The following is a 55,891-nucleotide window of genomic DNA, read 5'->3' on the forward strand; positions in this document are numbered from 1 at the left end:
CGCCCCGGCTCCGGCCCAGCCCGCGGCTCCGGCCGCTCCGGCGCCCGCCCCGGCTCCGGCTCCGGTCGCCCCGACCACCGCGCCGACCTCCCCGACCGCCACCCAGGCGACCGACGAGGGCGCGTACGTCACCCCGCTGGTGCGCAAGCTCGCCGCCGAGAACGGCGTCGACCTGGCCACCGTCAAGGGCACCGGCGTCGGCGGCCGTATCCGCAAGCAGGACGTCATCGCCGCCGCCGAGGCCGCGAAGGCCGCCGCTGCTCCGGCTCCGGCCGCTGCCGCGCCGGCCGCCGCGAAGAAGGCCCCGGCCCTCGAGGTCTCCCCCCTGCGCGGCCAGACCGTCAAGATGCCCCGCATCCGCAAGGTCATCGGCGACAACATGGTCAAGGCGCTGCACGAGCAGGCGCAGCTGTCGTCGGTCGTCGAGGTCGACGTCACCCGCCTGATGCGGCTGCGCGGCCAGGCCAAGGACTCCTTCGCCGCGCGCGAGGGCGTCAAGCTCTCCCCGATGCCGTTCTTCGTGAAGGCGGCGGCCCAGGCGCTGAAGGCCCACCCGGTCATCAACGCCAAGATCAACGAGGCCGAGGGCACGATCACCTACTTCGACTCCGAGAACATCGGGATCGCGGTGGACTCCGAGAAGGGCCTGATGACCCCGGTCATCAAGCACGCCGGCGACCTCAACATCGCGGGCATCGCCAAGGCCACGGCGGAGCTGGCCGGCAAGGTCCGCGCCAACAAGATCACCCCGGACGAGCTGTCCGGCGCGACCTTCACCATCTCCAACACCGGTTCGCGCGGCGCGCTCTTCGACACGATCATCGTGCCGCCGGGCCAGGTCGCGATCCTCGGCATCGGTGCCACGGTCAAGCGTCCGGCCGTCATCGAGACCGAGGAGGGCACGGTCATCGGCGTCCGCGACATGACCTACCTGACCCTCTCCTACGACCACCGCCTGGTCGACGGCGCCGACGCGGCCCGTTACCTGACGGCGGTCAAGGCGATCCTGGAGGCGGGCGAGTTCGAGGTCGAGCTCGGTCTCTGACGGGGTTGAGGATCTCAACGAAGTAGAGCTGGGCCTGTGGTCCCCGGGTCCTGTGCCTGTACGACGCCCCGTCCGGAGCTTCTCCGGACGGGGCGTTTCGTGTTTGCCGGCACACGGTGCGTGTAAGGCTCGTCTCACCTGCGCGAAAGCGGCCCCACCCCTCCTACCCGCGGAGCGAACGCGCCGTATTGTCTAAACGTCAGCCCTCCCTAAGGAGCCCTCATGACCGCGCCCGTCGTCCACTCGCTGCGCGAGCAGATCCGCGAGCACATCGTGGAAGGGATCGTCAGCGGGCGCTGGCAGCCGGGTGAGCGCATCGTGGAGCGCCGGATCGCCACCGAGCTGGAGGTCAGCCAGACCCCGGTGCGCGAGGCCCTGCGCGAGCTGGAGTCGCTCCGCCTGATCGAGTCGGCCCCCAACAAGGGCGTACGCGTCCGCAACCTGACCGCGGCGGACCTGGAGGAGAGCTACCCGGTCCGGGCCGGCCTGGAAGCCATCGCGGCGGAACTCGCGGCAGAACGCCTCGCGCAGGACTGCTCGGCCCTGGAGCCGCATGTGGCGGCGCTCTACGACGCCGACCGCAACGCCGACGGCACGGCCCAGGTCCGCCACACCGTCGGCTTCCACCGGGAACTGGTCCGCGCCGCGGACAACTCGGTGCTGCTGCACACCTGGGAAGGCCTCGGTATCGAGGTGTTCACGGCCCTGTCCATCCGCTGGCTGGGCACGGTCCAGCAGTCGTACGCGGAGGAGCACGAGGAGCTGGTGCAAGCGTTCAAGCGCCGGGATCCGCGGATCGCGGAGCTGGTGAAGGCGCACGTCCTGGGCTGCGCCCCGCGCCCTTGATTCAGTCGAGCATCCCCGCGCTCACCTGCGAAAACAAGGCGAACGCGCGTCACCCGGTGCCATCACCGAAGGCACCGCGTGCCGACTTTCTCGCAATCAAGACTTTTTCGCCCTCAACCCTTTGATCGATCATCGATCAGGGAGTTACAGTCGCCGACGGACTTCCACCGAAGTCCAGCCCTGTCCTGCCAAAGACCAAGGGCACCCCCAGACCCTTACCGATGAGGGAACCCCCTTCGACTGAGGAAGGCGGCGACATGACCGACCCCCACGCCATCCAGCCGAGCGCGCTCGACCAGCTCCCCGACCGCGACCCGGAGGAGACCGCCGAATGGCAGGCCTCCCTCGACGCCGTCGCCCGGGAGGCCGGGCCGCACCGCGCCGCGTACCTGATGCGGCGCACGCTGGAGCGCGCCGAGGCGGGCGGCATCGCGCTGCCGAAGCTCCTCGAGACGGACTACGTCAACACCATCCCCACCTCCGCCGAGCCGGGCCTGCCCGGTGACCCGGAGATGGAGGCCCGGATCACCGCCTGGAACCGCTGGAACGCGGCGGCGATGGTGACCCGCGGCGCAAAGCACGGCGTCGGCGGCCACATCGCCACCTTCGCCTCGGCGGCCTGGCTGTACGAGACCGGCTTCAACCACTTCTTCAAGGGCAAGGAATCCCAGGAGGCCGCCGGCTCCGGCGACCAGCTGTACATCCAGGGCCACGCCTCCCCCGGCATCTACGCCCGCGCCTTCCTCGACGGCCGGCTCAACGAGCACCACCTGGACAACTTCCGCCAGGAGGCCGGCGGCAACGGCCTGCCGTCGTACCCGCACCCGCGCCGTCTGCCCTGGCTGTGGGAGTTCCCGACGGTGTCGATGGGCCTCGGCCCGCTGTCGGCGATCTACCAGGCGCGCTTCAACCGCTACCTCACCAACCGCGGCATCAAGGACGTCTCCGCGTCCCACGTCTGGGCCTTCCTGGGCGACGGCGAGATGGACGAGCCGGAGTCGACGGCGGCCCTCGCGCTCGCCGCCCGTGAGGAGCTGGACAACCTCACCTTCGTCATCAACTGCAACCTGCAGCGCCTCGACGGCCCGGTCCGCGCCAACTTCAAGATCGTGCAGGAGCTGGAGGCCCAGTTCCGCGGCGCCGGCTGGAACGTCGTCAAGACGCTGTGGGGTTCCGCGTGGGACGAGCTGTTCGCGCTCGACACCACCGGCGCGCTCGTACGCCGTCTGCGCCAGGTACCGGACGCGCAGATCCAGACGTACCAGACCCGTGACGCCGCCTACATCCGCCAGGACTTCTTCGCCGCCGACCCGGCGCTCGCCGAGATGGCGAAGCTGCTGAGCGACGACAAGATCCTGGAGTGCTTCCACCTCTCCCGTGGTGGTCACGAGGCCCGCAAGGTCTACGCCGCGTACAAGGCCGCCGTCGAGCACAAGGGCGCGCCGACCGTGATCCTGGCCCAGACGGTCAAGGGCCACACCCTGGGCGAGGGCTTCGCGTCGAAGAACGCCAACCACCAGATGAAGAAGCTGTCGGTGGACGAGTTCAAGGCGATGCGCGACCTGCTCGGCCTGCCGATCAAGGACAGCGACTTCACCGACGGCGTGGTCCCCTACGGCCACCCGGGCGCCGACTCCCCGGAGGTCCGCTACCTCCAGGAGCGCCGCGCGGCCCTCGGCGGCCCCGCCCCGGCCCGCCGCACGCACGCGCTGGCCCCGCTGCCCGCCCCCGCGGAGAAGGCGTTCGCCTCCTTCGACAAGGGCTCCGGCGCACAGAACGTGGCCACCACGATGGCGTTCGTCCGCCTGGTCAAGGACCTGGTCCGCGACAAGGAGACGGGCAAGCGCTGGGTGCCGATCGTCCCCGACGAGGCGCGCACCTTCGGTATGGAGTCGCTGTTCCCGTCGCTCGGGATCTACTCCCCCAAGGGCCAGACGTACGAGCCGGTCGACCGCGACCAGCTGATGTACTACAAGGAGGCCAAGAACGGCCAGATCCTCAACGAGGGGATCACCGAGGCCGGTTCGATGGCCGACTTCATCGCCGCGTCCACCGCGTACGCGACGCACGGCGAGGCGATGATCCCGTTCTACATCTTCTACTCGATGTTCGGCTGGCAGCGCACCGCCGACCAGATGTGGCAGCTCGGCGACCAGCTCGGCCGCGGCTTCCTCGTCGGTGCGACGGCCGGCCGTACGACCCTGACGGGCGAGGGCCTGCAGCACGCCGACGGCCACTCCCCGGTCATCGCGGCCACCAACCCGGCCGCCCTCACCTACGACCCCGCGTTCGCCTACGAGGTCGCGGTGATCGTCCGTGAGGGTCTGCGCCGGATGTACGGCGAGGCCAAGCCGGGCGAGGACCAGAACGTCTTCTACTACCTGACGGTCTACAACGAGCCGCTGCCGCAGCCCGCGAAGCCGCAGGGGCTCGGCATCGACGAGGGCATCGTCAAGGGCCTGTACCGCTTCAACACGGCGGAGTCCGCGGGCGTGACCGCCCCGGCCAACGCCCCGCGCCTCCAGCTGCTGGGCTCCGGTACGGCCATCCACTGGGCCCTCGAAGCGCAGAAGCTGCTCGCCGAGGAGTGGGGTGTCGCGGCCGACGTCTGGTCGGCGACCTCCTGGTCGGAGCTGCGCCGGGACGCCATGGAGGCCGACGCGGCCCTGCTGCGCGGCGAGGAGCGCGTGCCGTACGTCCGCCAGGCGTTGCAGGGCGCCGAGGGCCCGGTGCTGGCCGTCACCGACTACATGCGCCAGGTCCCGGACCAGATCGCGCAGTGGGTCGAGCAGGACTACTCCTCGCTGGGCGCCGACGGCTTCGGTCTGTCGGACACCCGTGAGGCCGCCCGCCGCCACTTCGGCGTCGACGCCCAGTCGATCGTCGTCGCGGCCCTGGCCCAGCTCGCCAAGCGCGGCGAGGTGAAGGCCACGGCGGTCAAGGAGGCCCGGGAGAAGTACGGGCTGTAAGCACCGAGGGCCGGTGAACGAGGTCCTGGGAAGGGGTACGGCGCCTTGCCGTACCCCTTCTGTTGTCGGTGGTCCTTGGCATCATGAAGGGCATGCGTGCCGCCCGGCTCATCAAGATGGTGCTCCTGCTGCAGTCCCGGCCGTCCATGACCGCCGCCGAACTCGCACGCGAGCTGGAGGTGTCGGAGCGGACGGTCACGCGGGACGCACAGGCGCTGTCGGAGGCGGGGGTGCCCGTGTACGCGGACCGTGGGCGGGCCGGAGGGTACCGGCTGGTCGGCGGGTACCGGACGCGGCTGACGGGGCTGGCAAGGAGCGAGGCGGAGGCGTTGTTCCTGAGCGGGGTACCGGGGGCGCTGCGCGAGATGGGCCTGGAGGATGCCCACTCCGCCGCCCGGCTGAAGGTGTCCGCCGCGCTGTTGCCGTCCCTGCGCGACGCCCCGGACAGCGCCGCCCAGCGGTTCCATCTGGACGCGCCGGCCTGGTTCCGGGAGCCGGAGACGCCCGCGCTGCTGCCGGTGGTGGCGGAGGCGGTGTGGGACGACCGCCGCGTCACCGCCCGGTACCGGCGGGGCGAGGAGGAGGTGGAACGGCTGCTGGAACCGTACGGGCTGGTGCTGAAGGCGGGCGTCTGGTACCTGTGCGCGCGGGTGGCCGGCGGTGGCTCCTTCCGGACGTACCGGATCGACCGGTTCAGCGCGGTGGAGCCGTTGGAGGAACGCTTCGCCCGTGATCCGGACTTCGATCTGCCCGGCCACTGGGCCGAGCAGGCCGAGCGGTTCGCGCGCTCGCTGCTGCGCGCGGAGGTGGTCGTGCGGCTGTCCCCCGAGGGTGTGCGCGGGCTGCGGTACGCCGTCGACCCGGTGTCGGCGCGGGAGGCGCTGCGCGAGATGGGCGAGCCGGACGGGGAAGGCCGGGTGACGGTGACGCTGCCGGTGGAGTCCGAGGAGGTCGCCCACACCCAGCTGACGGCGCTCGGCGCGGACGTCGAGGTGCTGGCCCCCGAGAGCCTGCGGGCGCGGTTCGCGGGGACCGCGGCCCGGCTGGCCGCGCTGTACGGCGGCGCGGGCGCCGGTGCGGGCGCCGGTGCGGGCGCCGGTGCTGGTTCCGGGTAACGATCCGCCGCACTCCGGCGCACTCCGCGTGCGTCCCTCCGGTGGAGGCCCGATGCTGGTGGCGTGATGGACGAGACGGAGTTCTGGGAGCTGATCGACGCCGCCCGCGAGACCGCCGAGGGTGATCCCGAGGAACAGGCCGACGTGCTCGTGGACCGGCTGCTCCAGCTGGACCCCGACCTGGTCCTGGACTTCGCCCGTCACTTCGAGGCCCGGTACAACCGCGCCTACCGCTGGGACCTGTGGGGCGCCGCCTGGGTGCTGCTGGACGGGGCCAGCGACGACGCGTTCGACTTCTTCCGGTGCTGGCTGATCGGCCAGGGCCGCGAGGTCTACGAGGGCGCCCTGCACGATCCGGACTCGCTGGCGGAGTCGCTGGGCGAGTTCGACGAGGAGATCGACGGCGACGGCGAGGAGCTGGGCTACGCGGCGGACGAGGCGTACGAGCAGCTGACCGGCACCGTCGCGCCGGATCTGGGTATCGCCCCGGCGCCCGCCGAGCCGGAGGGCACACCGGTGGACTTCGAGAACGAGCGGGCGCTCGCCGAACGGTTCCCCCGGCTGTGGGACCGCTTCCGGGAGTGACCGGCCGCGGCTCAGCCGGCCGGGCGCCGTCGGCCGGCAGACGGGCTGCGTGGCGGCTGTGGCGTTCCTGTGGACGGCGGAGCCGGGGCGGTGCGGTGATGGAGTGCGGCGGTGCGGCCCTGGAGGCGGGCGGCCTTCTCCCTGATCTCGGGGAGGCGGGCGGCGAGGGCGGCGCCGGGGCAGCTGGTCATGAACCCGGCGTCGTGGCCGGCGAGGGCGGGCAGGGTGACGGTGGTGCCGGCGTGGTAGCGGCTGTGGCTGCTGCTGGAGACCAGGCGGACGGTCGTGCGCGGGTCGACGTCAGCGAGGCCGAGTTTCCAGGCGGCCAGGGCGGCGATCGCGTCGGTCATGGCCCGGGGCACGGGGGCGCCGGCGGTGAAGGTGCCGAGGGCGGCGATGCCGGCGGTGCGGTGGTTGAAGCCCAGGGTGTGGGCGCCGGTGACGGGCCGGTCGACGCCTCCGCCGCGGCCTTCGTAGATGGTGCCGCAGCGGTCGACGAGGAAGTTGTAACCGATGTCGTCCCAGCGGCGGTCGCCGGTCTGCCCGGCGTACAGGTGCTGGATGATGCGCGGCGCGTCGGCGCAGTCGTACGCGCTCGGCGAGTCGGTGTGGTGGACGAAGACGGCGACCACCTTGTCGTCGTAGCGCGGGGGCGGCTGCGTGCGCCGGGCGGTGCCCAGCCAGACCGACCGGGGCACGATGGGCGGCCGGGCGGTGCGGTGGGCCGGGGCCCGGGGCGGGCCGGGCCGGTCGAGACGGACCGCCTCGGGGCGCCCGGCATCACGGGCGCACAGCACGAGCGCGAGGACGGCCACCAGCCCGGGCAGACAGCCGACCAGCACCAGCAGGACCCCGGTCACCCGCCGACGGACCCGGCTCCACACGCCCGAGCGCTCCGGCGGCTCCGGCGGCTCCGGCGTCCCCGCTGCTTCGGAGGGCCCAGGTCCGTGCGGCGTCCCGAGCGTTCCGGCGTCTGCAGGTGGCCCCGGCGTCCCGGAGTCCGAGGACCCGGATGCCTGCATGGTCCCGAGCGTCTCGGCGGTTGCCGGCGGCCTCGACGTCCCCGGCATCCCGGACGGCTCTCCGGTCCCGGGCCGGTGCGGTGTTCTTCGGGCGGCGCGCATGGTCCCACTCTCGGGGTGGCGGGGCGTGGCCGCGATGTGCGCTGTGCCACCCGGCGGAACCATCGTCCTGGTCCGGGACGTTTCTGGGGGTACACACATACGTGGCCGGTTCGCCGCCCGGTGGCCGTGCCCGTGTGGGTGACTGATCACCGGGCCCGTCCCGTCCGTACTGAGGGGTCCGAGAGAAAGGCGGCTCCGTGGACCTGCTCGACCTGGTGCTTGTGCTGGTCATCCTCGTCTACGCGGCATCCGGATACCGGCGCGGGCTGGTGGCCGGCTGTGTCTCGCTGGCCGGGTTCGTCGGTGGCGCCGTCGTCGGCGTATGGGTGCTGCCCTGGGTGACCGGCCTGGTGGAGCGGGGTACGGCGCAGGCGACGGTGCTCGCGGTGGTGACGGTGCTGGTGCCGGCGATGTTGGGGCACGAGCTGGCGGGCCGGCTGGCCCTGCGGCTGCGCGGGGAGCTGGACCGGGGTCCGCTGCGGGTGGCGGACGGGCTAGGGGGCGCTGCGGCGAACTCGGTCGCGGTGCTGATCGTGGCCTGGGTGGCGGCGAGCGTGCTGGCCGCGGCCCCCTCACAGACCCTGACCACGGCGATACGGAACTCGGCGCTGCTGGGCGCGGTGCAGCAGACGATGCCGGACACGACGCCCGCATGGTTCTCGCGGGCCACGTCGGCGCTGACGGAGGCGGGTTTCCCGCAGGTCTTCAACCCGTTCGAGAACGAGTCGACGGCCCGGGTGGCCCGGCCCTCGGGGGACAGCGTCACCCCGGCCGCGACGCGCGCCGCGAAGCTGAGCACGGTGAAGATCGAGGGCGTCTCGGGCAGCGAGGGCCGGGAGGGCAGCGGGTTCGTCTACTCCGCGCGGCATGTGATGACCAACGCGCACGTGGTGGCGGGCATCGACCACCCGACCGTACGGGTGGGCGGCGTCGGGCAGTCGTACGAGGCCCGGGTGGTGCTCTTCGACCCCGGCCGGGACGTGGCGGTGCTGTATGTGCCGGATCTGCGTGCCCCGGTGCTGCGCTTCGACCTGAGCGCGGCGCGCGGCGAGCCGGCGGTGGTGGCGGGCTATCCGCAGGACGGCGGCCTGAACCTGCAGGCGGCGACGGTGGCGAGCCGGGTGCGGGCGACCGGGCAGAACATCTACAACGACGGCGCGGCCACCCGGGACATCTACTCCATCCGGTCCACGGTCCGGCCGGGCAACTCCGGCGGCCCGCTGCTGACCACGGACGGCAGGGTGTTCGGTGTGGTCTTCGCCCGCTCCACCTCGGACGCCGAGACGGGGTACGCCCTGACGGCGGACGAGGTGGCGGGCGACGCCCGGCGCGCGGCCAGAGCGACGGTACCGGTGGACACGGGGCAGCTGGTCAGCTCGTAGGCCCTGTCACAGGCGCCGGCCCATGAGCACGTCGTCGACGTAGGTGCCGTCGAGGAGGAACTCCTCCGGCTGCACTCCCTCGACGGCGAACCCCTCGGACTCGTACAGCGCGCGGGCCGGGGCGTTGTGCGCGAGCACCCGCAGGCTCAGCCGCCGTGCCCCGCGTCCGCGCGCCTCCTCGACGGCGGCCCGGATCAGCGCGCGCCCGACCCCCCGCCCACGCACCTCCTCGGCGACCGCTAGGCCCTGGATCTGCAGGACGTGCGCGTTGGAGGCGAGCGGGGTCGGGCGGGCGATGCGGACATAGCCGACGAGCCGCCCCTCGGCTTGGGCGACCAGGTAGTCCTGCGGGAGATGCCGCTCGTCGAAGAACGGCTGGTACGGCGGCTGCGGTCGCGGCGCCACGGCGTGCAGGGTGGACCAGGCGGCACGGTCGAGGACGGCCAGTTCCTCTTCGTCGTCGGCCACGGCGATGCGTATGTACGGCTCCGGCATGACGATCACCCTACGGCGGGCGGTCGCAGCACCTCACGGGGTTTTCGCACGGGCATGCTGGGGCCATGGAACGTATGCGAATCGCCGTGGCCGGCGCGTCCGGGCTCATCGGCAGCGCCCTGGTGCGGTCCCTGACCGCCGACGGACACGAAGTGGTACGGCTGGTGCGCCGGGCGGCCACGGGCCCGCGGGAGGTGTGCTGGGACCCGGAGGGGCGGTCCGTCGAAGCGACCGCGGCCGGGCTGACCGGCTGTGCCGCGGTGGTGAATCTGGCCGGGGCCGGGATCGGCGACCGGCGCTGGACACCGTCGTACAAGCGGCTGCTGCGGGACAGCCGGGTACTGGGCACGGCCACGCTGGCGGAGGCGGTGGCCGCGCTGCCCGAGCCGCCGCGGGTGTTCGTCAGCGGCAGCGCGATCGGCATCTACGGCGACACCGGCGACCGGGTGGTGGACGAGGACGCGCCGCCGGGCGACGGTTTTCTGCCGTCACTGTGCGTGGAGTGGGAGGAGGCGGCGGCGCCCGCGCAGGAGGCGGGCGTGCGGACGGTGTTCGCGCGTACGGGGCTGGTGGTGGCGCGGGGCGGCGGTGCGTGGGGGCGGTTGTTCCCGCTGTTCCGGGCGGGGCTCGGGGGGCGGCTGGGTGACGGGCGGCAGTACTGGTCGTACATCGCGCTGCACGACGAAGTCGCCGCGCTCCGGTATCTCATCGACCACGGCACGCTGTCCGGGCCGTTCAACCTGACGGCGCCCGAGCCGCTGACGAACCGTGAGATCACGGCGGCGATGGCGCGCGTGCTGCGCCGCCCGGCGCCGTTCGCGGTACCGGCGCCGGTGCTGCGGGCGGTGCTGGGCGAGCTGGCCGGGGATGTGCTGGGCAGCCAACGTGTGGTGCCCCGGCGGCTGTTGGGGGCGGGGTTCCGTTTTGCGTTCCCGGGCATCGATGAGGCCATCCGGGCGGCGTGACATACCAGGACTTCTCATGCGACTCCCTGGGATCTCCTGCGACTCGCTCGGATCTGCTGCGACTCCCTCAGATCTCCTGTGACTCCCTGAGATCTCTTGTGACCATATGCGACCTCTATGCGACCGTGCCCTGTTAATGCGCGACTGTTTGCGACCGATCGCGGCCCTAACCTCGACCCGAACTCGGGTATCCCTGGAGCCAGTTGGGGGCATGACGTCTCCACCGGCCACGCAACCGCAGGAGGGGCCTCGTGCTTGAGCCCGCGTACCAGGTGGACGTCGTCATCGTGGGAGCCGGAATCGCCGGCCTCTCGGCGGCCCATCGGCTGACCAGCGCAGGAATCTCAACCGCAGTCCTTGGGGCCGCCCCCTATGTGGGCGGCCGTATGTCGACGGAGAAGGTCGACGGCTTCCGGCTCGACCGCATCGGACAGCTGCTGTCCACGTCCTACCCCGAACTCCGTACCACCCCGGGCCTGGACTCCCTGGTCCTGCGCACCTTCGCGCCCGGCGTGCTGCTGCACCGCGACGGACGCGCGCAGCGCGCCGGCGCGCCGGCGGCCGGAGGGAGCGCAAGGGGCGCACTCGATGTGGTGCGCGCCCTCGCAAGCGCCCCCAGGGGGCCGGCGACCACCCCCGGCCGGGTCGGCGCTCCGGTGGGCGGCGCGGTCGACCAGGCCCGGCTCGGCACCGCCCTGGGCCGGATCGCCACCACCCCGGTCGAACGCATCCTGGCCCGCCCCGAGATGCCCGCCGGACAGGCCCTCGCCCAGCGCGGGATGCCGGGGCGCACGATCGACGGCTTCCTGCGCCCGCTGCTCGCCACGCTGCTGTGCGACCCGGAGCTGAACACCTCCAGCCGGTGCGCCGACCTCGCGCTGCGCACCTTCGCAGGCGGCCGGCTGTGTGTGCCGGAGGGCGGCGCGGAGATGCTGCCGGTGCTGCTGGCGCGGGCGCTGCCACCCGGCACCGTGCACACCGGGGTGCGGGTCACCTCGGTCTCCACGACCGCGGTGACGACCGCCGAGCACGGCGAGATCCGCTGCCGGGCGGTGCTGGTGGCGACGGACGCGCGGGCCGCGGCGGAGCTGCTGCCGGGCCTGAGGATGCCGGACTTCCACCCGGTGACCATGGTCCACCACACCACCGACGATCCGGCGCCGGCGTTCTCGGCGGGTACCTCGCTGCTGCTGGACGCCGACCGCGGCGGGCCGGTGGCGCACACGGCGGTGCTCAGCAACGTGGACCCGAGCCGGGCGCCGGTCGGCCGGGTGCTGATCTCCTCCACGGTGCTGGGCACCCCGCCCGAGGGCATCGACACCGCGGTCCGCATCCACCTCGCCCGGCTCTACGGCACCTCGACGCGCCGCTGGGAGACACTGGCGGTCCACCACACCCCGGAGGCCGTCCCGGCCATGCGCCCCCCACACGACCTGCGCCGCCCCGTACGCATCCTGGCCGGCCTGTACGTCTGCGGAGACCACCGCGACACCAGCACGGTCCAGGGCGCGCTGCATTCGGCCCACAGGGCGGCGGCTGCCGTCCTGGCGGACCTGGGTGCGGCGGGGTCGATGCACAGCGCGGATCCGGCTCCCACTCTGCCCCGGGCGGCGTAGGCGCCCCGAAAGGGGCGCGGGGCGGTCTCGATATGCGGCTCCGCCGCGTGGGCGCGACCGGCCACGACGGCGCGTGACCGAACGAACGACCGCAACCCGCAACGGCGAGCTAGCCCAACGCCGCCACCTTCTCCCGATACCCCCGCACCGGTGCCGCGTCCCGATACGGCTCCAGCCGACGCTCGAAGTCCCGCACGTACTCCACAGCGCGAGCGCTCCGCATCTCCGCGGCCTGGCCGGCGGCCTCCGCCGCAAGAGCGCACGCCTGGTCGAGTTCGCCGAGGCCGAGGCGGGCCGTGGCGAGGACGACCCGGCAGAAGAGGCGACTGCGGGCGTAGGAGGGGGCGCGGAGCTGCAGCGAGCGTTCGGCGTGCTGGGCAGCCGCCCTGAACTGCTGCAGATCCCGGTGGCAGTGCCCGAACTCGTCGGCGAGCTGCGCCTCGTCGAAGAACCTGGCCCAGTACGGCGCGTCGTCCCCGGGCCGGGCCGCCTCCAGGGCGCGCTCGGCCCGCACGAGCGCCGCCGTGCACGCCCGCACCTCGCCGAGCACGCCGTGCGCCCTCGCTTCGGAGGCGTGCAGCAGCGCCTGCACGACCGGCGGCCCACCGGTTCCCGCACCCTGCTGGGCGACCCGGGCCAGCTGCACGGCCTCCCTGCCGTGGCCGAGATAGACGGCCTGGCGGCTCATGGTGACCAGGACGTACGAGCCGTACGCACGGTCGCCGGCCGCCTGGGCGAGCCGCAGGGCCTGCACGAAGTAGCGCTGGGCGAGTCCGTGCGCGGCGATGTCGTACGAGGTCCAGCCGGCGAGCCGGGTGAGGTCGGCGGCAGCGGCGAACAGGCGGCGGCCGGTCTGCTCGTCGTAGGTGCCGCGGAGCATCGGCTCGCACTCGTGCTCCAGGTAGCGGACCAGGGCCTGGCGGGCGTGGCCGCCGCCGAACCGGTCGTCGAGGGTGCGGAACAGCTCGCCGACCGAGCGCAGGGCGTTGATGTCGCCGCCCGTGACCTTGTGGCCGGGGGCGCGGTCGGCCTGCCCGCGTGTCCGGGGCGGAACCGGAAGCGCCGGCCGGACCTGGGGTCTGGCCGGGGCCGGGCGGCCCTGCGCGGGCACCCGGGGTGTCTGCTCGCGGGCCACCTTGTCGTCCGGCTTGCCGATCAGCCAGTCCCGGCTGGGCACCACGAGGCCCGCCGGGGTGAAGGCGATCTTGCGCAGCTCGGCGTGGCTGCCGGAGTCCTTGCGCCACAGCCCGCTGACGATGTCGACGGCCTCCTCCGGGCCGGCCGCGAACTCCAGCCCGGCGTACACCGGCGCGCAGGCGTCCAGGCCGAGGTCCTGGGCCGTGAGCCGGCGGCCGAGCCGGCGTGTGAACACCTCGGCGATGAGGGCGGGGGTCGTACCGCGCGGCTGCTGTCCGCGCAGCCAGCGGGTGACCGAGGTCTTGTCGTATCTGAGGTCCAGCCCGTGCTCCAGGCCGAGCTGGTCGACGCGACGAGCCAGACCCGCGTTGGAGAACCCCGCCTCTGCGATGAGCGCGGCGAGCTGGCGGTTGGGGGTGCGCTGCGCGGGTCGGTCCGTCATCTGCGGTGCGGTCTCCTGCCTTCCGTGCTTCTGAAGTGCCCGGATTGCCTTTGAGCAGCCCTTATGGCCGCACGAACGGCGTGAATGTAGCGGAGAGTGAACAGCCCATCACAGCCTTCCCACCGCATTCATCCGATCGTGTGAGGAACGCCCGCAGGGCTGACGTACGCCGGTCGGTCGTACAGTGGCGTGGGCGCGTTATGTGCCTGACACACCGGTCGCTGAGGGAGGCGCTTGCCGTGAGTGAGTTGCGGTTCGTCCGCATGGGGTTCGGTGCGGATGCCGTCGATTACCAGGAGGCGTGGGACGAACAGCGGCGGGTGCACGCGGCCCGGTTCGCCGACGAGGCCCCGGACACCGTGATCCTCCTGGAGCACCCCCCGGTCTACACCGCCGGCCGGCGCACCGAGGACAGCGAGCGCCCACTGGACGGCACCCCGGTGATCGACGTGGACCGCGGCGGCAAGATCACCTGGCACGGCCCGGGCCAGCTGGTGGGCTACCCGATCCAGAAGCTCCCGCGCCCGGTGGACGTGGTCGCGCACGTACGGCGCCTGGAGGAGGCGCTCATCCGCACCTGCGCCGAGTTCGGCCTGGAGACCACCCGGGTGGAGGGCCGCAGCGGCGTATGGGTGCTCGGCGACCCCGTCGAACAGCGGCCCGCACAATATGGAGGAGCAGCGCGCAGCGCTTCGGCTGAGGGTGGTGGCGGGCGACGGGCGGGACTGTCCCTGGACTTCGACCCGCGTCTCACCGACGAGGAGTTCGACCCCCGCCTCAACGGCCCCGAGTACGCCCCCTCCAACGCGGGCCAGCGGCGTGAGGACCGCAAGATCGCCGCGATCGGCATCCGGGTCGCCAAGGGCGTCACGATGCACGGCTTCGCCCTGAACGTGAACCCGGACAACAAGTGGTTCGACCGGATCATCCCGTGCGGGATCCGCGACGCGGGGGTGGCCTCCCTCGCGGGCGAGCTGGGCCGGGACGTCACGATCGAAGAGGTCCTGCCGGTGATCGAGAAGCACCTGAGGGACGTCCTGGAGCACGCGGAACTGAAGCCACGGCTGATCGAGAAGACACCGGCGGCGTAGAACAACCGCCTCCGGACCACCAAAACAACGGGCGTACCCTGGGGAACGCCGAAGAATCAATCGCTAGGGAGCCGGTCGTGTCCGCAGTCGCACCCGACGGACGCAAGATGCTGCGCCTGGAGGTCCGCAACAGCCAGACCCCCATCGAGCGCAAGCCCGAGTGGATCAAGACCCGGGCGAAAATGGGTCCCGAGTACACGAAGATGCAGAACCTCGTGAAGAGCGAGGGCCTGCACACGGTCTGCCAGGAAGCCGGCTGCCCGAACATCTACGAGTGCTGGGAGGACCGCGAGGCGACCTTCCTCATCGGCGGCGACCAGTGCACCCGGCGCTGCGACTTCTGCCAGATCGACACCGGCAAGCCCGAGGCCCTGGACCGCGACGAGCCGCGCCGCGTCGGTGAGTCCGTGGTCACGATGGACCTGAACTACGCCACCATCACCGGCGTCGCCCGCGACGACCTGGAGGACGGCGGCGCCTGGCTGTACGCCGAGACCGTGCGCCAGATCCACCGGCAGACGGCGGACCGGGAAGCCGGCCGTACGAAGGTGGAGCTTCTGGCTCCCGACTTCAACGCGGTCCCCGAGCAGCTCGCGGAGGTCTTCTCCGCCCGCCCCGAGGTCTTCGCGCACAACGTCGAGACCGTCCCGCGGATCTTCAAGCGGATCCGCCCCGGCTTCCGCTACGAGCGCTCCCTGAAGGTGATCACCGAGGCCCGCGACTACGGCCTGGTGACCAAGTCGAACCTGATCCTCGGCATGGGCGAGACCCGTGAGGAGGTCAGCGAGGCGCTGAGGCAGCTGCACGACGCGGGCTGCGAGCTGGTCACCATCACCCAGTACCTGCGCCCCTCCGTCCGGCACCACCCGGTCGAGCGCTGGGTCAAGCCGCAGGAGTTCGTCGAGCTGAAGGAGGAGGCCGAGCAGATCGGCTTCTCCGGGGTGATGTCCGGTCCGCTGGTGCGGTCGTCGTACCGCGCCGGGCGCCTGTACCAGATGGCGATCGAGAAGCGTGGCTCCTACATCGCCACACAGGCTGTGTGAATTCACGCACAAGCACTTACTGGCCAGTAATGGCCGAGTCGACGCGGTCCTGACCGTCCTCGCTGATGAGGGCGGGCATCAGGGCCGCGTCAGCGTTTCAGGGATCTGCATCAAGGCTTCATTGGCGTTTGACCGGTCGGACACGCCCTGGTAACACCAATCAGTGACTCTGGTATCACGCCTCGTACACCACCCGCTCCGAGGGGGGACCTCGATCATGCAGGCCGCGCCCGTACGCGCCACCGCCATCCCGTCCTTCACCGATGCCCTCCGCGCCGTCGAGTCCCTGCTCATGAGCGGCGGCCAGCGCACCGCCCGCCGCAACGCGTGGACCTCCGTGCTGGAGGACCGCCGGCGTGCCAAGGACCGGGTCGAGGCGCAACGCTTCCTGGAGCAGGCCGCCGACCGCTCCTGATCCCCTCGCCCCGGGCACTGCCGTCGTCCGCACTCCCGGGGGCACGTAGACTTCGTGGCATGGCGAGGAAGGAAACCGCGGCGGACGCCGCGAACGCAGGGCGACTGAAGCAGATCGCTCTCACGTACAAGATGACCCGCAAGGCCGACAAGAAGATCGGTCTTGTACTCGCGGCCGTCGGCATCGGCACCCTCGGTGTCTTCCTCGCGATCGGCTTCCTGATCGGTCACCCGGTCTACCTGGGCATCTTCGGCCTGCTGATCGCTCTGCTGGCGACGGCCATCGTGTTCGGCCGCCGCGCCGAGCGGGCCGCTTTCGGCCAGATGGAGGGCCAGCCGGGGGCGGCGGCAGCCGTGCTGGACAACATCGGCCGGGGCTGGACGACCACTCCGGCCGTGGCGATGAACCGCAGCCAGGACGTGGTGCACCGGGCGGTCGGGAAGGCCGGCATCGTGCTGGTCGCCGAGGGCAACCCGAATCGGGTGAAGAGCCTGCTGGCCGCCGAGAAGAAGAAGATGAACCGCATCGTCGCGGACGTACCGGTGCACGACGTGATCGTCGGCGACGGCGAGGGCCAGACCGAGCTGAAGAAGCTGCGCACGACGCTGCTGAAGTTCCCGCGCGTCCTCACCGGCCCCCAGGTGACGGCCACCAATGACCGGCTGCGGGCCATGGGTGACCTGATGAGCAACATGCCGGTGCCGAAGGGGCCCATGCCCAGGGGCATGCGTATGCCCAAGGGGCGCTGACGGTTCCGCCGTAGGGGGCGCGTGCGCGCCCCCACGCGCGTTGATCAGACAGGGCGGAACTGAGGGCCGTAAGTGCCCGGGGCGTTCGGGACCGGTGTCTCCATCAGTTCCAACGCCGGGTCCTCCATGGCGCGCATGGCGCGGACCGCCGTGCCCAGGCTGCGCCCGCCACCGCCGCCCCAGGCCTCGTCGAGAGCGTCCAGCACCGCCGAGTAGGTGCTGTCGAACTGGTCCAGCAGCCGTTGGACCTGTGCCGGCGGGCGGTACCAGCCGGCGGGTGGGACCGGAGCCATGGGGCGGGCGGCGGGGAAGAGCACGGGCGCGCCGGTGAACTCCCAGCCGCGGGCGGTCCTGCGCAGCCGCCGGCCGTGGTAGATCTCCGCGAAGGCGTAGTAGTGCGCCGGGTGGTCGTCCTGGAAGGCGTCGGCCGGGGAGCTCGCGGTGCCCTCGCCCTGCTCCTTGACGATCTCGAGGGACCGCTCGACGTCGTCGAGTCCGGTGATCGGCTCCAGCACGTCCGAGCCGATGCGGTCGGACAGCTGTCCCTCGGCCGACAGATACGGCGCCGTGCGCCGGAAAGCCGCCTGCAGGTCGCCGTAGAAGCCGCCGACGGTGGGCGACGGGGCCCCCGTGCGGGCGAGCGGGGCCTCGGGGGCTTCGATCGCCATCATCACGTCGCGCACGTAGTCCCTGGTGAGACCCGAGAGGTACACGTGCACTCCGGTGCGCACCCCGCCGGGCAGCGGACCGGGATAGCGGGGTGCCGCCTCCTTGATCCGGGGCCGCCCGCCCACGGCCACGAGCAGGTTGCAGACGACGCCCATGTGGTACATCTCGTCGCCGATGATGCGCCGGATCAGCTGCGCGGCCTCGCCCCGGCGGTCCCTGACCGACCACCAGCCGCACAGGTACGGCGGGATGGTGGCGAGTTCGAGCCGCACGGCGAGTTGCAGGGCCGCGCGGAGCCAGTCGATCCCGCGGTCGCCCTCGGGCACGGCGAGCAGACGGGCCACGGAGCCGAGGCCGGGTGCGGCAGCCGGGCTGTCGGCCGGTCCCGCGGCGTCCGGTGCGGCAGCGGCTGCCGGTGCGTTGACGGCGCCCTGTGCCGGAGCCGCGCCCGGCACCGGTGCGGTGGCGGCCAGGGCTGCCGATGCCAGGAAGCCCCTGCGGCCGACCGGGGCGGCCGTCGGCCTGTCCGGATGTTCGCTCGTGCCCGTCACGTTGCCTCCGCTCCGTCATGCTCCCGGCTCCGCACCCGGCGGCCGGGGCCCTTCGACAGCTCGCGAAGCTAGCAAGCCGGCGCGGCCGTTTCCGGGACGTCCGAGCGCCGGTGTGGCGCGGACCGGCCCCTGACACGCCGCCGAACGGAGCATCCTGCCGGTAATCGGCTCATGCGCTTCTAGCCTTCCGAATGTGACAAAACGCCATATCTCGTACGTTGCCTGCAGTACCGCAGTCCTCGGCGCGCTCCTCGGTGCCGCCCCGGCGTCGGCCGCCCGCCAGGTGCACGTGGTGCATCCGGGTGAGTCGATCCAGAAGGCGGTGGACGCCGCGCGGTCCGGGGACACGGTGCTCGTGCAGGCCGGCACGTACCACGAGAGCGTCGAGGTGACCACGTCCGGGATCACGCTGCGCGGCGTGGGCCCGGACACCGTACTCGAACCGGCCGCCGCCAAGGCCAAGACCAGGAGCAGCGCGAAGGACAAGAAGAGCTGCGCGGGGCAGGGCAACGGCATCTGTGTGGTCGGAGCCAAGAACCAGCCCGTCCGGGACGTCACCGTCGCCGACCTGACCGTGACCGGTTTCGCCAAGATCGGTGTCGTCGCGGTGGGCGCGGACCGCCTGACCGTGCGCGGAGTGACGGCCGACAGGAACGGCCAGTGGGGCATCGCGGAGGAGCGCTCCACCCGCAGCGTCTACCGGCACGACACCGCCCGGTCGAACGGTGACGCGGGGCTGTTCCTCGCCAACACCATCACGGCCGAGCAGGGCGCCGCCGACACCGGGGGCACCGTCCTCGACCAGAACCAGCTGGAGGACAACCGGATCGGCATCACCGTCCGCCGGCTGCGCAACCTCACCGTCAAGCACAACTACCTCACCGGCAACTGCGCAGGCGTCTTCGTCGTCGGCGACGAGAACAAGCCCAAGGCGGGCGCCCTGACGGTCAGCCTGAACCTCATCGAGCGGAACAACAAGTACTGCGCGGCGACCGCACGGCTGCCCTTCCTGCAGGGCTCCGGCATCATCCTGACCGGCGCCGAGGACACCGTGGTGACGCACAACCTGGTCAGCGACAACTCCGGCGCGTCCCCGCTGTCGGGCGGGGTCGTCCTGTTCAAGAGCTTCGTGGGCGCCACCAGCGAGCGCAACCGGATCTCGGACAACTGGCTGGGCGGCAACGGCCCGGCGGACCTCGTCAACCAGGAAGCCACCAAGAGCAGCAACGTCTTCCAGCGCAACCTCTGCGGGGCCTCCAAGCCCGCGGGTCTGTGCTGACCGGACGGCCGTACCCCCATCCAGGCGCCGTATCCCACCCAGGCAAGGAAGGAAGGCGGCACATGACCGCACCATCCCCCGAGCTCTCGGCTCCCCCCGCGCAGGGGGCACCCCCGTCCCCGCCGCCGTCGATGCGGCTGCGAGAGCTCGTGTTCGGGGCGGCGTGTGCCGCCGCCGTCCGCGCGGCCGCCCGGCTCGGGGTCGCCGACGCACTCGGGGACGCCCCCATGGCCGTGGAGGACCTCGCGGCCGCGGTGAAGGCCGAGCCGAAGCCGCTGCGCCGGCTGCTGCGCGCCCTGTCCTGCTACGGCGTCTTCGCCGAGCACCCGGACGGGACGTTCGGCCACACCGAGATGTCCCGGCTGCTGCGCGAGGACGACCCGCACAGCCTGCGGGACATCTCGCTGTGGTGCACCGAGCCCTGGACGTGGGACGCCTGGCCGAAGCTGGACGAGGCGGTGCGCACCGGGAAGAACGTCGTCGAGGGCCTGTACGGCAAGGAGTTCTTCGGCTACCTGAACGAGGACGCCCCGGAGTCGGCCGATGTCTTCAACCGGGCGATGACCACGTCCAGCGAGCAGTCGGCGCGCGATGTCGCCGCGCTGCTGGACCTGTCCGGCAGCAGGTCGGTGGCGGACCTGGGCGGCGGGCAGGGGCACGTGGTGGCCAGCCTGCTGGACAAGTACCCGGCGATGCGGGGCTGGCTGCTGGACCTGCCGCGGGTGGTGGAGAACGCCCTGCCCCGGCTGCGCCCGGGCGGCGATCTCGCGGAGCGGGCGCGGATCGTGCCGGGTGACATCCGTGAGTCGGTCCCGGTCGAGGCCGACGCCTACATCATCAAGAACATCCTGGAGTGGGACGACGAGTCCACGGCCAGGCTGCTGCGCAACGTCGTCGAGGCGGGCGGCCCCGGTGCGCGGGTCGTGGTCATCGAGAACCTCGTCGACGACACCCCGTCGATGCGCTTCAGCACCGCGATGGACCTGCTGCTGCTCCTGAACGTCGGCGGGGCCAAGCACACCACCAAGAGCATGGTCGGGCGGCTGGAGGCGGCGGGCCTGACCGTCGGGGACATCCGGCCGGTCAACCCCTATCTGCACGCGTTCGACTGCACGGTCCCCGTGTGAGCTGTGCTTTCCCGCAGAACACCGGTGCCGGGCCCGCGTCGGACGCGGGCCCGGCACCGGTGTTCCGGAGAGGGGATCAGGCGCCGGCGTCACGCTCCCAGAGGTAGAAGCGCTGTGCCATCGCGTCCTTCGGGGACCGCCAGGTCTCCGGGTCGTACGCGCTGACGTACGCCGAAAGCCGCTCGCTGACCTCCTTGAACTCGGGGTGCGAGGTGACCTTGGCAATGGCCGGTCCCGGTTCGCGCTCGGACTCGATGAGGTGCATGTACACATCGCCGAACTGGAAGAGGCTGCGCCGGACGACTCCGACGAGGTGCGGCAGCTCTCCGCGGTCGGACTCCGCGAACACCTTGGCGATGTCGGGGGCGGAACCGGGGGCCATACGGGCGACGATCAGGGCCTGGTGCACGGTCGTGTCCTCCGTCCGGCTAGTCGGCCAGGGCCGGGGCGGGCCGGTGACCGGCGGCCGCCTTCTCGATCTTGTCGCGGATCAGGGCCAGCTGGACCTTGGAGTTCTTGTTGATGTTGTCGGTCATCCAGGCGTCGTCGACGGGGGCGTCCGGCTTCATCGCGAAGTCCTGGGTCCACACCATCCGGGTGCCGGCCGGTACCTCCTCGTACCGCCAGTGGATGTTCATGTGGGCGAAGGGCCCGGTCTCGACGCGGCGGGCCGTGACGGTGAGGCTGTCGCGGTCCGGCTCGCGCTCGGAGACCCAGCTCCAGACGGTGCCGTTGGCGTCCGGGTGCATGGTCAGCCGGAACGTCGTCTTGGCGCCCTCTTTCTTGAGGACCTCGACCGAGGCGTACTCGCTGAACAGCTGGGGCCAGCGCTCCAGGTCGTTGGTCATGTCCCAGACCAGGTCCAGCGGGGCGGCGATGGTGATCTCGTTCTGGGTGTGTCCTGCCATCTCAGGCTCCTGCCATCAGGGTGCTGTTGACGAGGTTGAGGAACTGCTGGGGCGTCTTGCAGCGCTCCGCGTCGACCGGCATCGGGGTGCCGTGTGCGTTCTCCAGCTCGCCGACGATGCCGAGCAGGCCCAGCGAGTCGACGCCGAGGACGTCGAAGCCGGTGTCGGGCTTCTCCTGGAGCTGCTGGGGGCTGACGGTGACCCCGGCGGCCTTCTTCATCAGCGCGGCGAGTTCTTCCACGGTGATCTGGGACATGTGCTTTCCTCCTTTGCTGTGCTCACTGCGCGGCGCCGTGCCGCAGCACCAGCGCAGAGTTCGACCCCATGAGTCCGCGGCTGAGCACCAGCGCCGTACGCAGTTCGGCGGGCCGGGCGCGGCCGGTCACGAGGTCGAGGTCGTGGCAGACGTCGAAGACGTTCGGCGTCGGCGGGATCAGGCCGTGCTGCAGGGCGAGCACGGCCGCCGCGGTGTCGAGCACGGGGGCGGCGCAGTATCCCCGGCCGGTTCCGGTCTTCGGTGCCGTGACCGGCACCCGGGTGCCGTGCTCGCCGAGGGCGTCGGCGATCGCCAGTGCCTCGGCGCGGTCCGCGTCCGGCACGCCGAGGGCGTCGGCGAAGACGACGTCGACCTCCTCGGGGGCGCAGCCGGCCTCCTGCAGGGCGTGCCGGATCGCGTGGGCGAGGCCGTCGCGGGACTCAGTCCAGCGGGAGGCGCCGGTGAAGGTGGCCCCGTGTCCGGCGACGAGGGCCCGGACGTCGGCGCCGCGGTCGCGCGCCGTGCCGGCCGCCTCGATCACGAGCATCGCGCCGCCCTCGGCCGGCACGAACCCGCAGGCCGCCTCCGTGAACGGGCGGTAGGCGCGGGCCGGGTCGGTCTCGCGGCTGAGTTCCTCGTAGCCGAGCTGGCAGACCATCGAGTACGGCGCGAGGGGGGCCTCGGTGGAGCCGGCCACGATCGCGTCGGTGCCGCGCCGCACCGCTCGTGCGGCGTGGGCGAGGGCGTCGAGACCGCCGGCCTCGTCGGAGGCGACGACCGAGCAGGGCCCCTTGAAGCCGCGGCGGATGGAGACCTGGCCGGTGCTGGCGGCGTAGAACCAGGCGATGGACTGGTACGGCCCGACGAACCGGCTGCCCTTGCCCCACAGTTGCTGGAGTTCGCGCTGGCCGAACTCGCCGCCGCCGGACCCGGCGGCGGTGACCACGCCGATGGAGTAGGGCGCGTCGGGTGTGTCGGCCTGGCCGAGCCGGGCGTCGTCGAGCGCGAAGTCGGCGGCGGCCATGGCGTAGTGCGTGAACCGGTCAGTCTGGACGAGGAAGCGCTCCTCGATCGTGGCCGCCGGGTCGAAGGCGCGGACCTCGCCGGCCACCTTGAGGGGAAGGTGCTCACAGCCCTCGCGGGTGACCCGGTCGAGGACGCTGACGCCCTCCTGGGTGGCCTTCCAGAAGGTGTCGGTGCTGGTGCCGTTGGGCGCGACCACCCCGATACCGGTGACGGCCGCCTGCCGGTCCTGCGGTTCGCTCATCGTGTCCTCACTCCCTCGGCCGGGTCAGGATCACCGCGGACTGGAAGCCACCGAACCCGCTGCCCACGGACAGCACGCTGGTCAGCCGGCGTTCGCGGGCGACCCGGGGGACGTAGTCCAGGTCGCACTCGGGGTCGGGGATCTCGTAGTTGGCGGTCGGGGGTACGACCTGCTTGGCGAGGGCCAGCACGCAGGCGACCAGTTCTATGGCGCCGATCGCCCCGAGGGAGTGCCCCACCATGGACTTGATGGAGCTCATCGGGGTGTCGTAGGCGTGGTGGCCGAGCGCCCGTTTCACGGCCGCCGTCTCGTGGCGGTCGTTCTGCCGGGTGCCGGAGCCGTGGGCGTTGACGTAGTCGATCGCCGTCGGGTCCAGCCGGGCCTGGTCGAGGGCGGTCTTGATGGCCCGCGCCATCTCCAGGCCCTCCTTGGTCAGGCCGGTCATGTGGTAGGCGTTGCCGAAGGTGGCGTAGCCGCCGAACTCGCAGTAGACGCGGGCGCCGCGGGCCCGGGCGTGTTCCAGTTCCTCCAGGACGAGCACCGCGCCGCCCTCGCCCATGACGAAGCCGTCACGGTTGTTGTCGAAGGGCCGGGAGGCGTGCGCGGGGTCGTCGTTGTTCGGGGAGGTGGCCTTGATGGCGTCGAAGCAGGCCATGGTGATCGGGGAGATCGGCGAGTCCGCGGCCCCCGCGATGCATATGTCGGCCCGGCCTTCCTGGACGGTGTGGAAGGCGTATCCGACGGCGTCGAGTCCGGAGGTGCAGCCGGTGGACACCGTCTGCACCGGACCATGGGCGCCGAAACGTTCCGCCAGCGCGGAGGCCGCGGTGCTCGGCGAGAACGCCCGGTGCAGCTGCGGCTCCGCCTTGTGAGGGTCCACGTCCCAGCGTTGCCCCCGGCTGCTCACCAGGACGTAGTCGTGCTCCAGACGGGTGGTGCCGCCGACGGCGGTACCGAGGGAGACCCCGACCCGCCACGGGTCCTCCCGGCCGATGTCGAGACCGGAGTCCCGTACCGCCTCGTCCCCGGCGACCAGGGCGAACTGTATGTACCGGTCGGCCCGTTCCACCTGCTCGGTGTCCAGACCGTGCGCCGCCGGCTCGAAGTCGCACTCGGCCGCTATCCGCGACCGCAGTCCGGCCGGGTCGAAGAACGTGATGCCGCGCGTCGCGGTACGGCCTTCGGCGAGCAGATCCCAGAACGCCGGCACGCCGATCCCGCCCGGGGCCACGATGCCTATACCGGTCACCGCCACGCGCCGGGTCATGAGCGGGCCTGCCCCGCCTCGGCGGCGACGGCCACCGGCTCCGTCTCCTCCGTGTCGACATGGCCGAGGCTCGGACGCGGGGCCAGCGGACCCAGGTGGAAGACGATCCGCGCCTCCACGTTGCCGACGTTGCGGAAACGGTGGCGCATGTTGATGGGGATCATCAGCCCCTGCTCGGGCCGCAGCGGGTGCGGCTCGCCGTCCAGGTCCACCTCCAGCTCGCCGCAGACGACGTACACGAACTCCTCGGAGTAAGGGTGGTAGTGCTCAGCGATGCGGTCACCCGGCTGCACGAGGGCCACGCCCATGAAACCGCTGGTCGAGCCCACCGTGGCCGGGGTGAGCATGGCGCGCAGATCGCCGCCGCGCCGGGTGTTGGGCTCGACCTCGCTGAGGTCCACGATCTTCGGAAGGGGTTTGATCACGACAGTCCTCCGTGGGTGTGGTGCCTGTGGGTCTCAGGCGTCCGGCGAGCGCCGGTCGGTGACGAGCTGCATCCGGACGACCTCGCCGTCCAGCAGCGCGGTCAGCGGAGCCGCCGGGGCGACGTCCACGGCCACGCCGGCACGGTGGTCGACCAGCCGTACGACGACGTCGTCCCGCTGGAAGATCGTGCTGCGCAACACCGGGCTGCGCGGGTCCTCCGCCGCCGCCTCGTCCCCCCGCGAGAGCAGCTGGGCCAGCTCCATCCCGCGGCCCGGCCGGGCCGGGTAGTACAGCGCGAGCCGCTCGCCCTCGACCAGCTCGTCCGCGGTGACGTGGTGTACGGCCGGCAGCGCGGCCCGGGTGAAGAACACCCGCGCCGACTCCTGGTCGTTGAGGTCCCGCTCCTGCTCCAGATAGGGGTTGATGGCCTCCTCGACCGCCCGGACCTCGGGCTGCCGGGCGACGTGCCGCAGCGCCGCGAGCAGGTCGCCGCGCACCTCGATGGCCCGTACGACCCGGTTGCCGTGCATGAACAGGGAGGTGCGGCACAGCCGTGTGGTCTCGTCGACCCGTGCCTCGGGTGAGGCGTAGTCCGCGAGGATCCTCGCGACCTCGGCCTCGCTGCCCGGCTTCACCGTGAAGGTGAGCGCGTGCCGGATCACTCCGTCGCCGATCCTCGGGGAGGCCTGGAGCCGGCGCTGCGCGGCGGGGGCGGCCGCCGCCTCGGCACCCGTCTCGCGCACGATGTGGAAGCGCAGCGACCGGGTGTCCCGGACGCAGCTGTGCAGCGGCTCCACCATGCGGACGTGCTCCTCGCTGTTCACCCAGGCGAGGAACGGCGGGGCACTCTCCCACTCACTGGTGATGAGCCATTGGGACGGGTTCTCGATCGACTGGCACAACTGGTCGCTGACATGGCCGGGCACCGACGCGACCTGGTTGCACAGTTGCTCGTAGGCCTCCAGGAACTGCTGCTGGGCGCCGTCGTGTACGTCCACCAGCAGGACGACCCGGAGGCGGGAGCCGTCGAAGACGGATTGCGAGACCCGCTTCGACACCTGCCGCGCCAACTGTTCCGAAACCTTTTCCGACGTGGTGGTCATACTGCGCACATCTCCTTCGGGGGAGCAGAGGGGCAACGCCGCCCGTGACGCGACGTCAGCGTTCCTTGATCCTGTTCCTGTCCTCCGGAGTGCGCGACTTGTGTGAACCAGGAGGGTGATTGAGCACGCGGAGCGCTTCCAAGAGGGCATGGAAACTCCTAGGGCCCTAGGTGCCCACACGCCCGCCCCTGCCCCTGGAGTCGTCGATGCAGCACAAAGCCGATCACCACGTGCCCGTCCTTGTCGTGGGCGGCTCGCTGGTGGGCCTGTCCCTGTCCCTGTTCCTGGGCCGTCTCGGCGTACGGCACATGCTCGTCGAGCGGCACTCCGGGACCTCGATCCACCCGCGCGGCCGCGGCAACAACGTGCGCACGATGGAACTGTTCCGGGTGGCCGGCATCGAGCCGGACATCAGGACGGCGGCGTCCCTCCTCGCGGACAACCACGGCATCCTGCAGACCCCGACGCTGGCCGGGGACGCGGGCGAATGGCTGTTCCGGGAGATCGACCCCGGCGGGGGGCTGGCCCGGTTCAGCCCCACCAGCTGGTGCCTGTGCAGCCAGAACGACCTGGAACCGGTGCTGCTGGACGGGGCCCGCGCCCTCGGCGGCGACCTGAGGTACTTCCACGAGCTGGAGTCCTTCGCCCAGGATCCCGCAGGAGTGACGGCCTACGTCCGGGACCGTGACAGCGACGACCTGTACACCGTCCGCGCGGACTACCTGGTCGCGGCCGACGGCCCGCGCAGCCCCGTCCGGGGCCGGCTCGGCATCGGGCAGAGCGGCCCCGGCGACCTCTTCGCGAACGTCAGCGTCACCTTCCGCTCCAAACTCCTCGCCGACGTGGTCGCAGACCGCCGCTTCATCTGCTGCTACCTCACCGATCCCGAGGCCGACGGCGCCCTGCTGCCCGTCGACAACCGGGAACGCTGGGTCTTCCACGCCCCCTGGCACCCCGAGCACGGCGAGACGCTGGAGGAGTTCACCGAGGAGCGGCTCACCCGGCACATCCGCCGGGCCGTCGGCGTCCCCGACCTCGACGTCGAGATCACCGGCAAGGCGTCCTGGCGCGCCGCCGAACGCGTCGCCGAACGCTACCGGCACGACCGGGTCCTGCTCGCCGGCGACTCCGCCCACGAGATGTCCCCGACCGGCGCGTTCGGCTCCAACACCGGCATCCAGGACGCCCATAACCTGGCCTGGAAGCTGGCCGCCGTCCTCGACGGCTGGGCCGGGCCCGGACTCCTGGACACCTACGACACCGAGCGCAGGCCCGTCGCCCTCGCCACCAGCGCCCGGGCCTCCGCCCGCTCCGTGGAACACAGCCACCCCGGCTTCGCCCCCGCGCCCGGCATCGGCGGCGGCAAGCGCGGCGGCATCCTCAACGTGGTCCTCGGCTACCGCTACCCGCAGGGCGCCGTCGTGGGCGCCGACCCGGACCAGCCGGTCGTCCCGGACGGGCTGCGGCTGACCGGGGAACCGGGCAGCCGGGCCCCCCACCTGTGGCTGCGCCGCACGGGCGAGCGGCTGTCCACGCTCGATCTGTACGAGCGGTCACTGGTGCTGCTCAGTGACGCGTCGACGCCCGCGGGAGCTGCCTGGCAGGCCGCCGCGCGTCGCATCGCCGGCACGGAGGCGGTACGACTGGACGCGTACCGGATCGGTACGGGCGCGGCGGCCGATCTGCGGTACGACGCGGAGGGCGACGACTGGGCGGGGGCGCACGGCACGACGGCGGACGGGGCGGTGCTGGTGCGGCCGGACGGGTTCGTGGCGTGGCGGTCGGTGGACGCGGCGGCGGATCCCGAGGCCGAGCTGCGGGAGGTGGTGGGGGCGGTGCTGCACAGCTGAGCCGGGGCGCGGCCGGGCGGGGTGGGATCGCTCACTGTGCGCGGGCCGTGCGGCGGAAGGCGGCCCGGTAGGCGCTCGGGCAGTGGCCGGTGTGGCGGGCGAAGAGGGCGGCGAAGGTGCCGGGGTCCTGGTAGCCGACGGCCGCGGCGACGGCGGCGACGGTGCGGTCGGTGGTCTCCAGGAGATGCCGGGCGCGGCGGACCCGGGAGGCCTGCAGATGGGCCAGCGGGCTGCGTCCGGTCTCTTCGGCGAAGCGGCGCAGCAGCGTGCGGGTGCTGACCCGGAAGGCATCCGCGAGCGCGGCGAGGTCGTACCGCTCGGCGAGGTTCTGGTCGAGGTGCCGCATGACCCGCTGGGAGAACTCCCGGCCGGGCTGCGGGAGGAGCCGCGGGTCGACGTACGGGGTCTGGGAGGTCCGCGCGTCGTCGACGAGCGCCAGCCGTGCGGTGGTGCGGGCCACCCGGGCGCCGTCGTGCCGGCGGATCAGGTCCAGCGCGAAGTCGTACATGGCGCTGAAGGCGGCCGTGGTCGTCACCCCCGTGTCAGTGACGACCAGGTGCTCGGGCCGCACGTCGGCGTCCGGGCAGCGCCTGGCCAGTTCGCCGGCGTGCAGCCAGGAGGTGGTGGCCCGGCGCCGGTCGAGGAGCCCGGCCTCGCCGAGCAGGAACGCGCCGACGCACAGGGAGACGACGGCGGTGCCGGCGGCGGCCTGCGCGCGGATCGCCGCGATCTCGGGGGCGAGCCGGGCGAGGCGCGCGTCGAGGTCCGTGTCCGGGCGCAGTTCGAAGCCGGGGACCACGAGGACGTCGGCCTCGCGCAGGGGACGCACGTCCAGGCTCGCGCCGCCCGACGCGGTGACCCGGCGGCGGGGCGAGACGACCGACGCCCGGTAGCCGGGCGCGTCCGGTCCGGCGACATGCCCGGCCATCGTCAACAGGTCGGGGACGCCGAACACTTCGGACGCGAAGCAGTCCGGGTACGCCAGGACCCCGACCCGCAGCGCCGCCGGCCCGGCGCCCGGACCCGCGCCGTCCTCCGCCTGCCGCGCCGCCTGCGCCATCGCTCCCGTACCCCCTGGTGTCCCGGCCCCGGGCGCCGGCCGCGTACCGCTCGCCGCCCTCGCGTGTGGCGAGATTACCCCTGGCCCTGGCGATCCTGCCCCTCACCCGGCGGCCGGCCCCGGGGCCAGGCTGGCCCCATGAGCGACGACGATCCGATCACCGACTTCACCCGCCGGAGCGTGGCCGTGGAGGGGGTGGAGAAGACGGTGTACGTGGCCGGGGCCGGGCCCGCGGTCGTGGTGCTGCCCGAGATGCCGGGCATCAGTCCCGACGTCCTGCGGCTCGCGCGCTGGGTGCGGGACGCGGGCTTCACCGTCCATGTGCCCTCCCTGTTCGGGAGGGACGGTGCCTTCCCCACGGTCGAGGGCGGCCGGGAGGTCGTCCGCCGTGCCTGTGTCAGCGCGGAGTTCCGCGCCTTCGCCGGGGGCGGCACCAGCCCGGTGACGGTCTGGCTGCGCGGCCTGGCGCGCCGGGCCCACGCCGCGTGCGGTGGGCCGGGGGTGGGCGCGATCGGCCTGTGCTTCACCGGCAACTTCGCCCTCACCATGGCCCTGGAGCCGGCGGTGATCGCCCCGGTGGTCAACCACCCGTCGCTGCCGCTCGACGACCCCGGCGGGCTCGAACTCGACGCGGTGGACGCGCGCGCGGTGCGCGACCGGCTCGACCGCGACGGGCTCAGCGTCCTCGCCTACCGCTTCGAGGGCGACCGCTGGTGCACGGGGCAGCGTTTCGCCGCCTACCGCGCGCTGCTCGGCGACGCCTTCGACGGGCGCGTCCTCCCGGACAGCGCCGCCAACCCGGCCCCGCCGCCCTTCTTCGCCGACCTGGTCGGCACGCCGCACAGCGTCGTCACCGCCCATCTCGTCGACGAGGCCGGCCACCCCACGGTCCGGGCCCGCGACGAGATCCTCGCCTTCCTCACCGGCCGCCTGCACCCGCACGGGACCCGGCCGCTGCCCGCGGCCTGACCGGGCCTCGGTCCTCCGGACGCCGCGCAGCTCAGATCCGTACCTCTACGGTCTTCGCGAGCCGGTCGTGCAGCCCGCGCCCGTCCCGGTCCCAGATCAGCGCCGGAATCGCGAGGCACAGCAGGATGGTGCGCAGTACGGCCCGCAGTGGGTTGACCGTGCCCGTCTCCAGGGCCACCACCCGGACGCCGAAGAGCCGCTTACCCGGAGTGAAGCCGATCGTGCCGACGGTCAGCACGCTCATCACCAGGAAGACACCGAGCGCCCAGTTACTCGTGGCAGGAACCTTGTAGCCGTCCGTGATCAGGCCGTATGCGATCAGGACACTCAGCCCCCAGTCCACGGCGAGCGCGCCGAGGCGCCGGCCGGGCCGGGCGATCGAGTTCGGCCCCTCCTCGGGCAGACCGAGCTGCTCGCCCCGGTGGCCGAAGTCGGCACCGGCCTCTTCCATGGCCGCGCGGGGCCCGGAGAGCCACGATCCGAGTGCTTGCCTGTTGTCCACCCGACCACGGTACTGTGCCCGAAATGACCGGGGTACGGCGGGGTGTCCCGGGGCTAGGGTGGAACCGTGGCCGGTTAACTTCTGTGAAACAAACGGGTCACGCCCGAGAAATCACCCGTCCCTAGGGTCGAGACCAGCGTGTGCCACCGCACTGGCCGCACGAACGATCTACCACCCCGGCGAGGACGGTCGGGAGTAGGAGGAGCTGGATGTTCCAGAACGCCGACGAGGCCAAGAAGTTCATCGCGGACGAGGACGTCAAGTTCATCGACGTCCGCTTCTGCGACCTGCCGGGCGTCATGCAGCACTTCACGGTGCCCGTTGAGGCGTTCGACCCGGACGAGGAGCTGGCCTTCGACGGATCGTCGATCCGTGGTTTCCAGGCCATTCACGAGTCCGACATGGCTCTGCGTGCCGACCTGTCCACCGCCCGTGTCGACGCGTTCCGCCGGGACAAGACCCTCAACATCAACTTCTTCATCCACGACCCGATCACGGGCGAGCAGTACTCCCGTGACCCGCGCAACGTGGCGAAGAAGGCCGAGGCCTACCTCGCCTCGACCGGTATCGCGGACACCGCGTACTTCGGTCCCGAGGCCGAGTTCTACGTCTTCGACTCCGTGCGCTTCGCGACCAGCGCGAACGAGTCCTTCTACCACATCGACTCCGAGGCGGGCGCCTGGAACACCGGTGCGGTGGAGAACAACCGCGGTTACAAGGTCCGCTACAAGGGCGGCTACTTCCCGGTCGCGCCGGTCGACCACTTCGCCGACCTGCGCGCCGAGATCTCCCTGGAGCTGGAGAAGTCCGGCCTGAAGGTCGAGCGCCAGCACCACGAGGTGGGCACCGCCGGCCAGGCCGAGATCAACTACAAGTTCAACACCCTGCTGGCCGCAGCCGACGACCTGCAGCTGTTCAAGTACATCGTGAAGAACGTGGCCTGGCGCAACGGCAAGACCGCGACCTTCATGCCGAAGCCGATCTTCGGTGACAACGGCTCGGGCATGCACGTGCACCAGTCGCTGTGGAGCAACGGCGACCCGCTGTTCTACGACGAGGCCGGTTACGCGGGCCTGTCGGACACCGCCCGCTACTACATCGGCGGCATCCTCAGGCACGCCCCGTCGCTGCTGGCCTTCACCAACCCGACGGTGAACTCGTACCACCGTCTGGTGCCGGGCTTCGAGGCGCCGATCAACCTGGTGTACTCGCAGCGTAACCGCTCCGCCGCGATGCGTATCCCGATCACCGGTTCGAACCCGAAGGCCAAGCGCGTCGAGTTCCGCGCCCCGGACTCCTCCGGCAACCCGTACCTGGCCTTCTCGGCCCTGCTGCTGGCGGGTCTGGACGGCATCAAGAACAAGATCGAGCCGGCCGAGCCGATCGACAAGGACCTGTACGAGCTGGCTCCCGAGGAGCACGCGAACGTCGCCCAGGTCCCGACCTCGCTCCCGGCTGTCCTCGACTCGCTTGAGGCCGACCACGAGTTCCTCCTCCAGGGCGACGTGTTCACGCCGGACCTGATCGAGACGTGGATCGACTTCAAGCGCACCAACGAGATCGCGCCGCTGCAGCTGCGTCCGCACCCGCACGAGTTCGAGCTGTACTTCGACGTGTGATCGGGCCGCCCCGCGCGGTACTGAGGGCCGTCACCCGGAATCGCTCCGGGTGACGGCCCTCGGCCGTTTCTCCGTGCCGCCGCCGTCAGCTCACCACGACCACGACCACGGGGACGCTGCCGAACCCGTTGTTGAAGCCGAAGAAGCCGTTGTTGAAGCCGCCGAAGCGGTTGTCGAAACCGCAGTCCCAGCCACCGCGGAAACAGCCACGGTTGGTGGAGACGTGGGTCGGGGTGGCTGCCGACGCGGTGCCTGCCGTGCCGATCGCGGCTCCGCCGGCCATCAGCACGCCGATGGCGGACACTGCGGCGAGTCGCCTCGCGCGATGTGCATTCATGGATCCACCTTCCTTCCACCCCTCGTGCGGCCTTCCGGCACGAGACGATGGGCCGCGACCTCGGAGTGAAGAGTCCGGCGCGGTCGTAGGGGACGCCGCACGAGCAGGAAAAGCAGGGGCGGACGTGGTGGGCACCCCGCGGTGCGGTGCGGCTCTCCCCTCAATGCTAGCCATCCGGCGACCACCCGGCATCCCGGGCAACCTTTGCCGCTTCCCATGCTTCCTACTCTCGGGGGATCATGCCCCTGGCTCTGTCCGACGAGAGAGGTTGAACGGGGATGACGGAAAACGACGACTGGGAGCGGGAGTTCGATCACCGCTGGGCGAATTCCGCCGAGCACAAGGAGCCCTCCGCCCGGGCGCGGATGCTCGCCGCGCGCTGGAAGGAGAACCCGCCGGACCCGGCGCCCTTCCGCGCCGACCCCGACCCGGTGCCGCACCGGACGTCGTGGGCGTCGACGGCCATGGTCGTCGGCTGCGTGATCGCGGTCATGGTGCTCATAGGACTCGCACAGTTCGGCTCGTCGTACTAGTCGCGGTGCCGGTCGCGGTGCCAGCCGCGCCTTTTGCTGCTCCTAGGGCCGTTCGGAACCACTTCATGGGAATCGGCAGGTGCACACTGGACAGCGGGACGAGTGCCTGACTGCGGGGTGATGGAAGATGCAGAGCCGCTTCCGAAGCGACCGACGGCTGACCGTGCGCATGGGGCTCACGCTGTTCCTGCTCGGGCTGTTGTACGTGGGCTTCGTCGCCGCGCTGATCGCGCTGCTGAAGTCCTGGGTGCTGGTCGTCGTGGTGGTCGGGGCGATGTTCGTGGCGCAGTTCTGGTTCTCCGACCGGATCGCCATGTTCGCGATGCACGGGCGGGTCGTGGAGCGCGAGGAGTATCCCGAGCTGCACGCCGTGGTCGACCGGCTGTGCGCGATCGCGGACATGCCCAAGCCGGTGGTCGCCGTGTCCGACATGGACATGCCGAACGCGTTCGCGACCGGCCGGAACCCCGACCACGCGGTGGTCTGCGTGACCACGGGGCTGCTACGACGGCTGGAGCCGGCCGAGCTGGAGGGCGTGCTCGCGCACGAGCTGTCGCACGTCGCGCACAAGGACGTCGCCGTGATCACGGTCGCGTCCTTCCTCGGTGTGCTGGCGGGGCTGATCGTGCGGTTCGCGTTCTACTCGCAGGTCTTCGGCGGGGGCCGCAGGGACCAGAACACCGCCGCCGTGTTCGCCGCGATCATGGGCGTCTCGGCGGCGGTGTACGCGATCAGCTTCCTGCTGATCCGGGCCCTGTCCCGGTACCGGGAGCTGGCGGCCGACCGGGCGGCCGCCCATCTCACCGGCCGCCCTTCAGCCCTTGCCTCGGCGCTCACCAAGGTCTCCGGGGACATCGCCCGGATCCCGACCAAGGACCTGCGCACCGCCCAGGCCTTCAACGCCTTCTACTTCACCCCGGCGACCGGCAAGGAGCCCGGCATCGAGCGGTTCTTCTCCACGCACCCCTCCCTGGAGCAGCGGCTCGAACAGCTGGGCCGGATCTCGGCGGAGCTGGGCGAGGCCGCCACACCGGGGAAGGCGGGCTGAGCGTTGGGGCTGCTGGACATCCTGCTGGGCCGTACGAAACCGGTCGTACCCGATCTCGACCAGCTCTTCGCGCTGCCCTCGGCGGCCGTGACCCTGCAGGTCGCGGCCGGTTTCACGCCGACCGGGACCGGCGCGGTGTGCTTCGCCACCGTGGAGGGCGCGGCCTTCGAGCAGACCCACCGGGAGGTGCAGGCGCTGCTGGACGCGGACACCGACCGCACCGGACCGCCGGTGGAGCTGCGCCGGGACGACTACGGCTACTCCTGGCTGGTCTCCCAGCGCTCGCCGGACCAGCTGCCGGAGCTGGTCAACGACCTGCACGCGGTGAACAGCGCGATGGAGGTCAACGGCTTCGGCCCACAGCTGCTGTGCTCACTGGCCGCCTTCACGGACGACGGCGGCCGCAGGCTTGCGCTGGTCTACCTCTACAAAAGGGGCACCTTCTACCCGTTCGCCCCGCTGCCCGGTGCCGCACAGCGACGGGACAGCGCGCTCGAACTCCAGGTGAACGCGGCACTCACGAACGATCTGCGGAGCGAGCAGGACCTCGGCCGCTGGTTCCCGGTGTGGGGCGCCCCCGGCCTGTGACCGGGGGCGCCCTACGCCCTTCACCTGCTCTTCTCGCGCTCCTGCCGACGGGTCTCGAAGGGGCGCTCACGACGGTAGCGGCGCTCCCACTTCGCCTGCCGGTCCCGGCGCTCGCGGTAGGCCCGGTAGCTGTCGGGCAGCGGCGGGGTGCCGGCTCCTGCGGGCGGTGGTGGGGTGCCGGGCGACCCGCGTCCGTGCGTCGCGTACAGATACAGCAGCGCGACGGCGGCGAGCCACCACAGGTGGTTTCCGATTCCGAGGATCACCAGGACGACGGTCCCGGACGCGACGATGCCACGCATGACGGACCTCCGTGGGGTGAGTGTGGCGGGGGTGGAGTGTGTCGGCTTCGTGCCGTTTGTTCAGCGTAGGGAGGCCGTGGCGGCGGTCGCATCCCCTTTTCCGCCCGGGGAGGGCCCGCCGTGAGTGAATGGCTTCATGAGCGAACTGCGGGTGTTCACTGAGGACTTCGACGGCGAACGGCTGAGCGGGGTGACAGCCGGCCCACCGGGCCGGGCCACGGCGGTGCTGCTGCACGGCGCGGGCAACGGCAGCAAGCAGCGCCTCCTGCCCCTGGTCACGGAGTTCACCGAGCACGGCTGCCACGCCGTGGCGTTCGACTTCTCGGGCCACGGCGAGAGCACGGGATCCCTCGCGGAGCTCAGCCTGCGCCGGAGGTTCGAGCAGGCGGTGGCGGTGCTCGACGCGCACGCTCCGGCGGACGATCCGCTGGTCCTGGTCGGCTTCAGCATGAGCGGGCAGACGGTCGCCGACCTCGTACGGCACTACGGCCCACGGGTGGCGGCCGTCGGACTGTGCTCGCCCGCCGTCTACGCGTCCGAGGCCTGGGATGTGCCGTTCGACAACCGCCGGGGCCGGTTCGGCGAGCTCATCCGTACGCCGGACAGCTGGCGGAGTTCACGGGCGCTGGAGGCGCTCCGGGCGTATGAGGGCCGGGCGGTGCTGGCGGTGCCGGGCACCGACGCGGTGATCCCGCCGGCCGTGACCGAGGCCGTGCAGGACGCGCTGACGGCACGGGCCCGGTACACCCGCTTCGAACTCCCCGAGGCCGAGCATCGGTTGGGCCTCTGGTTCCATGACCATGCCGAGGACCGGCGGGAGTTCGTGACGGCGCTGGTGAGCGGACTCGACGGGCAGCGGGGCGGGGCGGCGAAGCGGACGTAGGCGGCACACGGCTCGCAGATGCGCGGGCCGCTGGAGCGCGCTACGGCGGAGCGGCCCCGCACGCCCTCCGTCGCCGGGCGCCCCCGGGGAAGCGCGGAGGCACCCGGCGCCGGTGCCGGGCGTCAGCGGTGGTAGCGCATGAAGGCGCGCACCATGTGGCACGTCGTGTCGGACGGCGGGCGCATGCCGATCTCCTCCGCCGTGCTGCGGATCCTGTCGTCGCGGGCCTGGGCCGGCTGGTAGATCCCGGAGTCGAGCAGGGCTATGGCCAGGCGCATGGCCTTCAGACGGCGGTTGTGGGTGACGTACCACTCGCGCGGCCGTCCGGCCGGCAGCGGCCGCTTGGTCACGGGCTCGTAGGGCGAGTCGAACAGCACGGGTCGCTGGACGGTGGACTGGGTGGGCAACGGCTTCGGCTTCAGGGCGGCAGCGGGCACAGGCATCCTCCTGTCGCGGGCAGGGCATCGGCCGGACAGTCCGGCGATGCCCTCGAACACTGCTTCCAGTCTACTGCCGGGCACTGACAACGGGGCGACTGCGAGACCTGGCAAATCCCCAGCTCAGCATGGAAATTGTCGCCGTGTCACACCAGTTCCGGCAGGGACGGGTGAGTCGGCGTAAATTCGAACATCCTGAAGGGTTGCTGCGCCAGCGGCTCCGCGAGCCGACCGAGGGATGTGGGCGGCGCCGCGGTGGTGGCGGGCACGGTCCGGCCCCGGCTCCCCCGAGTGCCCGGCGTCGCCGTGCCGTAGGGGGCTTCGCGTACCGTGTGCGGCATGGAAATCTGGATCAACCCGGCCTGCTCCAAGTGCCGCAGCGCCATCAGCCTGCTCGACGCCGAGGGAGCCGAGTACACCGTCCGCCGCTATCTGGAGGACGTGCCGAGCGAGGACGAGATCAGGGCCGTACTCGACCGGCTGAACCTGGAGCCCTGGGACATCACCCGTACCCAGGAGGCCGAGGCCAAGGAGCTGGGGCTCAAGGAGTGGGCGCGGGACGCGAGTGCACGGGAGCGGTGGATCACCGCACTCGCCGAGCACCCCAGGCTCATCCAGCGCCCGATCATCACCGCCGACGACGGAACGGCCCTGGTGGCCCGCTCCGAGGAGACGGTACGGGAGGCCCTGGAGCACAACAAGAGCTGAGCGCCGCTCAACTCCCCTGTGACGCAGGCCACTTCACCGACTTCTGCGACCACTGAGTAACCTCGTTCGGTATCTCGTACATAGCGGCGTACGCTCCCCTACCTCTTCAGGAGGCGCGCATGTCGCGCAGGAGAACTCTCGGCACGAAGAAGAAGATCGCGCTGCTCGTCAGTGCCGCGGCGGTGGCGGGCGGCGGGGCCTTCGCGCTGGCCACCACGTCCAACGCCGCGCCGCCCGCGCACAACGCCAAAACGCTGTCCGCCGGGGACTCGGACGTCTGCCAGGGGCTGGCCACGGCCCACGGCAACAACGACCGGTTCATCGCGGACCAGAAGGCTCATCCGGACGCGCAGTCGGCAGCCCGGATCGCCAACCGTGAGGCGGTCATCAAGCAGATCGAGGTCCAGCAGAAGGCCGCCGGATGCACCGTTGGGGAGTCGGCTCAGGGCTCCCAGGCGGGGCAGGGGGCCAACGGCACCGGCCAGCAGCAGGGCGCCGGCCAGCAGGCGGGCGCCGGACAACAGCAGGGCGCCGGACAACAGCAGGGCGCCGGTCAGCAGGCGGGCCAGCAGAGTGCACAGCCCTCGCAGTCCGCCGCCGGCGACGGCACCGCCGGTGGTGCCGCGGCGGGCTCGGGCCAGCAGGTCTGCAAGGGCTCCACGGTCACGCTCTCCGGCGAGGGCGGCGCCCCGGCCGCGTCCAGCGACCAGTTCCCGGCGGGGACGACCCTGAAGGTCACCAACCTGGACAACAACAAGTCCACGACGGTGAAGGTCACCTCGGTCTCCGGCAGCTGCGCCCTGCTCAACAACGCGGCCTTCGAACAGGTACGGGAGCCCGGGAAGTTCCTCATCCGCCACGCGCTGATCGAGAAGGTGGGGTGAGGCTCAGGGGCCGGACAGAGACGCGGTGAGACGGCGGGCCAGGCCATCGGGTGCCGACTGGGGCAGCGCGTGGTGACACGTCCGGCAGGACGGCGGCCTCCACCCGCGGCAACAGGGCGCGGGCCCGGTCCGCCACCTCACCAGTGTCATGGGTCCTGCTGTTCGCGGCCACGAACAGCAGGACCGGCACGTCCAGGGCCCGCACGCAGCGCGTCGGGCGCCGGACGCGGGCCGCTGACCGGCTTCGCGGACGGGAGACCCGCCGCGGCCTCCTGGAGGGCGACCCAGTCCGGGCCGAGAGGCACTCCCCCGGTCTCCCACTCCGGGAACGCGCGGACCCGGCGGGGCGTGGGCCGCAGCAGCATCGGCAGGGCGTGGAGCAGGTACGCCGCCTTGTACCCGGCGAAGCACTGGGTCGGGTCCAGGAGGAACAGGCGGCGCACCCGCGCGGGCCCGCGCAGGGCGTAGTGCAGGGCGATCCAGCCACCGTACGAGTGGCCGCCCGGGTCGGCCGAGCAGGCGCCCAGGCCGTCCAGAAGGGTGTCCAGCCAGAGCGTCAGGTCGGTGACCGTGCGGGGGTGGCGGTCGCCGGCCCGACCACTCGGCCCCGGAGCGCCGACCGCGTAGACCCGGCGGACCCGGCCCAGCTCCGCGACCTCGCCGCTGTCAGGGAATTCCTCGACGGGGTGCGGGAAGCGACGGCGGTGGGCACGCATACCTCACCCGTCGGCACCTCACAAGGTGAGCCGCGACACAAAACCTCCAGGTAACACGGGGTTCACATACGGGCAATGGCCGGGAAATCGCCTGTTGACAGGCTGCCCGGCAGATCGAGCGGCGCCCCAGTGCCGCAGCGCCGCAGCACCCGCGACGACGAGTGCGCCCGACTTACCCCTAAGGATGTGGCCCCGTGACCTTCAAGGCTGAGTACATCTGGATCGACGGCACCGCGCCGACGGCCAAGCTCCGTTCCAAGACGAAGATCATCACGGGTGCCCCGGCCGGTCTCGGCTCGCTGCCGATCTGGGGCTTCGACGGCTCCTCCACCAACCAGGCCGAGGGCCACTCCTCGGACCGCGTGCTGAAGCCGGTCTTCACCTGCCCGGACCCGATCCGCGGCGGCGACGACATCCTCGTCCTGTGCGAGGTGCTCGACATCGACATGACGCCGCACGCGTCCAACACGCGGGCCGCGCTGGCCGAGGTCGCCGAGCGGTTCGCCGCGCAGGAGCCGATCTTCGGCATCGAGCAGGAGTACACCTTCTTCGACGGCTCCCGCCCGCTGGGCTTCCCCGAGGGCGGCTTCCCGGCCCCGCAGGGCGGCTACTACTGCGGTGTCGGCGCCGACGAGATCTTCGGCCGTGAGGTCGTCGAGGCCCACCTCGACAACTGCCTGAAGGCGGGTCTGGGCCTGTCCGGCATCAACGCCGAGGTCATGCCCGGCCAGTGGGAGTTCCAGGTCGGCCCGCTGTCCCCGCTGGAGGTCTCCGACCAGCTGTGGGTGGCCCGCTGGCTGCTGTACCGCACCGCCGAGGACTTCGGCGTCTCCGCGACCCTGGACCCCAAGCCGGTCAAGGGCGACTGGAACGGCGCGGGCGCGCACACCAACTTCTCCACCAAGGCCATGCGCGAAGGCCCTGAGGGCTACGCCGCGATCATCACCGCGTGCGAGTCGCTCGGTGAGGGCTCCAAGCCGCTGGACCACGTCAAGAACTACGGCGCCGGCATCGACGAGCGCCTGACGGGTCTGCACGAGACCGCCCCGTGGGACGAGTACTCCTACGGCGTCTCCGACCGCGGTGCCTCGGTCCGCATCCCGTGGCAGGTCGAGAAGGACGGCAAGGGCTACATCGAGGACCGCCGCCCGAACGCCAACGTCGACCCGTATGTGGTGACCCGCCTGCTGGTGGACACCTGCTGCGCCGCGCTGGAGAAGGCCGGCCAGGTCTGATCCGTCCGCTTCCGACAGGGGCGCCCGCCGTCACGGCGGGCGCCCTGCTGCGTATCGTGCGCCCCATGGAGACCGACGGGGGGAAGCTCCGCGCTGTGCCACCAAAGGTGGCATATACGACGCCTCGGCCGCCGCCGTCCCCATCCCGCCCGGCTCGCCCTCCACGGCCCCGGCCACCGGCCGGAGCTGCTCCGGCTGATCGCCGGCATCGCGGACGGAGACGGGAAGCCCGCCGAACGCGCCGCCCTCGGCGGGCCGTGGCCGAGGGTCTGCCCGCCCTGCCGCCCTTCGCGCACGACACCGACGCGGAGATCCGCGACGCCATGGTGCTGCTGGTCACGGCACTCGGCCACCCGTACGCACTGCCGCTGCTCCCCCTGCTGCGGGCCCGGCTCGCCGAGGAGCCCGACCCCGAGGTGCGCGGCCGGGTGGTGACCACGCTCGCGCTGCTGGAGGCCGGCGACGGCGGCCGGCGGTACGGTCTGCCGGCCGACCCCGAGCCCCGGGTACGGCTCGCCGGCGCCGAGGACCTGCTGCGCACCGCCGGACCGCCGCCGCCCGGCGAGCCGGTGGACGTCTGCGCGCGGGCGTACGCGGCCGACCCGCACGAGCACCCCTGACACCCGTTCACCGACCGGCTTCTGGAGGAGGACCCGGACGCGGCCCTGTGCGCCCTCGCCCAGGGCGTGCCGCTCGCCCACGAGATCGCCGAGCGCCGGCGGGACCGCGAGGCGGAGGTACTGCCCTGGGCGCCGGAGGAACTCGGCGGCGCGGCCTGGGAGTCCACCTGCCCTGCCCGCGCTCAGCGCGATCGGCCTGCTGCCCCGGTTCGCCGTGGACCCGCTGGACAAGGTCGCCGAGTCGGCTTGCCGCGCCGCCCACGACCTGTTCGTAGCGGGTGCCCTCCACCCGGACTACCTCCTGCGGTCCGCAGTGCGCGAGCTGCCGGCTACGGCGAGCGTGCTCGACCGAGGCGGCCATGTCCGCATGCCGAGACGGAATTTCGGACGCGTGAACGACCCACAAGCCCCTGATCAGGGCCTTTTATGCGACCCGGCGACCCACGCAGCGTCAACTTCGCGCCAAGGAAGCGTCCAAGCAGTGAGAGAAGGGTCCTGCTCGGCGCCGGTGTCTGCTTCAATGGGCGCATGGCCAGCTTCCAGAAGATCACCGCGACGGGTCGCCATGACCTCAAGCCCTTCTGGCCTTCCCGTCAGCACCACGACTTCGACCGGGTGTGTTGCCGCGCGATGAACGCGCAGGCCCTCTAAAGCCGTAACCCCCGGCCTTCGGCCAGCGCGGAACGACGTACGTCCCCGGCGCGCCCGACCACGAATCGCGGCCGTCGCTTCAACCGACGAACCTCTCGCGCGAAAGAGCTGACCTCTCATGGCGACCACTCGTTCCCTCTCCTCCGCCTCCGCCCTCACCGCCCCCGCCCGGCACCGGCTGCGCGCCGTCGACCGGGACGAGGTGGTCGACGTCGCGGACTTCCTGCCACCGGGCGCCACCTGGCTGCCCGCGCCGCAGCACACCCTGCCCGCCCTCCCCGGCCGGCCACCGATGGTCGGCTACCTGGTGCTGGTCCCGGCCGACCAGCGGCCGCCGTTCCTGCCGGTCGCGGTGCCGGAGCAGCCCCATGAGACGGAGCCGGCCGGGGACACGGACACCGAGCCGGCGGTGCGGATCGACCCCGTGCAGCGCACCGCCAGCGTCGACGGCCGTGAACTCGACCTGACCTACCTGGAGTTCGAGCTGCTGGCCCACCTGCTGGCTCATCCGCACCGGGTGCACACCCGCGACCAGCTGGTCACCACGGTGTGGGGCTACGGCCACGTCGGGGACGGCCGCACCGTCGACGTGCACATCGCCCGGCTGCGCCGCAAGCTGGGCGCCGAGCACCGCCAGTCGATCCAGACGGTGCGCCGGGTCGGCTACAAGTACACGCCGCCGGCCACCCGCTGACCCCGGCTCTGCCCTCGGCAGAGCCCTGTACCGGCGCGGGCCCGGAGCGGGGCATGATCGCCGGCATGAGACTTCTGGTGCTGGGCGGTACGGAGTTCGTCGGGCGGGCCGTCGCCCAGGCGGCGCTGGGGCGCGGCTGGGAGGTGACCGTCTTCCACCGGGGACGCCACCAACCCCCGCCCGGCGCACGGTCGTTGCACGGTGACCGCACTGCCCCGGACGGCCTGGCCGCCCTCGCCACGGACGCGGGCACCTGGGACGCCGTGGTCGACACCTGGTCGGCCGAGCCCTGTGCGGTGCTCGCGGCGGCACGGCTGCTGCGGGGCCGTGCCGCGCGGTACGTGTACGTCTCCAGCCGGTCCGTGTACGCCTGGCCCTGGTCTTCGCTGGGCGGGGACGCCGAGCTCGGGCCGCTGGTCGAGGGTGCCTTCGCCGGCGCGGAGCAGACCGCGTACCCCCAGGACAAGCGGGGCGGCGAGCTGGCCGTCCTGGAGACGTTCGGCGGGGAGGACTCGCTGCTGGCGCGGGCCGGGCTGATCCTCGGGCCGTACGAGAACGTCGGCCGGCTGCCGTGGTGGCTGACCCGGATCGCCCGGGGCGGCCCGGTGCTGGCCCCGGGGCCGCGTGAGCTGCCGGTGCAGTTCATCGACGCCCGGGACCTGGCCGGCTGGCTGCTCGGCGCGGTGGAACAGGCGCTGAGCGGGCCGTACGACCTGATCGGCCCGCCGGGACACAGCACCATGGGCGAGCTGCTCGACCTCTGTGTCCAGGTCACCGGCGCGGACGCCGAACTGCGCTGGACCGACCCGGAAGTGGTTCTGGCCGCCGGGATCGAGCCGTGGACCGAGCTGCCGGTATGGGTGCCGCCGGACAGTGAGCTGTACGCCTGCGTCCACCGCACCGACGTGTCCCGTGCGCTGGCCACCGGACTGGTGTGCCGGCCGGCCGCGGAGACCGTCGCGGACACCTGGCGGTGGCTGACGGAGATCGGCGGCAAGGCGCCGATGCGGCCGGACCGGACGGCCAAGGGCCTCGACCCGGAGGTGGAGGCGAGGGTGCTGGCCGGGTCGGGGGGTGCACCTGGCACCACCCCTGAAGACGGGGTCTCGGGCGAGTGATCTCCGCGCGGCCGTGGTTGAGACTGGCGGTATGACGACGGACACGAAGAGAGACGACTTCCGCAGCCGCGCCCGGGACGTGGTACTTGCCGCCGTGCGGGGGTTCGTCCTGGCCGTGGCGATGCTGCCCGTGGCGGTGCTGTGCTGCACGCTGACGGCCGTCTCCCTCGCGCTCGTCCCGGTCGGCATCGGCCTCGTCACGACCCCCTGGGTCCTCGGCGCGCTGCGGGAGTACACGGACACCCGCCGCAGGCTCGCGTACGAGTGGTGCGGGATACGGATACCGGCGGCGCACCGGCCGCCGCCCGAGCGCGCCACCCCCTGGGCGCTCACCTTCGCGCTGCTGCGGGACCCCCAGGTCCGGCGGGACATGCTGTGGCTGCCGGTGGACATGACCGCGGGTTTCCTCACCGCGCTGCTCCCGGCCCTGCTGGTGTTCTACCCGCTCGAGGGGTTCGCGGTGGCGGCCGGGATGTGGCGCGTGGAGGACGGGCCGTACTGGTATCTCTTCGTGCCGGTCGACGGCCCGCTGACCGAGCTGGCCGCCGCCGTGCTGGCCGCCGCGCTGCTGGTCGTCGCCTTCCGGTACACCCCCCGGCTGCTGACCGTGCACTTCCGGCTCACCCGCTCCGTGCTCGGCGGCGACGCCGAACTCGCCGAGCGCATCCGGGTGCTGACCGAGACCCGGCAGGACGCCGTGGACACCTCCGCCGCCGAGCTGCGGCGCATCGAGCGGGACCTGCACGACGGGGCGCAGGCCCGGCTCGTCGCCATGGGCATGGATCTCGGCACCATCGAGATGCTGGTGGAACACGATCCGGCACAGGCGAAGCAACTGCTCGCCCAGGCCCGCCGGAACTCCGCCGAGGCCCTGGAGGAGCTGCGCGACCTGGTGCGCGGCATCCATCCGCCGGTCCTCGCCGAACGCGGACTGGGCGACGCCGTACGGGCGCTGGCGCTGCGGCTGCCGCTGCCCACGGAGGTGAGCGTGGAACTGCCGGGCCGGGCGGACGCCCCCGTGGAGTCGGCGGTCTACTTCGCGGTCAGCGAGGTGCTCACCAACGCCGTCAAGCACTCCGGCGCCGCACGGGTGTGGGTGGACCTGTGCCACACCGACGGCCGGCTGCGGCTCACGGTCACCGACAACGGCCGGGGCGGCGCGGTGATCGGCGCCGGGTCGGGTCTCGCCGGGATCGAGCGCCGGCTCGGTACATTCGACGGCGTCCTGGCCGTCAGCAGCCCCGCCGGCGGTCCCACCCTGGTGTCCATGGAGATCCCGTGCGCGTTGTCCTAGCCGAAGACCTCTTCCTGCTGCGCGACGGGCTGGTCCGGATGTTTCAGGCCTTCGGCTTCGAGATCGCCGCCGCCGTCGAGTCCGGCCCCGAACTGGCGGAGGCGCTGGCCGAGTCGGAGCCGGACGTCGCCGTGGTCGACGTACGTCTGCCGCCCACGCACACCGACGAGGGCCTGCAGTGCGCGCTCGCGGCTCGCCGGGCCCGGCCGGGGCTGCCGGTGCTGGTGCTCTCCCAGCACGTGGAGCAGCTGTACGCGCGTGAGCTGCTCGCCGACGGAACCGGCGGGGTCGGCTATCTGCTGAAGGACCGGGTGTTCGACGCCGAGCAGTTCATCGACGCGGTACGCCGGGTGGCGGCGGGCGGTACGGCGATGGACCCGCAGGTGATCCAGCAGCTGCTGTCCCGGCGGGCGGGCGGTGACCAGCCGCTCGGCCGCCTCACCCCGCGTGAGCGGGAGGTGCTGGAGCTGATGGCGCAGGGCCGGTCGAACGCGGGCATCGCGGCACAGCTCGTGGTGACGGAACGGGCCATCGCCAAGCACACCTCCAACATCTTCGGCAAACTGGGACTTGAGGTGTCGGACGACGACAACCGGCGCGTACTGGCGGTGCTCGCCTATCTGGACCGGGACCGCTGACCTGGCAACTCCCCTGGTGCGCGAGGAATTTGTGAGACCGGTGAACACCTCTGGGACGGCATCCGTATGGAAGGACGCCGCTTCACTCCTGTCGGGCGCCTCGATGCTGCCCCGCAAGGAAGTCAGAGGAGTTCCATGGGACGCAACACACGAAAACGCCGTACGCCGCTGGCCACCAAGGCCATAGCCGCATCGGCGGCCCTAGCGCTCGGTGGGGGCGGGCTGATCTGGGCGAACTTCTACGCCTCGGCGCACGAGCCGAGCAACCAGACGTGGGGAGGCAACCAGACGAAGGCCGCGACGGCGCAGGTCGCGACAGTCTCCTGCCCGGACGTCCAGCAGAAGCTGACGAACGTGCCCTGGCGGGCCCGTCAGGGCGTGGCGACGGAGCTGGCGAATCTCGACCGGCAGATCACCGAGGCCTACAACCGGCTCGCCTCCACCCGGGACGCGCAGGCCAAGGATCCGAGCTTCGTGCAGAACGCGATCGTCGGTCCCCTCAAGGAGAAGCGGGCGGCGACGATCGACCGGATCCGGATCGACATCCAGCGCGTCGGCGGATCCTTCGACAACTCGCTCAAGCAGCTCGCCACCTGTACGACGCAGACCGCCGACCAGACCACCGCTGGGGGGAACACCGGTGGCCAGCAGCAGAACAACGGCGGCCAGCAGCAGCAGAACGGCGGTCAGCAGAACGGCGGTCAGCAGCAGGGCGGCAACGGCCAGCAGGGCGGTGCCGGGCAGAACGTCGGCGGGCAGGCCGGCAACGGCCCGGTCGCGGGCGACTTCGTCGACATCACCAAGGTGGCGCCGAACGTCCAGGGCAAGCCGCGCCAGCAGGGCAACGCCTCGACCGGTACGTTCACCACGCGCTGCGGTGTCAACGCCAACAAGAACCACAACACCGACAACGTGATCGTGGCGCCCGGCGTGACCAACGGCGCGCACCACCTGCACGACTACGTCGGCAACCAGAAGGTCAACGCCTTCTCCAGCAACCAGACGTTCCTGCAGGGCGGTACCAGCTGCCAGAACAGGAACGACCTGTCGGCGTACTACTGGCCAGTGGTCCGGGTCCAGGACGGCACCCAGGACTTCGACCAGAACGCCGACGGCGGCGGCAAGGAAGGAAACGTCGGCAAGATCCTGACCCCGGTACAGGCCCAGATCAAGTACGTGGGCAGCCCGGCGAGCAAGGTCGTCGCTATGCCGCAGTTCCTGCGCATCATCACCGGTGACGCCAAGACCACCACCAACGGTCTGGCGAACGCCAACGCGCACTGGAGCTGCACCGGCTTCGAGAACAGGGTCCAGCTGACGCAGCAGTACCCGATCTGTCCGCAGGGCAGCAAGGTGGTGCGTACGTTCGCCTTCCAGAGCTGCTGGGACGGGCAGAACATCGACAGCGCCAACCACCGTACGCACGTGGCCTTCCCGGACCCGGCGAGCGGGGTCTGCCCGAACGGCTTCAAGGCGATCCCGCAGCTGACGATGCGTCTGGTGTACAACATCAACCCGCCGACCATCCAGAACGGCCAGGTGAAGAACGCCTACGCGGTGGACGGCTTCCCGGAGCAGCTCCACAAACCGGCCACCGACCACGACGACTTCATCAGCGTCACGACCGGCGGCCTGGCGAACCGGATCGCCGACTGCATCAACCGCGGCCAGAACTGCGCGTGACCATGCGCTGATCATCTGACCCGGGCCATGAACGAGGCCGGTGACGGACCCCCCTCCCGTCACCGGCCTTTCCCCGTGTCCGCGCCCGGAAGGACGGGGCCGTCAGCCGTGGTGCGCGTGGTGGTCGGTGCCGATCTCCTCGTCTCCGCCGAGCGTGCCGCGCAGCGCCTTGACGACCCCGTCGTCTCCGACGGCCACCCACTTGCGGCCGACGAGGTAGTAACCGCCGTAGTCCTTCGCGTCGTTGATCCACTCGCGCTGGCCGCGGTCGGTGGCGAAGGTGGCGAGGATGAACCTGCCGTCGCCGTTCCTGCAGATGGCCTGGCGAATCTCGTCCGCGTCGGTCTGCATGTCCGGCTTGCACTTCACCTCGGCGGCCAGGCTCTCCAGGCTGCCGGTCGCGGTGGGCGGGGCCGCCTTGGCGTCCCCGCCCGAGCCGCAGCCCGCCAACGCGAGTACGGCCGCCGCACAGAGCACCGCACGTGTCACCCTCATCTGTTCCTCCGGTCCCGGTCGGCCAAGCATGCCTCAGCTCCTTCGGATACGGCTGCGGGCCGCCGGGCGCTCAATCGGGATGACGGACGGACCCGGTCATCCCCGGAAGGGTGATTCACCCTTCCGGGGGTGACCAACCTCCGGCTCGTTCGTTCTCCCGGACGTGCAGTCACAGGATGTAGCCCAGCGTCACGCACCCGCCTCCGCCGAAGACACCGGCCCGGTCGGCCTCGAACAGGCCGAGGCCGCGCTCGTCGAGCACTATCCACGGCTGGTCCGGATCGCCTACCTGGTGCTGCCACCGGGCCTCGGCCGCAGCCGCCGGGTGCTGACCGCACACGCCCTCGCCCAGCGCTCCCTGCCCCGGGGCCGCGGACAGCGGTGCGCGGTCCCGGCCCAGACCTCGGGCCGCGACGGCGACCTGGGGTACGCCTTCCTGCGGGAGCGCGTCCTGCGGGCGGCCCTGGAGGCGGCCAGCCCCCGCAAGGGCCTGCCCCGGCTCTCCCAGCTGCCGCCGCTGCTGCCCCAGGTGTGGGGCCTGAAGCTGTTCCCGCGCTCGGGCGGCGCCGACGAACTGTCCCTGGACCAGCGGCTGTCCGCCCTGTCCGGCCCGGCCCGCGCCGCCTATGTGCTGCGCGGCCTGGAGGAGCTGTGTGACGCCGACATCCGTACGGTCCTCACGGCCGCCGGGGTCGACGACGTGGGCGGCGCGCTGGCCGACGCGAACGGCCTGCCGACCCAGCCCGCGCTGCTGTCCTCCCCCGAGTTCGACCCCTGTGTGCTCCAGGCCCGGCCCACCGATCTGATGCGCCGCCGCCAGCACACCAAGGCCGCGCTCGCGGCCGCGGCGGCGCTCGCGGTGTGCGGGGCGCTGGTCGCCCTGCCCGGCGGCGGCTGGGGCCCGGACGGCGCTGCCGCACCCGCCTACGCCGGGAATCCGGCCGCCGAGGCCGCCCTCGACCCCGGCAGGCTGATCCAGGTCTCCCCCATCACCTGGGAGTCCGCCGCCCGTACCGACTTCTCGGTGTGGCCCGCGCGCGGCCCGCTCACCGGCGATACGGCCCTGCTGCGCCGTGCCCTCGCCGTATGGGCCCGCCCCGGCGAGACCGTCCATGTCTCGGTGACTCCCGGCACCGACACCGGCGGCCCGGCCGGCCCGCCCCAGCTGCTGTACGCCGGCCAGGTCGACAATGCCCGTGTGGTGATGCTGTACGACGGTCTGCGCATCGCCCGTTACGCCGAGCCGGTCGACGGCACCCAGGGCGCGGCCCTCGACCTCGCCCGTGCCGACGGTGCGACCGGCGCCGATGCGAGCGCGCTGGTGCTGGGCCGCTCGGACGGCAACGTCCAGTATCTGACCGCGCCCTGGGTGAAGAAGGCGGCCTCGCGGGACCTGATGAAGCCGGAGGCGGCCGCGACCCCGCTGACGATCAGCAACGGTGTCACCGCCCCGCTGGCCAGCCCGGCGCTGCGTCCCGGCAACTGCACCTCCTGGCCGGTGCTCCAGCTGACCGACGCCACCGGCTCCCGGCTCAGCACCGACCTGGGCGAGTTGGTACCGGCGCACCTCACCGCCGGCCGGCCCGGCGCGGCCGGCGAGGCGTCCGGGGCGGCCGGGCTGCGGGCCTGGGCGCCGTACGCCTGCTCGCTGTCGCTGGAGCGCTCCGCCGGGGTGCGCAGCGTCAACGCCTGGACGTTCGCCGGTCAGCGGCTGCCCGACGGCAGCGGGGCGGCCGACTGGGTGTGCACCCGGGCGGAGACCTGGCGCGGCGACGGTACGGGCGCGTTCGCCCAGTTCCATCCGCCGGGCGGGCGGGTCGGTGCGGTGGTCGCCAAGGGGACGGACGCCCGGTCCTGCGGGCCGCGTGATCCCCATGTGCTGGCCGGGGTGCTGTGGAAGTCGACGGCCGGGCACTGGTATCTGCTGGCGGCGGGCGACAAGGACACGGCGACGATCCAGGCCGGGGGCGGGGTCACCGCCGCCGGGCAGGGCCGGTTCCTGGTGGCCCGGGCCAAGCAGGGGGCACGGGCCGACCTGCAGGGCACGCTGGTGGACGGGACGGAGATCAGTGGGCTGAAGTAGGACTCTTTGAAGTAGGACTCTTTACTGACGCCAGCGTAAACAAGGTCTTCCAGAGGGGTTCTCAGCGCCCCTACCCGCCAGTACATTGACGCCATGTCTAACACGCAGGCCCGGGTGCCGCTCAAGGCACGCAAGGTGTCCTTCTCCTGGGACGGCACACCGTTGCACTGGGTGCCGGGAGATCCGCTCACCACGCACACCATCAACGTGCTCCACCTGCTGTTGCCCGCCGGTGAGCGGTGGTTCGTGCACGTGTACAAGCAGGTGCTGCCGTACATCCGGGACGACCGGCTCCGCGAGGACGTCATCGGGTTCATCGGCCAGGAGGCGATGCACTCCCAGGCCCATGACGAGGTGCTGCCCCATCTGCGGGAGCAGGGGCTCGATCCGACGCCGTACACCGCGCAGGTCGACTGGTTCTTCGAGAAACTGCTCGGCGACCGGACGCTGCCGCCGGGCAGGCCGCGCCGCTGGTGGCTGATGGAGCGGGTCGCGCTCATCGCGGCCATCGAGCACTACACCGCGTTCCTCGGCAACTGGGTGCTCAACGCCGGCGAACTGGACCGGCGCGGCGCCGATCCGACCATGCTGGACCTGCTGCGCTGGCACGGCGCGGAGGAGGTGGAGCACCGCTCCGTCGCCTTCGAGCTGTTCATGCACGTCGACGGCAGCTACAGCCGACGCGTACGCACCTGGGCCACCACCTTCACGGCGCTGGTGTTCCTGTGGCAGCGCGGGGCGCGGTTCTTCATGGAGAACGACCCGACCCTCGTCGACGGCAAGGCCTCCTTCAAGGAGTTCTACGTCCGGGGCAGGCGGGGCCTGCTCCCCTCGGCCGGGGACATGTTCCGGTCCGTCCCCCGCTATCTCAGCCGCGGCTACCATCCCTCGCAGGAGGGCGACACCGAACAGGCCGTGGCCTACCTGGCCGCCTCGCCGGCGGCCACGGCGGCGCAGAAGAGGGCCGCCTGATGCCGAAGCTGCGCAACGTCGCGCTCGTCGCGGGCGCCGCCCTGCTGACCCGGCGGGCCCTGCGCCGCCGGGTCCGGACCTCTCCGCTGTGGCCGATGCCCGCGCTGGACCCGCCGGTCTCCGGCCGGCCGCGCTCACGGGCGCTGCGACTGCTGCTCACCGCGCACGAGACGATCGCCGACGGTGTCGTCCGACTGCGCCTGGAGGGAAGCCACTTGCCGCCCTGGGAGCCGGGCGCGCATCTCGACCTGGTGCTGCCCTCGGGGCTCGTCCGGCAGTACTCCCTGTGCGGGGACCCCGAGGACACCTCCTCCTATACGGTCGCGACCCGGCTGGTGGCGGACGGGCGGGGCGGCTCGCGCGAGGTGCACGAGCAGCTCGCCGAGGGCATGGAGCTGGAGGTGCGCGGCCCGAGGAATCGTTTCCCTCTGGTCGCGGCGCCCGCGTACGTCTTCGTCGCCGGCGGTATCGGCATCACCCCGATCCTGCCCATGCTGCGGGCCCTGCCGGACGGCACCGAGTGGCGGCTGCTGTACGGCGGGCGGACGCGGGCCTCGATGCCGTTCCTGGAGGAGGTGCGCAAACTCGCGGAGGGCCGGCTGACCGTCGTGGCCGAGGACGAGGACGGACGCCCGGACCTGGACGCCGTGCTGGCGGATCTTCCGGAGCGGACGGCCGTGTACTGCTGCGGTCCGGAAGGGCTGATGGCGACCGTGGCGGAACGGCTGCCCGCGGGGGCCGCGCTGCACCTGGAGCGGTTCACCCCGCGCACCGACACCACCGGCAACACCCCCTTCGAGGTCGAACTCCGGCGCAGTGGCCGGACGGTCACCGTGCCGGCCGACTCGACCGTGCTGGCCGCCGTGCGCCGGGAACTGCCGGACACCGCCTACTCCTGTGAGCAGGGGTTCTGCGGGACCTGCCAACAGCGTGTGCTGGAGGGAGAGATCGACCACCGGGACGAGCTGCTGACGGATGACGAACGAGCCGACTCGATGCTGATCTGTGTGTCCCGGTCCAGGAGCGATCGTCTGGTGCTCGACATGTGATCACCTCCGGTCGGGGTCCGATCGGTAAGGTGTCCGCATGACTATCGGGGTACGCCGCAGGATGGGTGTCGAGGAGCGGCGGCAGCAGCTGATCCGTGTCGCCCTCGACCTGTTCAGCCGACGCTCGCCCGACGAGGTCTCCATCGACGAGATAGCGTCGGCCGCGGGCATCTCACGCCCGCTGGTGTACCACTACTTCCCCGGCAAACTCAGCCTGTACGAGGCCGCGTTGAAGCGTGCGGCGGAGGATCTCGCGGGCCGTTTCGCCGAGCCGCACGAAGGACCGCTCGGCGCCCGGCTGCTGCGCGTGATGCGCCGCTTCTTCGACTTCGTGGACGAGCACGGCCCCGGTTTCTCGGCGCTGATGCGCGGCGGCCCGGCGGTCGGCTCTTCGGCCACCAACGCGCTCATCGACTCCGTACGGCAGGCCGCCCATGACCAGATCGTGTCGCACCTGGGCGTCACGGAGGCGTCCCCGCGTCTGGAGCTGGTCGTCCGCTCCTGGATCTCCCTAGCCGAGTCCACGGCCCTGATCTGGCTGGACGGCCGGCGCATCCCGCGCGCCGAGCTGGAGGTCCAGCTGGTGCACGACTTCGCCGCGCTGGCGGCCGTCAGCGCCGCCTACGACGAGGACATGGCCGACCTGCTGCGCACCATGGTCAAGAACGAGCCGGCCGACGGCCCCTTCGCGGAGCTGGTCGGCCGGCTGATCACCCTGGGTTCCTGACGGCGGTCACCGGTCGAACTTCCGGTACGACGGATCCAGGTCGCGGACCTCGGCGGAGGCGTGCAGGGCGAAGGCCCCCTCCCCGACGTGCTCCCGGAGCAGCTCGAGTGCCGTCTCCGTCAGCTTCGCCTTGGTCGCGTCGCTGCGGCCGGCGAGGAGCCCGACGGTCACGTGCACGACGGCGTGCCCGTGCTCCGCCGGGTCCTGGTACCCGTACGCCGTGAGCGCGCTGGGCCGGAACTGCGTCTTGCATGCCTCCGGCTTCGCCGCTGCGATCTCCACGGTCGCCTCGTGCAGCGCCCGGGCGAAGCCCTCGCGGTCGAAGGCGTTCTCCACGATGTCCGAGTAGTCGATGGTGATCTGCGGCATGCGCACTCCTGTTCTACGGCTGTGCCCTCACCCTAGTTCGCCGCCCTTGTGAACACCGCCACGGTCCGCGCCGGGACGGTGAACGTGCCCGAGCCGGCCGCGTAGGCGGAGGTCTTCACCACCGGGTCGGCGCCCTTCGCCTGCACCGGGTGCAGCCGGTAGGACGTGCCGGCCAGGCTGCCGACCTTCTGCTCCTGCTGCTGCGGGGTGGCGTTGAAGACGACGACCAGGTCACCGAGCTTCATGGTGAGGACCCCGGGTGTCTCGTCCTTGCCGGACAGCGGGAAGGACAGCTCGTCCTGCACCTGAGCGGTCGTACCGAGCGAGAACGCCTTCTCCGTCGTACGGATCTTCAGCAGGTCCCGGTAGGCGGCGGAGGCCCCGGTGATCTGGTCGCAGCCCACCTTGACCGTGCTCAGCAGCGGCCGGGCGTAGTCCCACTTGGACTGGTTGTCGGCCGCCATGGGCAGTCCGCGCCCGAAGCCGTTGCCGTCGGCGCAGTTCCAGTGGATCGCGTTGAACCAGTCCCCGCTGTCGAAGGAGTTGCGGTCCAGCGACTTCGAGCGCAGCAGGTCGGTGCCCGCCTGGGACAGGGACGGTCCCTGTGAGAGACCGGCCGTGGCCATCGCCAGGACCTGCATCCGGGCCCGGTCGGACGCGGAGGTGTCCTGCGGCAGCTTGTAGGCCAGCGCGTCGAACAGCGACTCGTTGTCGTGCGCGTCCACATAGGCGAGGGCGTCGCCGGGTGCGTCGGCGTATCCGGCGGGCGAGCCGCCGTAGTCGACCTCCGCTCCCGTGACCTCCTTGCCGTCCGTGTCCGTGAAGTGGTACTTGGCGAGGTTCCCGGTCAGGCCGACCTTGATGAGGTCCTGGTAGTGCAGGAGGCGCGCCTTCTGCTCCTCCTTCGATCCGTTGGCGGTGGAGGAGTTGGGGTCGGTGTACAGCCCGGACGCGAAGCCCTGGACGCCGGGGTCGGAGTCGAAGGGGCTGCCGCCGCGCACGGCGTCACGGGCGCGGTCGGAGAAGGTGGCGATGCCGGTGCCGGCCATGTTCTTCTGCGTGGCCTGCACGAACCGGGCGTCGTTGGCGACCTCCCCGAAGTTCCAGCCTTCGCCGTACAGGATGATCTTCTTGCCGTCGACGCCGTCCTTCTGCGGCGTCAGCGCGTCCAGGGCCTTCCTGACCGCCAGGATGTTGGCCTTCGGGTGGTGGCCCATGAGGTCGAACCGGAACCCGTCGACCTTGTACTCCTTCGCCCAGGTGACGATCGAGTCCACGACCAGCTTGCCCATCATCGCGTTCTCCGGCGCGGTGTTGGAACAGCAGGTGCTGTCGGCCACCGAGCCGTCGGCGAGGAGGCGCTGGTAGTAGCCCGGCACGATTCTGTCGAGCACGCTGGTGTCCGCCTGGCCGCTGGCCGCCGTGTGGTTGTAGACGACGTCCATGACGACCCGCAGGCCGTCCTCGTTCAGCCCCTGGACCATCTTGCGGAACTGGACCGTACGGGCCGTACCGTCCGGGTCGGTGGCGTACGAGCCCTCGGGGACCGTGTAGTGGTACGGGTCGTAGCCCCAGTTGTAGGCGTCCTTAGCCGCCGTCTTCGCCACGCACTCCTGCTGCTGGCCGGAGTCGGCCGGGTAGGAGGCGAGGTCGCAGCCGGGGCTCGCCTGGTCGGCCTTCTTCTCGGGGACGGTGGCGAAGTCGAAGGCGGGCAGCAGGTGGACGTACGACGTCCCGGACTTCGCCAGCGCGCGCAGGTGCTTGGAGCCGTCGCTGTCCTTGTCGGTGAAGGCCAGGTAGGTGCCCGGGTGCTTCGAGGTGTGGTCCTCGACGGAGAAGTCCCGGATGTGCAGCTCCTGGATCTGCGCGTCCTTCAGCGGGACGGCCTTGGGCTTGCGCAGGGCGGACCAGCCGCTCGGGGCGAGGGACCTGTCGTCCAGGTCGACGACGAGGCTGCGCCCGGAGTCGGCGGTGAGAGCGAGCGAGTAGGGGTCGGTGACCCTGTTGGTGACCGTCTTGCGGACGCTGGGCGCCCAGACCTTCACGACGTACCGGTAGGGCCTGCCCTTCCAGGACGCGGGGCCGGTGACGGACCAGACGCCGGTGGTGTCGTTCCGGTGCATGGCCTTGACCGAGCCGTCCAGCTCCAGCGAGACGTTCTGTGCGGTCGGCGCCCACACGGAGAGCGTCGGTTTCCCGTCGTGGAAGACCGGCCCGAGTGCGGCCTTGGCGGCGGCGGGGTAGAGGTCGTCCAGCACGCCCGCGATCTGCACGCCGGTCGCGGCCAGCACGGCGCCGTTGGCGGCCCGCTGCGAGGCGACCAGCTGACCCTTCAGTGCCGCGCGCACCCGGTCCTGGTCGCGTGGGTCGACGGACCAGGCGGTGTAGTCCTTCAGGTGCGGGAACCTCGCCTTCTGGGCGTCGGTCAGCGTGGTCTTCTCCAGCCGGATCCAGCGCTCGTCGTCGCTGGTCAGCGCCCCGTCCCTGACGGTGATCGAGCCGTCGTGGCTGTACAGCAGCTGGGTGGAGGCGGCACCGTCCACGCCGTTCCAGGCGAGGGTGTCCCGGTCGATCCAGATCGCCTTGGAGGTGCTCAGGTCGAGGGCGGCGGCGCTGCCCGCCGGCTGCGGCAGCAGGTACTTCTCCTGGCCGTTCACCAGCCACACCTCATAGCCGTTGGCCTTGAGGTCCAGGGACTGGTCGGTCGGGAGATCCTTGTCGTCGCCCTTGTGGATGATGTAGCTGAGGCTGGTGGCACCCTCGGTGAGCGGCACCTCGAAGACCGCGCCATAGGCATCAGTCTTCACCGGCTTCAGCGGGGCCGGCCAGTCGGTGGGGTGCGCGGCACCCGTCCAGACGTGCAGACCCCAGCCGTCGTAGTCGCCGTCGGCGCGATGGTAGTGGATGACGGCCTTGGTCCTGTCCTGCGCCGGATAGTCGGGCTTCTGGGTCAGTACGTCCGTCTTCCCCTGCTCGACCCACACCTCACCCGTCTTGGTGACGTCGACGCTCCGGTCGGCGGAGACGTCCTTGTTCCCGTCCTTGTCGACGACCAGGAAGCCCACGTTCGAGGCGCCCGGCTTGAGCTTGACGTAGGCGAAGGCGCCGTAGGCGTCCCGGCCGGTGAACGGGTGGCCGGCGGGCCAGTTCGTGGCCTCGCCGTCGGCGATGTCACCCCAGGCGTACAGGCCCCAGTCGGCGTAGTCGCCGTCGGTGCGCTTGTAGTGGACGACCACATAGTCCCGGGAGGAGGCGGTGGGGGTCTCGGGCGCGGGCGGGGTGCCGGAGGTGCTGCTCGCCGTGGCGCTCGCGGTGTGCCCGGCGGAGTCGACCACGACGGCCTTGTAGCGCAGCGCGGTCCCGGCGGGGATGTCCTTGCCGAGGGTCTGGGTGACCTTGTACGGGGCGTGGTCGGCGGAGCCGAGCACCTGCCACTTGGCGTCGCCGGCCTGGGCGGCGAAGACGACCCGGTTCAGCTGACCGCCGTCGACGTCGGCGCTGACGTCCACCGTGCCGGTGGCCCCGGCGGCCGGGGCCTTCAGGGTGATGGACGGCTGTGCGGCCCGCTCGGCGAGAGTGCCGGCGGCCTTGTAGACGACGGCCGACTCGGCCGGCACGGTCACGGTGACCTTGCGGTCGCCGTCGGACTTCATCGAGTCGGAGACGCCGTAGACGCCCTGGTACGACATGCCGGCGGACCCGGTCGCGAAGCTCGCGGTCTGTGCGGTGCCGGCGTTGTTGAGGGCGACGACGTACTCCTGGCCGGTCTTCTCGTCCGTCCGCGTGAAGGCGTAGATCCCGGCGCCGTCGGCCGCGTAGCGCTCGGTCTGGACGCCGTCGGCCAGGGCCGGATCGGCCGTGCGCAGCTTGGCGAGCGCGGCGATCTGCCGGTACAGGGGCGCCGAGGTGTCGTAGGAGTCGTCGGCGTGGGTGCGGTCGGTGCCGATCTCGTCGT

The 55,891-nt window shown here is 71.8% G+C and carries 54 protein-coding genes and 1 pseudogene (1 of these 55 cut by a window edge); 35 read left to right on the top strand and 20 right to left on the bottom strand.

What is annotated here, in order from left to right; translation table 11 throughout:
* The 5 genes from sucB to ABZ624_RS19660 form a co-directional block, all read left to right on the top strand.
* The coding region (gene sucB, locus ABZ624_RS19640; RefSeq protein WP_360090068.1) for a 2-oxoglutarate dehydrogenase, E2 component, dihydrolipoamide succinyltransferase at positions 1-1,045 on the top strand (1,045 nt) is incomplete at its 5' end.
* A gap of 222 nt (positions 1,046-1,267) precedes the next feature.
* Positions 1,268-1,891 carry a GntR family transcriptional regulator gene (locus ABZ624_RS19645; protein WP_360090071.1) on the top strand — a complete coding sequence of 208 codons (624 nt, stop codon included), beginning with the start codon at positions 1,268-1,270 and terminating at the stop codon, positions 1,889-1,891.
* A gap of 257 nt (positions 1,892-2,148) precedes the next feature.
* Entirely contained in the window at positions 2,149-4,860 is a 2,712-nt protein-coding gene (aceE, locus tag ABZ624_RS19650; RefSeq protein ID WP_360090074.1) for a pyruvate dehydrogenase (acetyl-transferring), homodimeric type, read from the top strand.
* Between the two features lie 92 nt (positions 4,861-4,952).
* A complete protein-coding gene (locus tag ABZ624_RS19655; RefSeq protein ID WP_360090077.1) occupies positions 4,953-5,975 on the top strand; it encodes a WYL domain-containing protein in 1,023 nt (340 codons plus the stop codon).
* A 66-nt stretch (positions 5,976-6,041) separates the two neighbouring features.
* Positions 6,042-6,560, top strand: a complete 519-nt coding sequence (locus ABZ624_RS19660; RefSeq protein WP_360090725.1) for a DUF4240 domain-containing protein — start codon at positions 6,042-6,044, stop codon at positions 6,558-6,560.
* Positions 6,561-6,571: 11 nt separating this feature from the next.
* Here ABZ624_RS19660 and ABZ624_RS19665 read toward each other — a convergent pair whose 3' ends face one another.
* The gene (locus tag ABZ624_RS19665; protein ID WP_360090080.1) at positions 6,572-7,420 is read right to left on the bottom strand and encodes a peptidoglycan recognition protein; all 849 of its coding nucleotides are present in this window, start codon (positions 7,418-7,420) and stop codon (positions 6,572-6,574) included.
* A gap of 461 nt (positions 7,421-7,881) precedes the next feature.
* Here ABZ624_RS19665 and ABZ624_RS19670 point away from each other — a divergent pair, with 461 nt between their 5' ends.
* Positions 7,882-9,066, top strand: a complete 1,185-nt coding sequence (locus ABZ624_RS19670) for a MarP family serine protease (protein ID WP_360090083.1) — start codon at positions 7,882-7,884, stop codon at positions 9,064-9,066.
* Positions 9,067-9,072: 6 nt separating this feature from the next.
* On the opposite strand, the gene ABZ624_RS19675 is transcribed toward ABZ624_RS19670, so the two are convergent.
* Complete coding sequence (locus tag ABZ624_RS19675) at positions 9,073-9,561, bottom strand: GNAT family N-acetyltransferase (protein WP_360090086.1); 489 nt, start codon at positions 9,559-9,561, stop codon at positions 9,073-9,075.
* A 65-nt stretch (positions 9,562-9,626) separates the two neighbouring features.
* Here ABZ624_RS19675 and ABZ624_RS19680 point away from each other — a divergent pair, with 65 nt between their 5' ends.
* Both ABZ624_RS19680 and ABZ624_RS19685 read left to right on the top strand, forming a co-directional pair.
* Positions 9,627-10,526: a TIGR01777 family oxidoreductase gene (locus tag ABZ624_RS19680; protein WP_360090089.1), complete on the top strand. Its 900-nt coding sequence runs from the start codon at positions 9,627-9,629 to the stop codon at positions 10,524-10,526.
* 251 nt (positions 10,527-10,777) lie between these two features.
* A complete protein-coding gene (locus ABZ624_RS19685; RefSeq protein WP_360090092.1) occupies positions 10,778-12,142 on the top strand; it encodes an NAD(P)/FAD-dependent oxidoreductase in 1,365 nt (454 codons plus the stop codon).
* Positions 12,143-12,251: 109 nt separating this feature from the next.
* Here ABZ624_RS19685 and ABZ624_RS19690 read toward each other — a convergent pair whose 3' ends face one another.
* Positions 12,252-13,721 (bottom strand): regulator, encoded by a 1,470-nt coding sequence (locus tag ABZ624_RS19690; RefSeq protein ID WP_360090095.1) that lies wholly within the window; start codon positions 13,719-13,721, stop codon positions 12,252-12,254.
* A 239-nt stretch (positions 13,722-13,960) separates the two neighbouring features.
* On the opposite strand from ABZ624_RS19690, the gene lipB reads away from it, so the two are divergent.
* The 4 genes from lipB (at position 13,961) to ABZ624_RS19710 (ending at position 17,019) form a co-directional block, all read left to right on the top strand.
* Positions 13,961-14,812, top strand: a complete 852-nt coding sequence (gene lipB / locus ABZ624_RS19695; RefSeq protein WP_360090098.1) for a lipoyl(octanoyl) transferase LipB — start codon at positions 13,961-13,963, stop codon at positions 14,810-14,812.
* 77 nt (positions 14,813-14,889) lie between these two features.
* Positions 14,890-15,855 carry a lipoyl synthase gene (lipA, locus tag ABZ624_RS19700; protein ID WP_360090101.1) on the top strand — a complete coding sequence of 322 codons (966 nt, stop codon included), beginning with the start codon at positions 14,890-14,892 and terminating at the stop codon, positions 15,853-15,855.
* Between the two features lie 217 nt (positions 15,856-16,072).
* Positions 16,073-16,270, top strand: coding sequence for a hypothetical protein (locus tag ABZ624_RS19705; RefSeq protein ID WP_031173128.1), 198 nt, complete (start codon positions 16,073-16,075; stop codon positions 16,268-16,270).
* 59 nt (positions 16,271-16,329) lie between these two features.
* A complete protein-coding gene (locus ABZ624_RS19710; RefSeq protein WP_360090104.1) occupies positions 16,330-17,019 on the top strand; it encodes a DUF4191 domain-containing protein in 690 nt (229 codons plus the stop codon).
* Positions 17,020-17,063: 44 nt separating this feature from the next.
* On the opposite strand, the gene ABZ624_RS19715 is transcribed toward ABZ624_RS19710, so the two are convergent.
* Positions 17,064-18,239 (bottom strand): ferritin-like protein, encoded by a 1,176-nt coding sequence (locus tag ABZ624_RS19715; RefSeq protein WP_360090107.1) that lies wholly within the window; start codon positions 18,237-18,239, stop codon positions 17,064-17,066.
* Between the two features lie 193 nt (positions 18,240-18,432).
* Between ABZ624_RS19715 and ABZ624_RS19720 the strand changes: the two genes are divergently transcribed.
* Together ABZ624_RS19720 and ABZ624_RS19725 are read left to right on the top strand one after the other, a co-directional pair.
* Positions 18,433-19,518 carry a right-handed parallel beta-helix repeat-containing protein gene (locus ABZ624_RS19720; RefSeq protein WP_360090110.1) on the top strand — a complete coding sequence of 362 codons (1,086 nt, stop codon included), beginning with the start codon at positions 18,433-18,435 and terminating at the stop codon, positions 19,516-19,518.
* A gap of 62 nt (positions 19,519-19,580) precedes the next feature.
* Complete coding sequence (locus ABZ624_RS19725) at positions 19,581-20,645, top strand: methyltransferase (RefSeq protein ID WP_360090113.1); 1,065 nt, start codon at positions 19,581-19,583, stop codon at positions 20,643-20,645.
* 76 nt (positions 20,646-20,721) lie between these two features.
* On the opposite strand, the gene ABZ624_RS19730 is transcribed toward ABZ624_RS19725, so the two are convergent.
* Genes ABZ624_RS19730 through ABZ624_RS19760 form a run of 7 tightly spaced genes read right to left on the bottom strand, consistent with a single transcriptional unit; the run spans position 20,722 to position 25,872 of the window.
* A complete protein-coding gene (locus ABZ624_RS19730) occupies positions 20,722-21,054 on the bottom strand; it encodes a TcmI family type II polyketide cyclase (RefSeq protein WP_351244744.1) in 333 nt (110 codons plus the stop codon).
* A 19-nt stretch (positions 21,055-21,073) separates the two neighbouring features.
* Positions 21,074-21,553 carry an SRPBCC family protein gene (locus ABZ624_RS19735; protein ID WP_360090116.1) on the bottom strand — a complete coding sequence of 160 codons (480 nt, stop codon included), beginning with the start codon at positions 21,551-21,553 and terminating at the stop codon, positions 21,074-21,076.
* 1 nt (position 21,554) lies between these two features.
* Positions 21,555-21,809 (bottom strand): acyl carrier protein, encoded by a 255-nt coding sequence (locus ABZ624_RS19740; protein ID WP_351244748.1) that lies wholly within the window; start codon positions 21,807-21,809, stop codon positions 21,555-21,557.
* A 22-nt stretch (positions 21,810-21,831) separates the two neighbouring features.
* Complete coding sequence (locus tag ABZ624_RS19745; RefSeq protein WP_360090119.1) at positions 21,832-23,076, bottom strand: ketosynthase chain-length factor; 1,245 nt, start codon at positions 23,074-23,076, stop codon at positions 21,832-21,834.
* A 7-nt stretch (positions 23,077-23,083) separates the two neighbouring features.
* The gene (locus ABZ624_RS19750) at positions 23,084-24,343 is read right to left on the bottom strand and encodes a beta-ketoacyl-[acyl-carrier-protein] synthase family protein (RefSeq protein ID WP_360090122.1); all 1,260 of its coding nucleotides are present in this window, start codon (positions 24,341-24,343) and stop codon (positions 23,084-23,086) included.
* Positions 24,340-24,768, bottom strand: coding sequence for a cupin domain-containing protein (locus tag ABZ624_RS19755; RefSeq protein ID WP_360090125.1), 429 nt, complete (start codon positions 24,766-24,768; stop codon positions 24,340-24,342). The genes ABZ624_RS19750 and ABZ624_RS19755 overlap by 4 nt, the downstream gene beginning before the upstream one ends.
* A 33-nt stretch (positions 24,769-24,801) precedes the next feature.
* Entirely contained in the window at positions 24,802-25,872 is a 1,071-nt protein-coding gene (locus ABZ624_RS19760; protein WP_360090128.1) for a SchA/CurD-like domain-containing protein, read from the bottom strand.
* A 206-nt stretch (positions 25,873-26,078) separates the two neighbouring features.
* On the opposite strand from ABZ624_RS19760, the gene ABZ624_RS19765 reads away from it, so the two are divergent.
* A complete protein-coding gene (locus ABZ624_RS19765) occupies positions 26,079-27,722 on the top strand; it encodes an FAD-dependent monooxygenase (protein ID WP_360090131.1) in 1,644 nt (547 codons plus the stop codon).
* Between the two features lie 31 nt (positions 27,723-27,753).
* On the opposite strand, the gene ABZ624_RS19770 is transcribed toward ABZ624_RS19765, so the two are convergent.
* Positions 27,754-28,782, bottom strand: coding sequence for a helix-turn-helix domain-containing protein (locus ABZ624_RS19770; RefSeq protein ID WP_360090134.1), 1,029 nt, complete (start codon positions 28,780-28,782; stop codon positions 27,754-27,756).
* A gap of 138 nt (positions 28,783-28,920) precedes the next feature.
* Here ABZ624_RS19770 and ABZ624_RS19775 point away from each other — a divergent pair, with 138 nt between their 5' ends.
* The gene (locus ABZ624_RS19775; protein ID WP_360090137.1) at positions 28,921-29,751 is read left to right on the top strand and encodes a dienelactone hydrolase family protein; all 831 of its coding nucleotides are present in this window, start codon (positions 28,921-28,923) and stop codon (positions 29,749-29,751) included.
* Between the two features lie 31 nt (positions 29,752-29,782).
* Here ABZ624_RS19775 and ABZ624_RS19780 read toward each other — a convergent pair whose 3' ends face one another.
* Positions 29,783-30,253, bottom strand: coding sequence for an RDD family protein (locus ABZ624_RS19780; RefSeq protein WP_360090140.1), 471 nt, complete (start codon positions 30,251-30,253; stop codon positions 29,783-29,785).
* 209 nt (positions 30,254-30,462) lie between these two features.
* On the opposite strand from ABZ624_RS19780, the gene glnA reads away from it, so the two are divergent.
* Positions 30,463-31,872: a type I glutamate--ammonia ligase gene (gene glnA / locus ABZ624_RS19785; RefSeq protein WP_360090143.1), complete on the top strand. Its 1,410-nt coding sequence runs from the start codon at positions 30,463-30,465 to the stop codon at positions 31,870-31,872.
* 85 nt (positions 31,873-31,957) lie between these two features.
* On the opposite strand, the gene ABZ624_RS19790 is transcribed toward glnA, so the two are convergent.
* On the bottom strand, positions 31,958-32,209 hold the full coding sequence (locus ABZ624_RS19790; protein WP_360090146.1) for a hypothetical protein: 252 nt from the start codon (positions 32,207-32,209) through the stop codon (positions 31,958-31,960).
* Between the two features lie 278 nt (positions 32,210-32,487).
* Here ABZ624_RS19790 and ABZ624_RS19795 point away from each other — a divergent pair, with 278 nt between their 5' ends.
* From ABZ624_RS19795 to ABZ624_RS19805, 3 genes are all read left to right on the top strand, one after another.
* A complete protein-coding gene (locus ABZ624_RS19795) occupies positions 32,488-32,742 on the top strand; it encodes a hypothetical protein (RefSeq protein WP_360090149.1) in 255 nt (84 codons plus the stop codon).
* Between the two features lie 127 nt (positions 32,743-32,869).
* Positions 32,870-33,790 carry a zinc metalloprotease HtpX gene (htpX, locus tag ABZ624_RS19800; RefSeq protein ID WP_360090152.1) on the top strand — a complete coding sequence of 307 codons (921 nt, stop codon included), beginning with the start codon at positions 32,870-32,872 and terminating at the stop codon, positions 33,788-33,790.
* Between the two features lie 3 nt (positions 33,791-33,793).
* The gene (locus ABZ624_RS19805; protein ID WP_360090155.1) at positions 33,794-34,378 is read left to right on the top strand and encodes a hypothetical protein; all 585 of its coding nucleotides are present in this window, start codon (positions 33,794-33,796) and stop codon (positions 34,376-34,378) included.
* Positions 34,379-34,398: 20 nt separating this feature from the next.
* Here ABZ624_RS19805 and ABZ624_RS19810 read toward each other — a convergent pair whose 3' ends face one another.
* Positions 34,399-34,680 (bottom strand): hypothetical protein, encoded by a 282-nt coding sequence (locus tag ABZ624_RS19810; protein ID WP_360090158.1) that lies wholly within the window; start codon positions 34,678-34,680, stop codon positions 34,399-34,401.
* A 136-nt stretch (positions 34,681-34,816) separates the two neighbouring features.
* Between ABZ624_RS19810 and ABZ624_RS19815 the strand changes: the two genes are divergently transcribed.
* Positions 34,817-35,563: an alpha/beta fold hydrolase gene (locus ABZ624_RS19815; protein WP_360090161.1), complete on the top strand. Its 747-nt coding sequence runs from the start codon at positions 34,817-34,819 to the stop codon at positions 35,561-35,563.
* A gap of 122 nt (positions 35,564-35,685) precedes the next feature.
* Here the strand turns inward: ABZ624_RS19815 and ABZ624_RS19820 are convergent, their stop codons facing one another.
* Entirely contained in the window at positions 35,686-36,000 is a 315-nt protein-coding gene (locus ABZ624_RS19820) for a hypothetical protein (protein ID WP_360090164.1), read from the bottom strand.
* A gap of 339 nt (positions 36,001-36,339) precedes the next feature.
* Here ABZ624_RS19820 and ABZ624_RS19825 point away from each other — a divergent pair, with 339 nt between their 5' ends.
* Complete coding sequence (locus ABZ624_RS19825; RefSeq protein WP_360090167.1) at positions 36,340-36,708, top strand: ArsC/Spx/MgsR family protein; 369 nt, start codon at positions 36,340-36,342, stop codon at positions 36,706-36,708.
* Between the two features lie 119 nt (positions 36,709-36,827).
* Positions 36,828-37,592, top strand: coding sequence for a hypothetical protein (locus ABZ624_RS19830; RefSeq protein ID WP_360090170.1), 765 nt, complete (start codon positions 36,828-36,830; stop codon positions 37,590-37,592).
* Positions 37,593-37,595: 3 nt separating this feature from the next.
* Here ABZ624_RS19830 and ABZ624_RS19835 read toward each other — a convergent pair.
* Positions 37,596-38,251: pseudogene (locus ABZ624_RS19835) on the bottom strand (alpha/beta hydrolase); the annotation flags it as partial.
* Between the two features lie 251 nt (positions 38,252-38,502).
* On the opposite strand from ABZ624_RS19835, the gene glnII reads away from it, so the two are divergent.
* The 8 genes from glnII to ABZ624_RS19875 all read left to right on the top strand — a co-directional run bounded on the left by glnII (position 38,503) and on the right by ABZ624_RS19875 (position 46,241).
* Positions 38,503-39,543, top strand: a complete 1,041-nt coding sequence (gene glnII / locus ABZ624_RS19840) for a glutamine synthetase (RefSeq protein WP_360090173.1) — start codon at positions 38,503-38,505, stop codon at positions 39,541-39,543.
* 257 nt (positions 39,544-39,800) lie between these two features.
* Positions 39,801-40,163 carry a hypothetical protein gene (locus tag ABZ624_RS19845; protein WP_360090176.1) on the top strand — a complete coding sequence of 121 codons (363 nt, stop codon included), beginning with the start codon at positions 39,801-39,803 and terminating at the stop codon, positions 40,161-40,163.
* A gap of 528 nt (positions 40,164-40,691) precedes the next feature.
* A complete protein-coding gene (locus tag ABZ624_RS19850; RefSeq protein WP_360090179.1) occupies positions 40,692-40,814 on the top strand; it encodes a hypothetical protein in 123 nt (40 codons plus the stop codon).
* Between the two features lie 118 nt (positions 40,815-40,932).
* A complete protein-coding gene (locus ABZ624_RS19855; RefSeq protein ID WP_360090182.1) occupies positions 40,933-41,508 on the top strand; it encodes a winged helix-turn-helix domain-containing protein in 576 nt (191 codons plus the stop codon).
* A 65-nt stretch (positions 41,509-41,573) separates the two neighbouring features.
* A complete protein-coding gene (locus ABZ624_RS19860; RefSeq protein WP_360090186.1) occupies positions 41,574-42,626 on the top strand; it encodes an NAD-dependent epimerase/dehydratase family protein in 1,053 nt (350 codons plus the stop codon).
* 31 nt (positions 42,627-42,657) lie between these two features.
* Positions 42,658-43,920, top strand: a complete 1,263-nt coding sequence (locus tag ABZ624_RS19865) for a sensor histidine kinase (protein WP_360090189.1) — start codon at positions 42,658-42,660, stop codon at positions 43,918-43,920.
* On the top strand, positions 43,905-44,558 hold the full coding sequence (locus tag ABZ624_RS19870; protein WP_360090192.1) for a response regulator transcription factor: 654 nt from the start codon (positions 43,905-43,907) through the stop codon (positions 44,556-44,558). The genes ABZ624_RS19865 and ABZ624_RS19870 overlap by 16 nt, the downstream gene beginning before the upstream one ends.
* A gap of 135 nt (positions 44,559-44,693) precedes the next feature.
* Entirely contained in the window at positions 44,694-46,241 is a 1,548-nt protein-coding gene (locus tag ABZ624_RS19875) for a DUF1996 domain-containing protein (protein ID WP_360090195.1), read from the top strand.
* Positions 46,242-46,343: 102 nt separating this feature from the next.
* Here ABZ624_RS19875 and ABZ624_RS19880 read toward each other — a convergent pair whose 3' ends face one another.
* Positions 46,344-46,736 carry a hypothetical protein gene (locus ABZ624_RS19880; RefSeq protein WP_360090198.1) on the bottom strand — a complete coding sequence of 131 codons (393 nt, stop codon included), beginning with the start codon at positions 46,734-46,736 and terminating at the stop codon, positions 46,344-46,346.
* A gap of 163 nt (positions 46,737-46,899) precedes the next feature.
* On the opposite strand from ABZ624_RS19880, the gene ABZ624_RS19885 reads away from it, so the two are divergent.
* The 4 genes from ABZ624_RS19885 (at position 46,900) to ABZ624_RS19900 (ending at position 51,567) form a co-directional block, all read left to right on the top strand.
* On the top strand, positions 46,900-48,819 hold the full coding sequence (locus ABZ624_RS19885) for a hypothetical protein (protein WP_360090201.1): 1,920 nt from the start codon (positions 46,900-46,902) through the stop codon (positions 48,817-48,819).
* A gap of 93 nt (positions 48,820-48,912) precedes the next feature.
* Positions 48,913-49,791: a metal-dependent hydrolase gene (locus ABZ624_RS19890; protein WP_360090204.1), complete on the top strand. Its 879-nt coding sequence runs from the start codon at positions 48,913-48,915 to the stop codon at positions 49,789-49,791.
* Positions 49,791-50,840 carry a PDR/VanB family oxidoreductase gene (locus ABZ624_RS19895; RefSeq protein ID WP_360090207.1) on the top strand — a complete coding sequence of 350 codons (1,050 nt, stop codon included), beginning with the start codon at positions 49,791-49,793 and terminating at the stop codon, positions 50,838-50,840. The genes ABZ624_RS19890 and ABZ624_RS19895 overlap by 1 nt, the downstream gene beginning before the upstream one ends.
* 37 nt (positions 50,841-50,877) lie before the next feature.
* Complete coding sequence (locus tag ABZ624_RS19900; protein WP_360090210.1) at positions 50,878-51,567, top strand: TetR/AcrR family transcriptional regulator; 690 nt, start codon at positions 50,878-50,880, stop codon at positions 51,565-51,567.
* A gap of 6 nt (positions 51,568-51,573) precedes the next feature.
* On the opposite strand, the gene ABZ624_RS19905 is transcribed toward ABZ624_RS19900, so the two are convergent.
* The gene (locus ABZ624_RS19905; RefSeq protein WP_360090213.1) at positions 51,574-51,936 is read right to left on the bottom strand and encodes an isomerase; all 363 of its coding nucleotides are present in this window, start codon (positions 51,934-51,936) and stop codon (positions 51,574-51,576) included.
* A 32-nt stretch (positions 51,937-51,968) separates the two neighbouring features.
* Positions 51,969-55,891, bottom strand: the 3' portion of a protein-coding gene (pulA, locus tag ABZ624_RS19910; protein WP_360090216.1) for a pullulanase-type alpha-1,6-glucosidase. It continues 1,444 nt past the right edge of the window; only the last 3,923 of its 5,367 coding nucleotides appear in the window; its start codon lies beyond the right edge, outside the window; it ends in the stop codon at positions 51,969-51,971.

The organism is Streptomyces sp. NPDC007205 (genome assembly GCF_040634095.1).
Classification (GTDB): domain Bacteria; phylum Actinomycetota; class Actinomycetes; order Streptomycetales; family Streptomycetaceae; genus Streptomyces.

What these genes read in the sequence shown, in the direction of transcription:
- ABZ624_RS19655 (WP_360090077.1), top strand. Translation starts at nt 4,953, where the DNA reads ATGCGTGCCGCCCGGCTCATCAAGATGGTGCTCCTGCTGCAGTCCCGG.
- ABZ624_RS19740 (WP_351244748.1), bottom strand. Translation starts at nt 21,809, where the DNA reads ATGTCCCAGATCACCGTGGAAGAACTCGCCGCGCTGATGAAGAAGGCC.
- ABZ624_RS19795 (WP_360090149.1), top strand. Translation starts at nt 32,488, where the DNA reads ATGACGGAAAACGACGACTGGGAGCGGGAGTTCGATCACCGCTGGGCG.
- ABZ624_RS19860 (WP_360090186.1), top strand. Translation starts at nt 41,574, where the DNA reads ATGAGACTTCTGGTGCTGGGCGGTACGGAGTTCGTCGGGCGGGCCGTC.
- ABZ624_RS19900 (WP_360090210.1), top strand. Translation starts at nt 50,878, where the DNA reads ATGACTATCGGGGTACGCCGCAGGATGGGTGTCGAGGAGCGGCGGCAG.
- ABZ624_RS19905 (WP_360090213.1), bottom strand. Translation starts at nt 51,936, where the DNA reads ATGCCGCAGATCACCATCGACTACTCGGACATCGTGGAGAACGCCTTC.
- ABZ624_RS19645 (WP_360090071.1), top strand. Translation starts at nt 1,268, where the DNA reads ATGACCGCGCCCGTCGTCCACTCGCTGCGCGAGCAGATCCGCGAGCAC.
- ABZ624_RS19830 (WP_360090170.1), top strand. Translation starts at nt 36,828, where the DNA reads ATGTCGCGCAGGAGAACTCTCGGCACGAAGAAGAAGATCGCGCTGCTC.
- ABZ624_RS19890 (WP_360090204.1), top strand. Translation starts at nt 48,913, where the DNA reads ATGTCTAACACGCAGGCCCGGGTGCCGCTCAAGGCACGCAAGGTGTCC.
- ABZ624_RS19705 (WP_031173128.1), top strand. Translation starts at nt 16,073, where the DNA reads ATGCAGGCCGCGCCCGTACGCGCCACCGCCATCCCGTCCTTCACCGAT.
- aceE (WP_360090074.1), top strand. Translation starts at nt 2,149, where the DNA reads ATGACCGACCCCCACGCCATCCAGCCGAGCGCGCTCGACCAGCTCCCC.
- ABZ624_RS19850 (WP_360090179.1), top strand. Translation starts at nt 40,692, where the DNA reads ATGGCCAGCTTCCAGAAGATCACCGCGACGGGTCGCCATGACCTCAAG.
- ABZ624_RS19735 (WP_360090116.1), bottom strand. Translation starts at nt 21,553, where the DNA reads ATGGCAGGACACACCCAGAACGAGATCACCATCGCCGCCCCGCTGGAC.
- ABZ624_RS19875 (WP_360090195.1), top strand. Translation starts at nt 44,694, where the DNA reads ATGGGACGCAACACACGAAAACGCCGTACGCCGCTGGCCACCAAGGCC.
- glnA (WP_360090143.1), top strand. Translation starts at nt 30,463, where the DNA reads ATGTTCCAGAACGCCGACGAGGCCAAGAAGTTCATCGCGGACGAGGAC.
- ABZ624_RS19770 (WP_360090134.1), bottom strand. Translation starts at nt 28,782, where the DNA reads ATGGCGCAGGCGGCGCGGCAGGCGGAGGACGGCGCGGGTCCGGGCGCC.
- ABZ624_RS19865 (WP_360090189.1), top strand. Translation starts at nt 42,658, where the DNA reads ATGACGACGGACACGAAGAGAGACGACTTCCGCAGCCGCGCCCGGGAC.
- ABZ624_RS19825 (WP_360090167.1), top strand. Translation starts at nt 36,340, where the DNA reads ATGGAAATCTGGATCAACCCGGCCTGCTCCAAGTGCCGCAGCGCCATC.
- ABZ624_RS19725 (WP_360090113.1), top strand. Translation starts at nt 19,581, where the DNA reads ATGACCGCACCATCCCCCGAGCTCTCGGCTCCCCCCGCGCAGGGGGCA.
- ABZ624_RS19815 (WP_360090161.1), top strand. Translation starts at nt 34,817, where the DNA reads ATGAGCGAACTGCGGGTGTTCACTGAGGACTTCGACGGCGAACGGCTG.
- ABZ624_RS19750 (WP_360090122.1), bottom strand. Translation starts at nt 24,343, where the DNA reads ATGACCCGGCGCGTGGCGGTGACCGGTATAGGCATCGTGGCCCCGGGC.
- ABZ624_RS19760 (WP_360090128.1), bottom strand. Translation starts at nt 25,872, where the DNA reads ATGACCACCACGTCGGAAAAGGTTTCGGAACAGTTGGCGCGGCAGGTG.
- ABZ624_RS19710 (WP_360090104.1), top strand. Translation starts at nt 16,330, where the DNA reads ATGGCGAGGAAGGAAACCGCGGCGGACGCCGCGAACGCAGGGCGACTG.
- ABZ624_RS19775 (WP_360090137.1), top strand. Translation starts at nt 28,921, where the DNA reads ATGAGCGACGACGATCCGATCACCGACTTCACCCGCCGGAGCGTGGCC.
- ABZ624_RS19680 (WP_360090089.1), top strand. Translation starts at nt 9,627, where the DNA reads ATGGAACGTATGCGAATCGCCGTGGCCGGCGCGTCCGGGCTCATCGGC.
- ABZ624_RS19765 (WP_360090131.1), top strand. Translation starts at nt 26,079, where the DNA reads ATGCAGCACAAAGCCGATCACCACGTGCCCGTCCTTGTCGTGGGCGGC.
- ABZ624_RS19790 (WP_360090146.1), bottom strand. Translation starts at nt 32,209, where the DNA reads ATGAATGCACATCGCGCGAGGCGACTCGCCGCAGTGTCCGCCATCGGC.
- ABZ624_RS19895 (WP_360090207.1), top strand. Translation starts at nt 49,791, where the DNA reads ATGCCGAAGCTGCGCAACGTCGCGCTCGTCGCGGGCGCCGCCCTGCTG.
- ABZ624_RS19690 (WP_360090095.1), bottom strand. Translation starts at nt 13,721, where the DNA reads ATGACGGACCGACCCGCGCAGCGCACCCCCAACCGCCAGCTCGCCGCG.
- ABZ624_RS19675 (WP_360090086.1), bottom strand. Translation starts at nt 9,561, where the DNA reads ATGCCGGAGCCGTACATACGCATCGCCGTGGCCGACGACGAAGAGGAA.
- ABZ624_RS19660 (WP_360090725.1), top strand. Translation starts at nt 6,042, where the DNA reads ATGGACGAGACGGAGTTCTGGGAGCTGATCGACGCCGCCCGCGAGACC.
- htpX (WP_360090152.1), top strand. Translation starts at nt 32,870, where the DNA reads ATGCAGAGCCGCTTCCGAAGCGACCGACGGCTGACCGTGCGCATGGGG.
- ABZ624_RS19855 (WP_360090182.1), top strand. Translation starts at nt 40,933, where the DNA reads ATGGCGACCACTCGTTCCCTCTCCTCCGCCTCCGCCCTCACCGCCCCC.
- ABZ624_RS19745 (WP_360090119.1), bottom strand. Translation starts at nt 23,076, where the DNA reads ATGAGCGAACCGCAGGACCGGCAGGCGGCCGTCACCGGTATCGGGGTG.
- ABZ624_RS19810 (WP_360090158.1), bottom strand. Translation starts at nt 34,680, where the DNA reads ATGCGTGGCATCGTCGCGTCCGGGACCGTCGTCCTGGTGATCCTCGGA.
- ABZ624_RS19880 (WP_360090198.1), bottom strand. Translation starts at nt 46,736, where the DNA reads ATGAGGGTGACACGTGCGGTGCTCTGTGCGGCGGCCGTACTCGCGTTG.